The organism is Pseudomonas neuropathica (genome assembly GCF_015461835.1).
Classification (GTDB): domain Bacteria; phylum Pseudomonadota; class Gammaproteobacteria; order Pseudomonadales; family Pseudomonadaceae; genus Aquipseudomonas; species Aquipseudomonas neuropathica.
The window spans coordinates 1-57,671 of record NZ_JACOPX010000001.1 but is presented as its reverse complement, the minus strand read 5'-3'; the positions used below and the strand labels follow the sequence as shown (position 1 = coordinate 57,671).

The 57,671-nt window shown below is 59.3% G+C and carries 40 protein-coding genes (1 of these 40 running past the window's edge); 27 read left to right on the top strand and 13 right to left on the bottom strand.

All coding sequences use genetic code 11. From position 1 onward, the window contains the following. The 5 genes in view from H8F23_RS00200 to H8F23_RS00180 are tightly spaced (at most 44 nt apart) and all read left to right on the top strand, a layout consistent with a single transcriptional unit that may run on beyond the window. Window positions 1-2,965, top strand: partial view of a response regulator gene (locus H8F23_RS00200; RefSeq protein ID WP_194932990.1) — the 3' portion only. 527 nt of this gene lie to the left of the window's left edge; the window shows 2,965 of its 3,492 coding nt (coding positions 528-3,492); its start codon lies beyond the left edge, outside the window; its stop codon occupies window positions 2,963-2,965. Next, window positions 2,965-3,798 (top strand): CheR family methyltransferase, encoded by an 834-nt coding sequence (locus H8F23_RS00195; protein ID WP_122600440.1) that lies wholly within the window; start codon window positions 2,965-2,967, stop codon window positions 3,796-3,798. Before H8F23_RS00200 ends, H8F23_RS00195 begins: the two co-directional genes overlap by 1 nt. Further along, a complete protein-coding gene (locus H8F23_RS00190; RefSeq protein WP_099759244.1) occupies window positions 3,795-4,388 on the top strand; it encodes a chemotaxis protein CheB in 594 nt (197 codons plus the stop codon). The genes H8F23_RS00195 and H8F23_RS00190 overlap by 4 nt, the downstream gene beginning before the upstream one ends. Beyond that, window positions 4,382-5,596, top strand: a complete 1,215-nt coding sequence (locus H8F23_RS00185) for a hybrid sensor histidine kinase/response regulator (protein WP_194932989.1) — start codon at window positions 4,382-4,384, stop codon at window positions 5,594-5,596. The genes H8F23_RS00190 and H8F23_RS00185 overlap by 7 nt, the downstream gene beginning before the upstream one ends. 44 nt (window positions 5,597-5,640) lie before the next feature. Next, on the top strand, window positions 5,641-6,018 hold the full coding sequence (locus H8F23_RS00180; RefSeq protein WP_194932988.1) for a response regulator: 378 nt from the start codon (window positions 5,641-5,643) through the stop codon (window positions 6,016-6,018). Window positions 6,019-6,122: 104 nt separating this feature from the next. On the opposite strand, the gene H8F23_RS00175 is transcribed toward H8F23_RS00180, so the two are convergent. From H8F23_RS00175 to H8F23_RS00165, 3 genes are all read right to left on the bottom strand, one after another. Continuing rightward, the gene (locus H8F23_RS00175) at window positions 6,123-7,793 is read right to left on the bottom strand and encodes an ATP-binding protein (RefSeq protein ID WP_194932987.1); all 1,671 of its coding nucleotides are present in this window, start codon (window positions 7,791-7,793) and stop codon (window positions 6,123-6,125) included. Then, a complete protein-coding gene (locus tag H8F23_RS00170; RefSeq protein ID WP_093431272.1) occupies window positions 7,790-9,292 on the bottom strand; it encodes an ATPase domain-containing protein in 1,503 nt (500 codons plus the stop codon). The genes H8F23_RS00175 and H8F23_RS00170 overlap by 4 nt, the downstream gene beginning before the upstream one ends. 131 nt (window positions 9,293-9,423) lie before the next feature. After that, entirely contained in the window at window positions 9,424-10,479 is a 1,056-nt protein-coding gene (locus H8F23_RS00165; protein ID WP_194932986.1) for a tetratricopeptide repeat protein, read from the bottom strand. 170 nt (window positions 10,480-10,649) lie between these two features. Between H8F23_RS00165 and H8F23_RS00160 the strand changes: the two genes are divergently transcribed. The 3 genes from H8F23_RS00160 to H8F23_RS00150 are packed head-to-tail and all read left to right on the top strand — an operon-like array spanning window position 10,650 to window position 13,945. Further along, a complete protein-coding gene (locus H8F23_RS00160; RefSeq protein WP_194932985.1) occupies window positions 10,650-12,785 on the top strand; it encodes an FUSC family protein in 2,136 nt (711 codons plus the stop codon). Further along, window positions 12,775-12,975, top strand: a complete 201-nt coding sequence (locus tag H8F23_RS00155) for a DUF1656 domain-containing protein (RefSeq protein WP_007914938.1) — start codon at window positions 12,775-12,777, stop codon at window positions 12,973-12,975. Before H8F23_RS00160 ends, H8F23_RS00155 begins: the two co-directional genes overlap by 11 nt. Window positions 12,976-12,979: 4 nt before the next feature. Then, window positions 12,980-13,945: an HlyD family efflux transporter periplasmic adaptor subunit gene (locus tag H8F23_RS00150; RefSeq protein WP_194932984.1), complete on the top strand. Its 966-nt coding sequence runs from the start codon at window positions 12,980-12,982 to the stop codon at window positions 13,943-13,945. A 195-nt stretch (window positions 13,946-14,140) separates the two neighbouring features. Here H8F23_RS00150 and H8F23_RS00145 read toward each other — a convergent pair whose 3' ends face one another. The 8 genes from H8F23_RS00145 to H8F23_RS00110 all read right to left on the bottom strand — a co-directional run bounded on the left by H8F23_RS00145 (window position 14,141) and on the right by H8F23_RS00110 (window position 24,994). Then, complete coding sequence (locus tag H8F23_RS00145) at window positions 14,141-15,562, bottom strand: efflux transporter outer membrane subunit (protein WP_194932983.1); 1,422 nt, start codon at window positions 15,560-15,562, stop codon at window positions 14,141-14,143. After that, the gene (locus tag H8F23_RS00140) at window positions 15,559-18,738 is read right to left on the bottom strand and encodes an efflux RND transporter permease subunit (RefSeq protein WP_194932982.1); all 3,180 of its coding nucleotides are present in this window, start codon (window positions 18,736-18,738) and stop codon (window positions 15,559-15,561) included. The genes H8F23_RS00145 and H8F23_RS00140 overlap by 4 nt, the downstream gene beginning before the upstream one ends. A 15-nt stretch (window positions 18,739-18,753) precedes the next feature. Continuing rightward, window positions 18,754-20,007, bottom strand: coding sequence for a multidrug efflux RND transporter periplasmic adaptor subunit MexE (gene mexE, locus H8F23_RS00135; RefSeq protein ID WP_194932981.1), 1,254 nt, complete (start codon window positions 20,005-20,007; stop codon window positions 18,754-18,756). A gap of 272 nt (window positions 20,008-20,279) precedes the next feature. Then, a complete protein-coding gene (locus H8F23_RS00130) occupies window positions 20,280-22,019 on the bottom strand; it encodes a dipeptidase (protein ID WP_194932980.1) in 1,740 nt (579 codons plus the stop codon). Between the two features lie 241 nt (window positions 22,020-22,260). Continuing rightward, complete coding sequence (locus tag H8F23_RS00125; RefSeq protein WP_194932979.1) at window positions 22,261-22,776, bottom strand: hypothetical protein; 516 nt, start codon at window positions 22,774-22,776, stop codon at window positions 22,261-22,263. Beyond that, window positions 22,773-23,507, bottom strand: coding sequence for an alpha/beta hydrolase (locus tag H8F23_RS00120; RefSeq protein WP_194932978.1), 735 nt, complete (start codon window positions 23,505-23,507; stop codon window positions 22,773-22,775). Before H8F23_RS00120 ends, H8F23_RS00125 begins: the two co-directional genes overlap by 4 nt. Before the next feature lie 4 nt (window positions 23,508-23,511). After that, window positions 23,512-24,009 (bottom strand): PAAR domain-containing protein, encoded by a 498-nt coding sequence (locus H8F23_RS00115; RefSeq protein ID WP_007914923.1) that lies wholly within the window; start codon window positions 24,007-24,009, stop codon window positions 23,512-23,514. 70 nt (window positions 24,010-24,079) lie between these two features. After that, the gene (locus H8F23_RS00110) at window positions 24,080-24,994 is read right to left on the bottom strand and encodes a LysR family transcriptional regulator (RefSeq protein ID WP_093431295.1); all 915 of its coding nucleotides are present in this window, start codon (window positions 24,992-24,994) and stop codon (window positions 24,080-24,082) included. A 270-nt stretch (window positions 24,995-25,264) separates the two neighbouring features. Between H8F23_RS00110 and H8F23_RS00105 the strand changes: the two genes are divergently transcribed. The 4 genes from H8F23_RS00105 to pgm all read left to right on the top strand — a co-directional run bounded on the left by H8F23_RS00105 (window position 25,265) and on the right by pgm (window position 31,506). Beyond that, a complete protein-coding gene (locus tag H8F23_RS00105; protein ID WP_194932977.1) occupies window positions 25,265-26,287 on the top strand; it encodes a zinc-dependent alcohol dehydrogenase family protein in 1,023 nt (340 codons plus the stop codon). A 553-nt stretch (window positions 26,288-26,840) separates the two neighbouring features. Continuing rightward, window positions 26,841-28,307, top strand: coding sequence for a hypothetical protein (locus tag H8F23_RS00100; protein WP_194932976.1), 1,467 nt, complete (start codon window positions 26,841-26,843; stop codon window positions 28,305-28,307). 49 nt (window positions 28,308-28,356) lie between these two features. Continuing rightward, window positions 28,357-29,757 carry an aminotransferase-like domain-containing protein gene (locus H8F23_RS00095; RefSeq protein ID WP_194932975.1) on the top strand — a complete coding sequence of 467 codons (1,401 nt, stop codon included), beginning with the start codon at window positions 28,357-28,359 and terminating at the stop codon, window positions 29,755-29,757. A 105-nt stretch (window positions 29,758-29,862) separates the two neighbouring features. After that, window positions 29,863-31,506: a phosphoglucomutase (alpha-D-glucose-1,6-bisphosphate-dependent) gene (gene pgm, locus H8F23_RS00090; RefSeq protein WP_194932974.1), complete on the top strand. Its 1,644-nt coding sequence runs from the start codon at window positions 29,863-29,865 to the stop codon at window positions 31,504-31,506. Between the two features lie 72 nt (window positions 31,507-31,578). On the opposite strand, the gene H8F23_RS00085 is transcribed toward pgm, so the two are convergent. After that, entirely contained in the window at window positions 31,579-32,274 is a 696-nt protein-coding gene (locus H8F23_RS00085; RefSeq protein WP_194932973.1) for a pirin family protein, read from the bottom strand. A gap of 277 nt (window positions 32,275-32,551) precedes the next feature. Between H8F23_RS00085 and H8F23_RS00080 the strand changes: the two genes are divergently transcribed. Next, the gene (locus tag H8F23_RS00080; protein WP_194932972.1) at window positions 32,552-35,026 is read left to right on the top strand and encodes a UvrD-helicase domain-containing protein; all 2,475 of its coding nucleotides are present in this window, start codon (window positions 32,552-32,554) and stop codon (window positions 35,024-35,026) included. A gap of 49 nt (window positions 35,027-35,075) precedes the next feature. On the opposite strand, the gene H8F23_RS00075 is transcribed toward H8F23_RS00080, so the two are convergent. Further along, a complete protein-coding gene (locus H8F23_RS00075; protein ID WP_166219596.1) occupies window positions 35,076-35,348 on the bottom strand; it encodes a DUF1652 domain-containing protein in 273 nt (90 codons plus the stop codon). 263 nt (window positions 35,349-35,611) lie between these two features. Between H8F23_RS00075 and H8F23_RS00070 the strand changes: the two genes are divergently transcribed. The 14 genes from H8F23_RS00070 to H8F23_RS00005 all read left to right on the top strand — a co-directional run bounded on the left by H8F23_RS00070 (window position 35,612) and on the right by H8F23_RS00005 (window position 57,437). Further along, window positions 35,612-36,427 (top strand): helix-turn-helix domain-containing protein, encoded by an 816-nt coding sequence (locus H8F23_RS00070; RefSeq protein ID WP_194932971.1) that lies wholly within the window; start codon window positions 35,612-35,614, stop codon window positions 36,425-36,427. Between the two features lie 52 nt (window positions 36,428-36,479). Then, complete coding sequence (locus tag H8F23_RS00065) at window positions 36,480-37,886, top strand: NAD(P)/FAD-dependent oxidoreductase (RefSeq protein ID WP_194932970.1); 1,407 nt, start codon at window positions 36,480-36,482, stop codon at window positions 37,884-37,886. A gap of 42 nt (window positions 37,887-37,928) precedes the next feature. Next, entirely contained in the window at window positions 37,929-38,273 is a 345-nt protein-coding gene (locus H8F23_RS00060) for a cupin domain-containing protein (protein WP_093431317.1), read from the top strand. Window positions 38,274-38,331: 58 nt separating this feature from the next. Next, window positions 38,332-39,417 (top strand): polyamine ABC transporter substrate-binding protein, encoded by a 1,086-nt coding sequence (locus H8F23_RS00055; protein WP_007914896.1) that lies wholly within the window; start codon window positions 38,332-38,334, stop codon window positions 39,415-39,417. A 456-nt stretch (window positions 39,418-39,873) separates the two neighbouring features. Then, window positions 39,874-41,319 carry a serralysin family metalloprotease gene (locus H8F23_RS00050; protein WP_194932969.1) on the top strand — a complete coding sequence of 482 codons (1,446 nt, stop codon included), beginning with the start codon at window positions 39,874-39,876 and terminating at the stop codon, window positions 41,317-41,319. 93 nt (window positions 41,320-41,412) lie between these two features. Beyond that, window positions 41,413-41,841, top strand: coding sequence for an AprI/Inh family metalloprotease inhibitor (locus tag H8F23_RS00045; RefSeq protein WP_194932968.1), 429 nt, complete (start codon window positions 41,413-41,415; stop codon window positions 41,839-41,841). A gap of 203 nt (window positions 41,842-42,044) precedes the next feature. Next, window positions 42,045-43,820, top strand: coding sequence for a type I secretion system permease/ATPase (locus tag H8F23_RS00040; RefSeq protein WP_194932967.1), 1,776 nt, complete (start codon window positions 42,045-42,047; stop codon window positions 43,818-43,820). Next, window positions 43,817-45,166, top strand: a complete 1,350-nt coding sequence (locus tag H8F23_RS00035) for an HlyD family type I secretion periplasmic adaptor subunit (protein ID WP_034154169.1) — start codon at window positions 43,817-43,819, stop codon at window positions 45,164-45,166. The genes H8F23_RS00040 and H8F23_RS00035 overlap by 4 nt, the downstream gene beginning before the upstream one ends. A gap of 2 nt (window positions 45,167-45,168) precedes the next feature. Further along, on the top strand, window positions 45,169-46,539 hold the full coding sequence (locus H8F23_RS00030) for a TolC family outer membrane protein (protein ID WP_194932966.1): 1,371 nt from the start codon (window positions 45,169-45,171) through the stop codon (window positions 46,537-46,539). 264 nt (window positions 46,540-46,803) lie between these two features. After that, the gene (eprS, locus tag H8F23_RS00025) at window positions 46,804-49,755 is read left to right on the top strand and encodes an autotransporter serine peptidase EprS (protein WP_194932965.1); all 2,952 of its coding nucleotides are present in this window, start codon (window positions 46,804-46,806) and stop codon (window positions 49,753-49,755) included. Between the two features lie 182 nt (window positions 49,756-49,937). After that, a complete protein-coding gene (locus tag H8F23_RS00020) occupies window positions 49,938-53,015 on the top strand; it encodes an autotransporter serine protease (RefSeq protein WP_194932964.1) in 3,078 nt (1,025 codons plus the stop codon). Between the two features lie 55 nt (window positions 53,016-53,070). Continuing rightward, window positions 53,071-54,759 (top strand): polyurethane esterase, encoded by a 1,689-nt coding sequence (locus H8F23_RS00015; protein WP_194932963.1) that lies wholly within the window; start codon window positions 53,071-53,073, stop codon window positions 54,757-54,759. A 209-nt stretch (window positions 54,760-54,968) separates the two neighbouring features. After that, the gene (locus tag H8F23_RS00010) at window positions 54,969-56,822 is read left to right on the top strand and encodes a polyurethane esterase (RefSeq protein WP_194932962.1); all 1,854 of its coding nucleotides are present in this window, start codon (window positions 54,969-54,971) and stop codon (window positions 56,820-56,822) included. Between the two features lie 240 nt (window positions 56,823-57,062). Then, complete coding sequence (locus H8F23_RS00005) at window positions 57,063-57,437, top strand: hypothetical protein (RefSeq protein WP_194932961.1); 375 nt, start codon at window positions 57,063-57,065, stop codon at window positions 57,435-57,437. Window positions 57,438-57,671: the final 234 nt, after the last annotated feature.

The window sequence follows — 57,671 nt, the reverse complement described above, 5'->3', positions numbered from 1 at the left end:
TAACGAAGACGTGCGCCGCACCACGATCTGGAGCATCAGCCTCTATCTGGTGTTCATTGCCGCTATCAGTGGCTTGCTGGCCTATATCGGCCGGCGTGATCTGGTCAACCTGTCGACCAACTACAGCGCCAACCTTGCCGCGCAGCAAGCCAGTGCCGAACGTCTGGAGCAGCAGGCGTGGTTGCGCAATGGTCAGACCGAGCTGGCCGAGCAGGTGCTGGGGCAACTGACGCTGAATCTGCTGGGGCGCAATATTCTGCAATTCTGCGCGCAATATCTGGGCACCGCCGTAGCCGCGCTGTATGTGCGCGAAGAACATGGCGGCCTCAAGCGGGTGGCTACTTACGGTTTCTCCCGCGAGCAGGAAGAACAAGATCAGTCGATCTACAGCGGCGAAGGCATTGTTGGCCAAGTGGCGCAGCAGGCGCGGTTGATCCGTCTGGATTCGGTGCCGTCGGACTACTTCAAAGTCAGCTCAGGGCTTGGCGAAGGCTTGCCGCACAGTGTGCTGGTGGTGCCGACCAGCGATGACGATCGCGTCAATGGTGTGATCGAACTGGGTTTCCTGCGCCCGCTCAATGATCGCGATGTCGAACTGCTGGAGCTGATTGCCGGCAATATCGGCACGTCCATCGAGGCTGCGCGCTACCGTCAGCGTTTGCAGGAAGTGCTGGCGGAAACCCAGCAACTCAACGAAGAGTTGCAGGTGCAGCAGGAAGAGTTGAAAACCGCCAACGAAGAACTGGAAGAGCAGTCGCGGATTCTCAAGGAATCCCAGGCGCATCTGGAAACCCAGCAAGTCGAACTGGAACAGACCAACGAGCAACTTGCCGAACAGGCGCAGACGCTGGCCGAGCAACGCGACGCCATGGATCTGAAAAACACCGAACTCAATCAGGCTCAGGTACAACTCGAAGAGCGCGCCGAAGAGCTTCAACGCTCGAGCAAGTACAAGTCCGAATTCCTCGCCAACATGTCCCACGAACTGCGCACACCGCTGAACAGTTCGCTGATTCTGGCCAAGTTGCTCGCGGAGAACCCACAGGACAACCTCAGCGCCGAACAGGTCAAGTTTGCCGAGTCGATCTACTCCGCCGGCAACGATCTGCTCAACCTGATCAACGACATTCTGGACATCTCCAAGGTCGAGGCGGGCAAGCTCGAAGTGATTCCGGAGAACACCAGCGTGGCGCGTCTGGCCGATGGCCTGCGCAGCGTGTTCGAACCTTTGGCGGCAGACAAGCAGCTGACCTTCAGCGTCGATGTGCAACCTGGCGCACCGGGCATGCTCTATACCGACCGTCAGCGGCTGGAGCAGGTGATCAAGAACCTGCTGTCCAACGCCGTGAAGTTCACCGAGAAGGGCGCGGTCAGCCTGACCGTCGCCGGCCAGCCGGATGATCGGGTCGCGTTCATCGTGCGCGATTCGGGTATCGGCATCGCCGCCGATCAACAAGAGAGCATTTTCGAAGCCTTCCGCCAGGCCGACGGCACCACCAACCGCAAGTACGGCGGCACCGGTCTGGGCCTGTCGATTTCGCGGGATCTGGCGACCTTGCTTGGCGGTTCGATCAGCGTCAGCAGCACACCGGGGCAGGGCAGTGTGTTCACGTTGCTGCTGCCGCAGCAGTTCAACGAGTCCAATGAAGTTGCGTTCGCACCGTTGACCTTTACCCCGCCAGCGGCGGTGGCCAGCGCGCCACTGGCGCCGGTTGTTTCGCCGTTGGCGCCGGTGCATATTCCGCGCTTCGCCGATGACCGCAACAAGGCGCCATTCGCCACGCGCTGCATTCTGGTGGTGGAAGACGAGCCGAACTTTGCGCACATCCTCTACGATCTGGCGCATGAACTGGGCTATCAGTGCCTGGTGGCCCATGGCGCGGACGAAGGTTACGACCTCGCCAAAGAGTTCGTGCCGGACGCGATCCTGCTCGACATGCGCCTGCCGGATCACTCCGGCCTCACCGTGCTGCAACGCCTGAAGGAACACGCTGGAACCCGGCACATCCCGGTGCATGTGATTTCCGTCGAGGACCGTGTCGAAGCGGCAATGCACATGGGCGCGATCGGCTATGCGGTCAAACCGACCACCCGCGAAGAGCTCAAGGACGTGTTCGCCCGTCTCGAAGCCAAGCTGACCCAAAAGGTCAAACGCGTGCTGTTGGTCGAGGACGACGATTTACAGCGCGAAAGCATTGCCCGTCTGATCGGCGACGAAGACATCGAAATCACCGCCGTCGGCCTCGCGCAGGACGCGCTGGAGCTGCTGCGCACCACGATCTACGATTGCATGGTCATCGACCTGAAGTTGCCGGACATGCTCGGCAATGACCTGCTCAAGCGCATGTCCACCGAGGACATCTGCTCGTTCCCGCCGGTTATCGTCTACACCGGGCGCAACCTGACCCGCGATGAAGAGGCCGAACTGCGCAAGTATTCGCGCTCGATCATCATCAAGGGCGCACGTTCGCCAGAGCGCTTGCTGGACGAGGTCACACTCTTTCTGCACAAAGTCGAATCGCAGTTGTCCCATGAACGGCAGAAGATGCTCAAGACCGCGCGCAGCCGCGACAAGGTCTTCGAGGGTCGCAAAGTGCTGTTGGTGGACGACGATGTGCGCAACATTTTCGCCCTCACCAGTGCCTTGGAGACCAAAGGTGCAGTCGTGGTCATCGGCCGTAACGGGCGTGAGGCGATTGAAAGACTCAATGAAGTCGAGGACATCGATCTGGTGCTGATGGACGTGATGATGCCGGAAATGGATGGTTTTGAAGCCACCATTGAAATCCGCAAGGATCCGCGCTGGCGCAAGCTGCCGATCATCGCGGTGACAGCCAAGGCCATGAAAGACGATCAGGAGCGCTGCCTGCAGGCGGGCGCCAATGATTACCTGGCCAAGCCTATCGACCTGGATCGCCTGTTCTCGCTGATTCGCGTGTGGTTACCGAAGATGGAACGCATTTAGTGGAACGCAGTACACCAGCCGAACGAAACAGTGAAATCGAACTGCGCTTGTTGATCGAGGCGATTTACCTCAAGTACAGCTACGATTTTCGCGATTATTCCGGCGCTTCGATCAAGCGCCGGGTGCAGCACGCGCTGAGCCAGTTTGAGTGCGCGACCATTTCGGCCTTGCAGGAAAAAGTTCTGCATGACCCGACAGCGTTCATGCAGTTGCTGCAATTGCTGACAATTCCGGTCAGCGAGATGTTTCGCGACCCTTCGCACTTTCTCGCGATCCGCCGGGAAGTGGTGCCGCTATTGCGCACTTATCCGTCGATCAAGATCTGGATCGCCGGGTGCAGCACGGGCGAGGAGGTCTATTCGATGGCGATTCTGTTGCGCGAGGAAGGCCTGCTTGATCGCACGATCATCTATGCCACCGATATCAACCCACGCTCGCTGGACAAGGCCAAGCAGGGGATCTTCTCGATGGAGAATGTTCGTGCGTACACGGCCAACTATCAGCAGGCTGGTGGCCAGCGCTCGTTTGCCGACTACTACACTGCAGCGTACGGTTACGCGATTTTCGACAAGAGCCTGTGTGAGAACGTGACCTTTGCCGACCACAGTCTGGCGACGGACAGCGTGTTCTCCGAAACCCAATTGATTTCCTGCCGCAACGTGCTGATTTATTTCAACAAGAAACTGCAGGATCGCGCGTTCGGGTTGTTCCATGAATCGCTTTGCCATCGTGGCTTTCTGGTACTCGGCAGCAAAGAGACACTGGATTTTTCCAGTTATGCCAACCAGTTCGAAGCGCTGGTGAAACAAGAACGGATCTACCGCAAAACATGAACGAGGCCGTGGATTTACCTCGCGTCGAGGCGATTGTGGTCGGAGCTTCCGCCGGTGGCGTCGAGGCGCTGCTGAGCCTGCTCGGACCGCTGCGCCGAGGCTACAGGTTGCCGATCATTGTGGTCCTGCACCTGCCCGAAGAGCGCCGCAGCCAATTGGCCGAGGTCTTCTCCCGGCGTGTGGAGATGCCGGTGCACGAGGCTGCCGACAAGCAGGACATCGTTGCCGGCAATGTGTACTTCGCCACGCCGGGTTATCACCTGTCGGTGGAGCAGGATCGCAGCCTCTCGTTGAGCCTGGAGGAGCGCGTGCATTATTCACGGCCATCGATCGACTATCTGTTTGAGTCGGCCGCCGACGCCTACGGTTCTTCCTTGGCCGCTGTACTGCTGACCGGTGCCAATCACGATGGCGCGCGCGGGTTGGCCGAGGTCAAGCGCTGCGGCGGTTTGACCATCGTCCAGGACCCCGAAGACGCGCAAGTCGCCACCATGCCCTTGGCTGCATTGAAGATTCAGCAGCCGGATCATGTCCTACCCATTCACGGCATCGGCCGTCTGCTTGTCGAGCTGGAACGAATCGCATGCTGAGTAATATCCAAGCCAAACTGCTGATCGTCGACGATCTGCCGGAGAACCTGCTGGCGCTCGAAGCGCTGATCAAGCGCGAAGACCGTACCGTCTATAAAGCTCTATCGGCGGATGAAGCGCTGTCGTTGTTGCTGCAACATGAGTTCGCCATGGCCATCCTCGACGTGCAGATGCCGGGCATGAATGGCTTCGAACTCGCCGAGTTGATGCGTGGTACCGAGAAAACCAAGAATATCCCGATCATTTTCGTCAGCGCCGCCGGCCGTGAACTGAATTACGCGTTCAAGGGTTACGAGAGCGGGGCCGTGGACTTTCTGCACAAACCGCTGGATATCCATGCGGTCAAAAGCAAGGTCAATGTCTTCGTCGATCTGTACCGCCAGAGCAAAGCGCTCAAGCAACAGCTCGAAGCCCTGGAGCAGGCCCGTCGCGAGCAGGAAGCGCTGCTGCAACAACTGCAGAACACCCAGCTGGAGCTGGAGCAGGCCGTGCGCATGCGTGATGACTTCATGTCGATCGTTGCCCACGAAGTGCGGACGCCGCTCAACGGCCTGATCCTCGAAACCCAGTTGCGCAAGATGCACCTGGCCCGTGACAACGCCGCCGCGTTCACCCTCGACAAGATGCACGCGATGGTCGACCGCGATGAGCGGCAGATCAAAAGCCTGATCCGCCTGATCGAAGACATGCTCGACGTGTCGCGCATTCGCACCGGCAAATTGTCGATTCGACCGAGTCGTTTCGATCTGGTGCAATTGGTGAGCAACCTGCTGCAAAACTTCGCACAACAGATCGAAGCCGCTGAAACCGAAGTGTCGTTTACCGCGCCATCCCCGGTAGAAGGCCTTTGGGACGAGTTCCGCATCGAGCAGGTAGTCACCAACCTGCTGACCAACGCTCTGCGCTATGGTGGTCGCAGCCCGATCCAGGTGCGGGTTTACTGTGAAGGTGATGAGGCGCGGGTCGAGGTTCAGGACCGCGGCATCGGCATCAGCCAAGAGAATCAGAAGCGTATTTTCCAACAGTTCGAACGGGTTTCCGCCAAGACGGTAGTGGCCGGGCTCGGGCTGGGTCTGTTCATTTCCGAGCAGATCGTCGCCGCCCATGGCGGTTCCATCGTCGTCGAGAGTGAAATCAACGAAGGCGCCCTGTTTCGCGTTTGTCTGCCAATTCAGGAAAACGGCATATCCGACGCAACCTCTGATTGACCGTACGGTCGTATCAGCAGCTATTGACCGAACAAAGGCTTCCCATGAGCTCAGATGCACAAGATGTAGTACTCGTCGTCGAGGACGAACCGGTTATCTTGATGGTCCTGACGGCTTACCTGTCAGGGGAGGGGTATCGCGTGTTACAGGCCGAAAACGGCGAGCAGGCGTTCGAGATTCTTGCGAGCAAGCCACATCTGGACATGTTGATCACCGATTTCCGTTTGCCCGGCGGTATTTCCGGTGTGCAGATCGCCGAGCCGGCGGTCAAATTGCGCCCGGACCTGAAGGTGATTTTCATCAGCGGTTATCCGCAGGAAATCCGCGAAACCGGCAGCCCGATCACGCGCAAGGCACCGATCCTGGAAAAGCCGTTCGACCTGGATGTCTTGCAGGAAAAGATTCAGGAATTGCTTGCCTGATATCTGTGTAGGAGCTGCCGCAGGCTGCGATCTTTTGATCTTGATCATCAACATCAAAAGATCGCAGCCTGCGGCAGCTCCTAAAGTTTCAGCGTTCAGCGTTTTCAGCTCTTGATCATCTCCCGCACCTTGGCGGTCAGCAGGTCAAACGTGAACGGTTTGGTGATCATCTGCATCCCCGAATCGAGGAACCCGCCACGCACCGCTGCGTGCTCGGCGTATCCGGTGATAAACAGGACCTTCAGACCTGGCCGATATTGTCGACCAACCTCCGCCAGTTGCCGACCGTTCATGCCCGGCAGACCGACATCACTGATCAGCAGATCGATGCGCTGCGTCGAGTTCAGAATAGGCACCGCGCTGTCAGCATCCCAAGCCTCGACAAAGGCATAACCCAACTCACCGAGCACTGCGCAAACCAGCACGCGCACGGCCGGGTCGTCCTCGACAATCAGCACGGTTTCGCCGTCAAGCGCATCCGGCAATTGCGGAATATCGGGGACGGGGCTGGCCAGTTCTTCGCCGCGAAAGCGCGGCAAGTACAGTCTCACTGTGGTGCCTTCATCGATCTCGCTGTCGATCGAGACATGGCCGCGTGACTGCTTGCTGAAACCGTAGATCATCGACAGGCCCAGTCCCGTGCCCTGGCCGATCGGCTTGGTGGTGAAAAAAGGGTCGAACGCACGGTTGATGACACTTTGTGGCATGCCACTGCCGTTGTCGGTGACGCTGAGCATCACGTAATCACCGGGTTCGAGGTTGTTGTAGGCCTCGGTGAATTGGCGCTTGAGCACCTGGTTGCTGGTCTCGACCACCAGTTTGCCGCCGTCGGGCATCGCGTCGCGGGCATTGATCACCAGGTTGAGCAGGGCGCTTTCCAGTTGATTGGGATCCGCCTCCGCAACCCACAGATTGTCGTTGAGGCGCATGTCCAGCTGAATGCTTTCGTTGAGGCTGCGTTGCAGCAACTCGCCCATGGACTGCACCAGGGTGTTCATCTGCACGGCTTTTGAATCGAGCGACTGCCGACGGGAAAACGCCAACAGGCGATGGGTCAGACCGGCGGCACGGTTGGCCGAAGTCACGCCCAGATCGATCAGGCTGTCGAGGTCATCGGTGCGACCACGGGCCAGACGTCGACGCAACAACTCAAGACTGCCGATGATGCCAGTGAGCATGTTGTTGAAGTCGTGGGCGATACCACCGGTGAGTTGGCCGACCGCTTCCATTTTCTGCGATTGGCGCAGCGCTTCTTCGTTGTGGCGCAGTTGTGCGGTGCGCTCTTCGACCTGTTGCTCAAGGGTTTCCAGGGTCGATTGCAGGCGCCGTTCGCTCTCACTCAGATCGATCAGCCGGTCGCGGGCTTCATATTGTCGTCGGCGGCCGCGCAATGCGGCGGAAACCATACTGACCAGCGTCGCCGGATGAAACGGTCGCTCAAGGAACGTCACGTTACCCAGCAGATCGCTGAGGCGCGAGGAGGGGCCCTGTTCCTGGCCGCCGTGATGGGTCAACAGCACAATCGGCAGATCCGACCAGGCAGGTTGCTCTTCCAGATACAGGAACAGCGCTTCCAGTTCCGGCCCGCGCAACGCTTCAGCGGCGACCAGCAACAGACCGGCACCGATTTCCAGTTCCGTACACAACGAACTCAGACTCGGAGTGACGACTCCACCGTAACCCGCCTCGTTGAGGATCATCTGCGCAATCTGGCTGTCGCGACCCACAGGCGCGAGAATCAGCGCCCGTTCGGCCAGCGGAACCTGGACCGTCACAAGCGCTCTTCCTGCAATAACGGGTTACTCGCGCCGAGGTAGGTCGGGACACCGCGCAGTACACCCTGAAAGGCTTCCAGCGGTTCGCCGATGGTCATGCCTTGCGTGGAAATGCGGTATTCACGAATGGTCGATTCGTGGCTGCCGGTGCGTTTCTTGATGATCGAGATCGCGCGGCGGACTTTGCCCAGTGCTTCGAAGTAGCGCAACAGAATCACCGTGTCAGCCAGATAAGTAATGTCGACCGGCGCTTGCATGTCGCCGACCAGACCATGCTGGGCAACCGTCATGAACGTCGCCGCGCCTTTGCGGTTCAGGTACAGCAACAGTTCGTGCATGTGCAGCACCAGCGCGTTTTCTTCCGGCATTGCCGCCTGATAGCCGTTGATGCTGTCGATAACCACGGTTTTGATTTGACCTTCATCGACGCAGCGCCGCACGCGGTGGGAGAACTCGCCCGGTGACAGTTCGGCGGCGTCGACCTGTTCGATCAACAGATTGCCGGTCGCCTGCAGGGCCTTGAGGTCGATGCCGATGTTTTTCATGCGCTCAAACAGCAGGCCCAGTTCTTCATCGAAGATAAACAGCGCGGCTTTCTCGCCACGGAGCACGGCAGCGGCGGCGAAGATCATCGAGATCAGCGATTTACCAGTACCGGCAGGGCCGAGAATCAGCGTGCTGGAGCCGGTCTCGATGCCGCCTCCGAGCAGGGCGTCCATTTCCGGGATGCCACTGGACAGTTGCAAACGCGCATAGTCGCCACGGTGTTCAGCCGCCACCAGACGCGGGAACACGTGCACGCCGTCGCCCATGATGGTGAAGTCGTGGAAACCGCCGCGATATTTCTGGCCTCGGTACTTGACCACTCGCACGCGTCGCCGCTCGGCGCCGTAGTTAGGCGTCAGCTCTTCGAGGCGGATCACCCCGTGGGCCACACTGTGCACGGTTTTGTCTAGGGATTCGGTGGTCAGGTCGTCAAGCAGCAGGACCGTGGCGTTGTAGCGCACAAAGTAATGCTTGATGGCCAGAATCTGTCGGCGATAACGCAAAGAGCTTTGTGCCAGCAAACGAATCTCCGACAGGCTGTCGAGCACCACACGCGTGGGTTTGAAGCGTTCGACCGCTTCGAAAATCTGCTTGGTGGCTTCGCCCAGTTCCAGGTCGGAGGAATACAGCAGGCTCTGTTGGTGTTCAGCATTGAGCAGGCTTTCCGGGGGCGTCAGCTCGAAGATCTTGATGTTGTCATCCAGCGTCCAGCCGTGGGACGACGCCCCTTGCCTCAGTTCGCGCTCGGTTTCCGAGAGCGTGATGTACAACGAGCGTTCGCCGGCTTTCGCGCCGGCCAGGAGAAAATGCAAAGCGACCGTGGTTTTGCCGGTTCCGGGTTCGCCCTCCAGCAAAAAAACATGACCGCGAGACAAACCACCGGCCAGGATGTCATCCAGACCCACAATGCCGGTAGCGGCTTTCGCACTGATCAACTCGTTAGAAGTAGACAAAAAATGCCCTCTCATGACTAAGGGAAGCGAGGCCGCCAACTAATTGAGCGGCCTGATTAACTTGACCCTGTGGCGTGATGGCAGTTCCGAAATTCCTTGCCGGATGTGTCCAACGAGCGGTCAAAAGTACTTCAGAGACCTTGCTGTAACGCAGGATCATCCGGGTTCAGCTGCTCCAGTTGCGCCAGCAGGATCTGCACATTCTGCAGTTGTCCGCTTTCCTTCCAGTAATTGATCAGCAAGACCCGCGCCTTGCGGTCGGCGGGGTGGCGCTGGACGATTTCCTGCAGCTGCTTCTGCGCCGCTTCCAGTTCTTCGGCGCTGTGCAGGGTGGTGGCGAGGTCGTAGCGATAATCCTTGTTGTCCGGCTCAAGCTCCACGGCTTTGGACAAACCGAGCAGGGCGTATTCGCGCTGATCGTGGTGCAACAGCCAAAGGCCCAAGGCGTGTTGCAGATAAGCCGAGTCTGGTTGTGCCTTGAGTTGCTGGCCCAGCAATTGGCGGGCGGCATCGGTTTGGCCCTGGCGATCGAGGACATCAATCTGCATCACCAGCGCCTGCAGATTGCCGGGATCCATGCGCAGGGTATTCTCAAGCGCAACCTGTGCCTCCTTGAGTTCGGCGTTGTGCAGATGCAGTCGGGCCAGTTGGGCGTAGTTGGCAGCGCTTTCCGGCAGTGCCTTGAGCGTTTGCTCCCAACCGTCGATCGCTTGTTGCAGCGGCGCGAAATACAGCCCCAGCTCATCCGGGGTCAAACCGAGCAGGGCGTTGATCGCGGCGAAGCGAACAGTTTGATCCTCATCCTCGAGCATTGGCCCGAGCAACAGGCTTCGTTGCCCGCCCGGCACCAGTCCGACCACGCTTTTGATCGCCGCCAGCCGCACGGCGGGGGATTCGTTTTGCAGGTCTGTGTCGGCCAGCTTCAACGCCTGTGGACTCGGGTAGTTAGGCAGCTCGCCATGCAGCCACACGCGGCGCTTGACCGAAATGTCCGGACGGCCCAGTTGTTGATACAACTGACGCGCCGCGCCCGGTTGCCCCTTGCGCGCGGCATCCAACGCCTCGCTATAGCCGTGTTTGATCGCATCAGGTATGACCGGCACGGTGCTGCGCACGGACAACCACGCGACAATGACGACAAGCACAAGGCCCAGGCTGATAAGCAAGTAGCGGCGAGACTGAGGCATGCAGGTTTCCGAAACAGGCGTTCTTGAGCAGAGCGGCAAGCTTCGGTCAGCTTCGGCCATGAGTCAAACTCTTGCATGCGAATCGCCCTACAAACTGCGTCGACTCAGTTACCCGTCAGGCTTTCGTTGCAGTGTCTACGCTTGCAGAAGTCGCTTCGATGAGTGTGCCCATGCAAGCCCTGTTCAATTACTTCAAGGCCGTGATTCACCCTGGTCAGGCCGTCCTGCTGTTTGCCCTGCGAACCATTGCGGCGGGGTTGCTGACGCTGTATCTGGCGTTTCTGTTCGATCTCGATCAGCCCAAGTGGTCGATCATGGCGGTGGTCATTGTCAGCCAGCCCTTGGCCGGGATGGCGCTGGCACGCAGTTTCGGCCAGGTGATCGGCACGACGCTTGGGGCAGCGGTGGCAGTAGTGATCATGGCGATCTTTCCCCAGGCCCCGCTGCCATTCATTACCACCCTGGCCCTGTGGCTGGCGCTGTGCACGGCCGGCGGCACGTTGCTGCGCTACACCAGCTCGCAAGCGTTTGTACTCAGTGGTTACACCGCTGTGGTCGTGGCGCTATTGGCAATTCCCGACCAGGACGGCACGTTTCTGTTGGCGGTAACCCGCGTCACGGAAACCTTGCTGGCCGTGGCGTGTGTATGTGTGGTCAGTCTGCTGACGGCGCGCCCACAAGCGGTGGCCAAGGGGTATTTCGCCAAAGTCGATCAGGTGATCAAACTGGCCGCCAGCCATGCCGCCGCCGTGCTTCGTACGGAAGAAAGCGAAGCGGAGTTCCAGCGCCGGCAAATGCAACTGCTCGGCGAGATCAGCGCCCTTGAAGGCCTGCGGCGGCACTTGTATTTCGATGCGCCGCGCTTGCGCAGCGCCAGCCATCTGGTGCTGCTGTTGGGCAACCAACTGATGCTGCTGACCTCTCGGTTGACCGCATTACGTCATCAGCGCGAACTGCTTACCGAACGCTGGGAAGGCGATCTGCCGGTGGACATCCAGCGCTTGCGCGCCGAAGAACTGGCGCTGCTCGACCAGTTGGCGGAGCAGGGGCGAGCGTTGCCCGAACCCGCACGCCAGCACTTCGTCAAGCTGCAACAACAGTTCGAGGCGTTGGCGTATCAGGCCGAGCAGTTGACTGAAAACATGAGCGCCACCTTGCGCTCGCTGGCCTGGGCGCTGCGCTGGGAACAGGCGCGGCTGTTGCAGCAACTGGAGCAAGTCCTTGAGCTGAGCGATGCGATTCAGGAAGGGCGTGAGGCCAGCTGTCTTTATCGCGGTCAGGTCAGCCCTCTGCATCTGGATTTCACCCTGGCGTCGATGAATGCGATCCGTGCGTTCACCGCGCTGCTGGTCGCCGGATTGATCTGGATCGAAACCGCGTGGGACGGCGCGCGAGGCGGGATGATTCTGGTGGGAATCCTCTGCTCGCTGATGGCAACGTTCCCGCGCCCGCTGATGGCCGCGCAGAGTTACGCCCGTGGCCTGGGGCTGGCGCTGGTGGTTTCGGCGCTCTACCAATTCATGCTGGTGCCGGCGATCAGTGATTTCGAGCTGCTGGCAATGCTGCTGGCGCCGCTGCTGTATGTGATCGCAATCGGTCTGGCCAGCCCGGCGACAGCGGGGATCGGCATGGGGCTGGGGTTGTCGAGTTTCCTGATGCTCGGTCCGCAGAATGTTGGTACCGGGCAGAACACGGCGATTCAATGGTTCGAATTTGCCGGCGCCTACGTCAGTGCGGCCATGCTTGCCCTGATCGTTTACGCGTGGATTTTCCCGTTTCGTCCGGCGTGGCGCCTTCGCCGTTTGTATAACGAAGCGCGCGAGCAGGTGTATGCGCTGACCAAAGCCCCCGCGACCGATGAGCAACAGTTTGCCTTTGAAAGCCGCATGGTCGATCGCCTGACCAGCATGCTCGGCCTGCTGCCGGCGGTGAACAGCCGGCCCATGCAGCAACTGTATGAAATCAGCCTGGCTTGCGTAGCTCTGGGTGTAGCGATGCATCAATTGCGGCAGCAGGCACACAACAATGCATTGCTGACGGACGCTTTCAATCAGCGTCTGGCTTCGGCCGTGCGCAAGACCGGGCGCTTTGTCGCCGGGCGGCAGGACCTTCAACTGGCGCCATTGCTGGCCACCCTGCACACATTGGGCGACGAGCTGGATGAATTGCATGTCGCCAGCCATGAGCATGTGTGGTCGCTGTTTCGTATGCGCGTGGCCCTGCTGATCGTGGTGTCATTCCTGCAGCGCCATGGTGACGCCATCCAGCATTCTGTTCCGGAAGGAGAAGCCGCCCTTGCCCATTGATTTCGAGATTGGCGGTGTCTATCTGCCGCCCATCGCTCAGGCGCTATTGTTGGCCATCCCGATATTCATGCTGCTGGACTGGGGATTGCGGCGTCTGGGCGTGTTGCGTCTGGTCTGGCATGAGGCGCTGTTCGAGGGCGCCTTGTATGCCTGTGTGTGTGCCACGCTGATTTTGCTGATGGGAGCCTGATGCCTTGAAAGTGCTATTCACGCGATTGATTACATTGGCGGTGGTGTTGCTGGCGATCGTACTCGGCTGGTTTGCCTGGGAACATTACACGCGCGCGCCATGGACTCGCGATGCCCGGGTCAGGGCAGACGTGGTGACGCTGTCGGCGGATGTGTCGGGGCGTATTGTCAGTCTGGCGGTGCAGGACAACCAGCATGTGCAGAAGGGGCAGCTGTTGATGGAGATCGACCCGGCGCGCTACCGCCTGGCGGTAGAGCACTCGCGACGTTCGGTGGAAGTGGCGAAGGCAACGCTGGGGCAGTCGCAAGCGGCCATTGTTGCCAGTGAAGCCTTGCTCAAACAGCGGCAAAGCGAAGAACGTCGGCGGCGTACGCTCAAGCAGGGTTTTGCGATTTCCGGGGAGGAGTGGGAGAAGTCCAGCACCGATGTGGCGGTGGCCCAGGCGGATCTGCTGCGTAATCAAGCCAATCTCGGCCTTGCAGAGGCGAACGTGCAGTTGGCGATTGCCGCACTGACCCAGGCCGAACTGGATTTGCAGCGCACCCGCGTCGAGTCCCCAGTCAGCGGTTACGTGACCAACCTCCTGACCCGTGAGGGTGACTATGCGGTGAGCGGCGGTGCTTTGTTGGCGCTGGTCGACAGTGACTCGTTCTACATCAGTGGTTATTTCGAAGAAACCAAGCTGCCACGAATCGGCGAGGGCGATCGGGTACGCGTGCAATTGATGAGCGGGGAGACGTTCGGCGGCACGGTGCAAAGCATTGCCTTCGCCATTGCCGACCGGGAAAACGCACCGGGCAGCCGGCTGCTGGCCAACATCAATCCAAGTTACACCTGGGTGAAACTCGCGCAGCGGGTGCCGGTGCGGATCGAGATCGATGGCGACTACGCCGGCAAAAATCGCCTGCGTGCAGGTACCACAGCGACCGTCACCGTGCTGGAAAACACCCAATCTGAAGAACACCGTTAACCCTGTGGGAGTGAGCCTGCTCGCGAAAGCAATGGATCAGCCCCGATGGGGTCGCCTGACACACCGCATTCGCGAGCAGGCTCGCTGCCACAAGATTTCATTGATCAAAAATAAAAAAAGCCCCGCGACCGAATGATACGCGGGGCAAAAAAATTGGTTGGTTGCGGCCAACCAAAGGAGCTCTTTAACAATCGATTACTTGCTGGCGACAGTCTCCGGTTGCCAGCCGCCGCCAAGGGCCTTGTAGATCGCGACGATGCCGCGATACAGGTCGACTTCGGCCTGGGCCTGGCTGTCTTCGGCGTTCAGACGTTCACGCTGAGCGTCGAGCAGCACGAGGAAGTCCGTGGTGCCCTCGCGATAGCGGATTTCAGCCAGGTCAGCAGCCTTGCGGCTTGATTCACTCTGACGGATCAACGAGATCAGGCGTTGCTGGCGTTTGCCGTAATCGCTGAAAGCGTTTTCCGACTCTTCCAGGGCCAGCAGCACTTGTTGCTCGTAAGTCGCCAGTGCGCCTTCGGCATCCGCATCGGCGCCGCGCAAACGGGCACGCACGCTGCCTAGATCGAACGCGGCCCATGTGATGCTCGGGCCAAGTGCCCAGGCGTTGGCCGCCGAGGAACCGATTTGCGAACCACGCCCGGCTGTCCAGCCGAGGAAGCCGCTGAGGCTGACCCGTGGAAACAGATCGGCTTTCGCCACGCCGATACGCGCCGTGGCCGAAGCCAGATTGCGTTCGGCGCTGAGAATGTCCGGACGACGCTGCAGCAGTTCGCCCGGGTCACCGATCGGCAATGCTTTGGCAATCGCTGGCAAGTCTTTTGGACTCAGATCGACGGTCAGCTTGTCCGGACGCTCACCGAGCAGGGTGGCGATACGGTTTTTCTGCCGAACCTGTTCCGCCTGCAATTGCGGCACAGTGGCTTCAACGTTGGCCAGACGCGCATCGGCGCGCTCGACATCGAGCTGATCACCGACACCGGCGTCTCGCAGGCTGATGGTGATCTTGCGCGACTCTTCTTGGTTTTTCAGGTTGGCCACGGCGATCTTTTCGCGCAGTTGCGCACCACGCAGTTGACCATAAGCGTCTACCAGTTCGGCAATCATGGTGACTTGCAGTTGGTACAGATCGGCTTCGGCGGCTTGCTGGTCGGCGTCGCTGGCTTCCAGATTGCGCTGGATGCGACCAAACAGGTCGAGTTCCCAGGCCATGTCCAGACCGAGGTCATAGCGTTCGCTATTGACCCGGTCAGTGGTCTGGCCGGGAATTTGACCCTTGGCCAGATCACTGCTGGCGCGGCTGGTGATGGTCGGCATTGCATCGTTGCTGGCGTCGTCGCGGATCGCCCGGGCGGCTTTCCAGCGCGCGAACGCCACGCGCAGTTCACGGTTGCCTTGCAGCGATTGGGTCACCAACTGGTTGAGGGTCGGATCGTCGAATTGCTGCCACCAGATGCCTTCGAATTTAGAACGGTCGAAGTTCTTTTGCCCGGCGGCGCCGTCGGTGGCGGCCGTGATATTGGCTGCCTCCGTGGCTGGGGTCTTGTAGTCGGGGCCGACGGCGCAGGCACTGAGGGCCAGCACCAGCAGACTCGGCAGGAAGACTTTCAGACTCATTGTTGCGCCTCCAGTTTCATGGCCTTGGCCGCTTTGCGGGCCTCACTGCGTTCAACGAAGTTACGGATCAGTACGTAGAACACTGGCGTCAGCAACAGACCGAAGAAGGTCACCCCGAGCATGCCGGAGAACACCGCCACACCCATGGCGTGACGCATCTCGGCACCTGCACCGCTGGAGAACACCAGTGGCACCACACCCATGATGAACGCGAAGGAGGTCATCAGGATCGGCCGCAGACGCAGACGGCAGGCTTCGAGTACCGCCGCGAGCGGATCGAGGCCTTCTTCCTGTTTGTCCTTGGCGAACTCGACGATCAGAATCGCGTTCTTACAGGCAAGTCCCACCAGTACGATCAAGCCGATCTGGGTGAAGATGTTGTTGTCACCGCCCGAGATGATCACGCCGGTGATGGCCGACAGCAGGGTCATCGGCACGATCAGGATCACCGCCAGTGGCAGGCTCCAGCTTTCGTATTGAGCGGCGAGCACCAGGAACGCCAGCAGTACGCAGAGCGGGAACACGAACAGCGCGGTGTTGCCGGACAGGATCTGCTGGTAAGTCAGGTCGGTCCACTCGTAGGTCATGCCGTTTGGCAGTTCATCCTTCAGCAGTTTCTCGATGGCTTTCTCGGCCTGGCCGGAGCTGTAGCCCGGGGCAGCCGCGCCGTTGATTTCTGCAGTGATGAAGCCGTTGTAGTGCATCACGCGATCCGGACCCGAGGTGTCGCTGACCTTGATGAAGGTCGCCAGCGGGATCATTTCGCCTTTGTTGTTACGTACTTTCAGCTGACCGATCTGATCGGATTCGAGGCGGAACTGCTGCTCGGCCTGAACGTTGACCTGATAGGTGCGCCCGAAGCGGTTGAAGTCGTTGGCATACAGCGAACCCAGGTAGATCTGCAGGGTGTCGAAGATGTCGCTGACGGCCACGCCGTGAGTCTTGGCTTTTTCACGGTCGATGGCGGCATCAACCTGTGGCACGTTCACGGTGTAGCTGGTGAACAGCCCGGCCAGTTCCGGCACGCTGTGGCTTTTGTTGATGATGTTCATGGTCTCTTTGTACAGCTCGTCGTAGCCCAGGTTGCCCCGGTCTTCGATTTGCAGGCGGAAACCACCAATGGTGCCCAGGCCTTGTACCGGCGGTGGCGGGAAGATCGCCATGTACGCCTCTTGAATGTTCGCGTACTGGCCGTTCAAGGCCCCGGCAATCGCACCGGCGGACATGCTCGGGTCTTTACGCTCGTCGAACGGCTTCAGGGTCACGAAGACGATGCCGGCGTTCGGGCTGTTGGTGAAGCCGTTGATCGACAGGCCCGGGAACGCTACGGCGCTTTCCACGCCTGGCTGTTTCAGCGCCAGGTCGGACATGCGCTTGATCACGTCTTCAGTGCGATCCAGGCTCGAAGCGTCCGGCAATTGCGCGAAAGCCACCAGGTATTGCTTGTCCTGGCCCGGTACGAAGCCGGTCGGCGTGCTGGAGAAACCGAAGAAAGTCAGCACCATCAGGCCTGCGTACAACAGCAGGGCGATGCCGCTGCTCCGGATAACCCGGCGCACGGTGCCGACATAACCATGGCTGGCACGGTCGAAGAAACGGTTGAACGGACGGAACAACCAGCCACCGAAGATCTTGTCGAGCACTTTGGAGAAGCGGTCTTTCGGTGCGTCATGGCTTTTCAGCAACACAGCGGCCAGTGCTGGCGACAGGGTCAGCGAGTTGAACGCCGAGATCACGGTCGAGATGGCAATGGTCAGTGCGAACTGCTTGTAGAACTGCCCGGTGAGGCCGGAGATGAAGGCCGCCGGAATGAACACCGCACACAGCACCAGAGCCGTGGCCACGATCGGGCCGGTCACTTCACGCATGGCGCGCTTGGTGGCTTCGACCGGATTCAATCCGAGCTCGATATTGCGCTCGACGTTCTCCACCACCACGATGGCGTCGTCCACCACGATACCGATCGCCAGTACCAGGCCGAACAGCGACAAAGCGTTGAGCGAGAAGCCGAACAGGTGCATCACCGCAAACGTACCGATCAACGACACCGGCACTGCCACCAGCGGAATGATCGAGGCACGCCAGGTTTGCAGGAACAGGATCACCACCAGCACCACGAGAATCAGTGCTTCGAAGAGGGTGTGAACGACCGCCTCGATCGAGCCTCGTACGAAGATCGTCGGGTCATAGACGATGCTGTAATCCATGCCTTGCGGGAAGTTTTTCTTCAGCTCGTCCATCTTGCCGCGAACTTCGTTCGAGATGTCGATGGCATTGGAGCCTGGGCGCTGGAAGATCGGAATGGCCACTGCCGGTTGGTTGTCCAGCAACGAACGCAGCGCGTATTGACTGGAACCGAGTTCAACGCGAGCGATGTCTTTGAGACGAGTGATCTCACCATTGTCGCCTGCGCGAATAATGATGTTCTCGAACTCTTCCTCGCTGACCAGTCGGCCCTGAGTGTTGACCGACAGCTGGAAGCTCTGGGCATTCGGGGCAGGGGGCGCGCCCAATTGGCCGGCCGCGACTTGACGGTTCTGTTCACGAATTGCCGTGACCACATCAGTCGCCGTCAGATTGCGCGAAGCGGTCTTGTTCGGGTCAAGCCAGACACGCAGCGAGTAGTCGCCCATTCCGAACAACTGCACGTCGCCGACACCGTTCAGACGAGCGAGCTCATCCTTGATGTTGAGGATTGCGTAGTTGGACAGGTAGAGCATGTCGTAGCGCTTGTCCGGGGAGGTCAAGTGCACAACCATGGTCAGGTCGGGCGACGCTTTGTCGACGGTGATACCGATGCGCGTCACTTCCTCGGGAAGCTTCGGCTCGGTGCGGGTCACCCGGTTTTGCACCTGCACCTGCGCATTGTCCAGGTCAGTGCCCAGGGCGAAGGTAATGGTCAGGGTGATCTTGCCGTCGGCGGTCGACTGCGAGGACATGTAGAGCATGTTCTCTACGCCGGTGATGGCCTGCTCCAGCGGAGCGGCCACGGTTTCACCGATGACTTTAGGGTTGGCGCCCGGGAAGTTGGCACGTACCACCACGGTGGGTGGCACGACTTCCGGGTATTCGCTGATCGGTAGCTGGAACAGCGAGATTGCACCGGCGATCAGGATCAACAGCGACAGCACCGCTGCGAAGATCGGCCGTGAAATGAAGAATTGGGAAAAATTCATCGGAGTTGTCGTCCCTTAACCGCGTGGGGTCGTAGCGGCCAGCTTCACAACCGAACCAGACGCGCCTTTGGCAGGAGCGACTTTGGGCAGGTTGCTGGCTTCCAGCGCTTGACGTTGTTGAGCGAGTGCCGCGATGGTCTGTTCGCTGGCCATCGGCACCACTTCAGGGGTAACCGGGGAGCCAGGACGAACCCGTTGCAGACCCTTGACGATGATCGTGTCGCCCTTGTTCAGGCCGGTACGGACGATGCGCAGGCCTTCGATCTTCGGACCCAGTTCGACGGCGCGGTACGCGGTTTTGTTGTCCGCATCCATCACCAGTACGAACTTCTTGCCCAGGTCAGTGCCGACCGCTTCATCGTTGATCAGCATGGCGTTGTAGGTGCCGCTGCCGACCAGTTTCAGGCGTGCGTACAGGCCCGGGGTGTAGGTGCCATCGCTGTTGTCGAACACCGCGCGACCACGGATGGTGCCGGTTTTCGGGTTGACCTGGTTATCGACGAAGTTCATCTGACCGAGGTGCGGGTTGCCGTCTTCGTTGGACAGGCCCATGTACACCGGGGTGGTCGCGCCGCGCTGACCGTTACGGGCGAGTTGGGTGTATTTGAGGAACACACGCTCGTCGGCGTCGAAGTAGGCATAAACACGGTCGGTGGAAACCACACTGGTCAGCGGCGTGGTGTCGGCGGTCACCAGGTTACCGGCGGTGATCTCGGCACGGCTGACGCGGCCACTGATCGGCGCGGTGACACGGGTGAAGCTGAGGTTCAGTTTGGCCAGATCCAGTTGCGCTTGCAGGGCACCTACGGCGGCGCGGGCTTCTTGAGCGGCGCTGGTGCGCGAGTCGGCCAGTTCGGCGGAAATGGCGTTGCTGGCACGCAGGCGTTCACCACGACCGGCTTCGTTTTCACTGCGGGTGGCGTTGGCGCGGGATTGAGCGACCAGGGCTTCGAGGCGGCGTACCTCAGCCTGGAATGGACGCGGATCGATCTGGAACAGCAGGTCGCCTTTCTTGACCAGTGCACCTTCAGTGAAAGCGACGTCATCAATCTGGCCGGAGACCCGTGGACGGATTTCAACGGTTTCCGGCGCTTCGAGGCGCCCGGTGAATTCGTCCCACTCGTTGACCGGTTGTTCTAGCACCTTGGCCACGCTGACTTTCGCAGCGGGCATGGTGGCGGCAGTCTCCGGAGTCTTGCCGCAGGCGCTCATCACCAGTACGGCCAACATGGCCAACGGGAAGCGCAAATGTTTGAGTGACTGTTCCATGGATGCATCCGCCAATGTATTGAAGATGGGCGGATGATGCTCGGCGGGGTGTGATGGCACGAATCGAATGAAGCAAAGGTAACTATCATTCGGAATGATATAAGACCCGAACGAGCCCTCTAGCATGCACCTTTCGTTAGGTGGCTATCAATCTACTTGGTGGCAATTCTCTGTTGCCTGACCTGCAAAAGTCAGGAGAGAAGCTGCGCGGCGGGGATTATGCGCGGATTAAAAATGCCGAACCCGCCATGGCGGCGGGTTCGACAATGCGGTCAGAGTTTCGGCAACTGGCCGATGCGTCCGATCATTTCCGTCACGATCTGCAGATCCAGCTGGAATTGCTCCACAGTCTTGAACTCGCCATCAGTGTGACCGGTGTATTTCACATCCGGCATGGCCAGACCGAATTGCACGCCATTCGGCAATTCATGCACCGAGGTGGCGCCAGCGGAAGTGCCGAACTCGTGTTTCATGCCCAGATTTTCAGTCGATACCGCCAGCAGCGCCTTGACCCATTCACCTTCAGGGTTACGATACATCGGCTCGGCGATCGAATAGTCGAAGGCAACGGCTACATGGCTCTTTTTGCTCCAGGCCGCCAGTTTCTCAGCGATTTCAGCTTTGAGCTTCTCCGGCGACTTACCTTTCGGAACGCGCAGGTTGACTGCGAGTTTGAAAGCTTTTTCGTCCATGCCGACGTAGGTCAGCGAGGTCGTCAGCGGCCCCATGAAGGCATCGGAGAAACCGACATTCAACTTGTTGCCCAGGTAATCCAGACCCCAATTGTCGGCAGCGTAACGTGCGGCATCGGTGATGTGGTTGTGCTTGAACGCGACTTTGCCATCAAGGCTATTGATAAAGACCAGCATCCGCGCGACCGGGTTTACCCCGGATTCGGGCTCGGAGGAGTGCGCAGATACGCCAGTCACGGTGAGTTTGACGTCTTTGCCGTCGACCTTGGCGCTCACCTGGAAATCGCCGCCATTGCGTTTGGCAAACTCGTCACCGGCCTTTTGCAGACTGGCGGCCAGTTCCGCAGGCTTGTCGGTTACCAGGGTGGCGACCGACGCCGACGGAATCTGGTTGGTTGCCAAGCCACCGGTCATCGAGATGATTTCCGCGCCTTTGCCTTCACCTTTGCGCTTGGCAAAGCTGGCCATGACGGTGCCGTAACCTTTCTCGGCAATCACCACCGGGTAGCCGCCGTCCAGCGCCAGGTTGTAGTTCGGCGTCGGGTTGCGTTCGAAGTAGTAAGGGATCGCGTCGCCCGTGGTTTCTTCGGTGGTGTCGACCAGCAACTTGAAGTTGCGCACCAGCGGCAGTTTTTCTTCCTTGATGACTTTCATGGCATACAGCGTGACGACGATACCGTTCTTGTCATCCTCGGTGCCGCGACCGTACATGCGATCGCCGATCAGGGTGATCTTGAACGGGTCGAGGCGGGTGCCATCCTTGAGCACCCAGTTTTCCGGCGTCACCGGCACCACGTCGGCATGCGCGTGAATACCAACCACTTCATCGCCACTGCCATCGAGGGAAATCTCGTAGACGCGGTTGTCGATGTTGCGGAATTTCAGATTGAACGACTCGGCGAGACTTTTGATCTTCGCGGCGATCTTGATGAATTCCGGGTTGTCGTGCTGCTCAACGCCGTCCTTGCGAAAGGTCGGGATTTCCACCAGTTCGCGCAGGGTTTCAGTGGCGGCAGCGCTGTATTTCGCTCGCGTGTAGAGACCCAGCAGACGATAGATTTCGTTCTGCTGATCGGCGTTTAAAGTCTTGTTATCCAGGTAAGCGCCAATGGCCGGACTGATGTCGGCGGTCTTGGCCAGATCACTTTTGCTCAGGCTGCCGAGGAACTGACGGAAGTCTGTGGCTTTGTCTGCACTGTAAGTCTTGAGAATTTCAGCGCTTTGCTGCGGGGTGATATTGGCTTGCGCGGGCGCCGTGAACACGGCAAGGCCGGCCAGCATCAACGTGGTGGCAGCCAGTTTTTTGAAAGGGACATTCATTACGAAGGGCATTCCTTTGCAGGGCAGTGAGTTAGGCGTGCCTCAAGGTTGAGACACATACGCTTACAAGCTAACACCGTGCCAGAGCCTTGCGGGAGTCCTGAAAGGGGATGTGTCGCACAAAAATGCAAAAGAGGCGCACAAATGAAAAAGCCCGGAGAAGGTTTCCGGGCTTTTTGTGGGTGCTCACCTGACGATCAGCGCTTCTCCAAATCCTAGCGCCAGGTTCAGCAAAGCGCGGCTATCTGAAGATCTGTTCAATCATGGTCCTGGAGGGGATGAATAACGTATTTGTGTAATAGGCCTCATATCCATAGGCGGTTATGCGAACTTTGCACGGGATCGAAGTTTGCGACGTCAGCAACGGTTTGATGGCGTCGTAGTCATTCAAGTCGCGTTGCGTACCATCCGGATTGGTGTAGTAGAAGATCAGGTCGGAGGAAAACTTGTAATTGGGCCTGGCTTGACCGCTTGCGTTCACTCGCCCTTCGGCTTTTACCGCGATTGAATGCTCGGATGAGAACTCCATGTCGCGATTGAGGGAGCAGATCAGGGTAGGGTTGAGCTGGTTGGAGTTTTCGTAATCATTGAAAGCGTTCTGCAAATCCACAGTGGAGTTGAAGTGGGCCGTGAACAGATTGGCGGGGCCGAGCTCAAACGACGATAGCGTGAGGTCGGCGGGGGGAATGCTGGCCGTTTTTACGCAGCCGGAGCAGAGTAGAACGCCCAGGTATATGACCGCGCGGAAGCTGTTCATTGGCCGAAAATACCGTTGATTGAGTCAAAAATCAGATCGCAGGCGGACTTCGTCCCTTGCACAGGTTCTATAAACATCCAGTCAGCAGATGCATGGTGCCTATCAATGGTCTTGTTGATGGTCGGACCAGACTCGATCATCCAACGCTCCCCGAATTCTGCGACACCGTCAGATTGGTCAGGTGTACTGGCGTTGGCCCGGATGTTGATCCATGTTTCAGCGACAGGCGTTGGCTCCGAAAAATAGATGTCGGAACCCAGCCATACCAGGAATCCTTCACCCACTGGATCGAGTGTCACCAGATATTTGATGGTGTAACCGGCTTCGGAAAGGATCTGTGACAGATGTGCGCCGTTCCATCCGCCAAGGCTGTGGCCGACGATGTAAACCGGACAGGATTTGCTGGGAATGTTGTCGATGAAGTGAGTCTGGATATCGCCGGCCCCCCTTGCATCCTTATAACTTTTAGGGAACCCCGTGTATTTCGCCGGCAGCTTGGCGCTGCCCGCAATTTTGCCGTCGAGCTGTTTTTTTGCGTCGTCGATATTGTGGAACGCGCCTTGAAAATAGTATTTCTCTTGGTCGGCAGCCCCGCCGATGAAAAAAACGATCGCCTTCTTTACGGGAACGGGAGCGGTCTTTACCGACTGATCCTTCACGAGTGTTAACGTCGGCGTGACGGCCAGACTCGCGGTATTTCCATTGGGAAGCTGGATTTGCTCTGCCGGCATGTTTTCAATCTTCCAGAAATAGTTTGAAGGTTTCTGCCACGTGTGAACTCACGACGTGCGTGAACCCCAGCGAATCACTGGTGCCGTACTCGAAACTGCCGTCCGCGCGCTGAATCGCGTAGGCATGATTAGGCATGGGCTCACCGGTGCTTTCGTCGATCAATTTGATCTTGTCGCTGAAGTGCACCGGCATCGGCAGCAGACCGCTGAAAGGTGCCGAGACGAAGGTGTCGCCGATGATGACTGTTCCGGAACCGCCCACAACGATGTTGCCGTGTCCGCCCGTGCTGTCGATCGTCGCTGCATTCAAACCATTGATGAAAACGGTCGAGCTGACGCCTCCCGTGATCGGACTGCCACAAGCGGATTTGTCGGTCATCCGGGCGGCAGCAAGCCCGTCAAAGTTCACATTGGGCGAGCCACTGGCAATGGGATTCGTGCCATGTCCCGGAAGAGGGCAGCTAGTGGGGTCCGTGAGGCGTGCAGCAGGTTTTCCGCTCATGCGAAGTTCCGTTTCAAGAGGTCAGATCGGGCAGCCGTGATCAATAATATTCAGAACAGCCAGCGCGGATTCACAGGCTATCTGGATCGCCAAAAAACATCTGAATCCGCGACCGCAACCACCGCTCACCCGGATCATTATCCTGCGATCCACGCCAAGCCATGTGCAGTTCAAACGTACGTGTCGGCAACGGCGGATCTTCCGCCCGAACCCCACCAGCCGCCGTCAACGCGTCCGCCGTGTAATCCGGCACGGTCGCCACGATGTCAGTGCCCGCCAGCAACGTACTCAACCCGTTGAACTGCGGCACGGCCAGCACCACATGGCGCTTGCGCCCCAGTTTCTCCAGCTCTTCATCAATAAAGCCACTGAGATCGCCAGCAAACGACACCAGCGCATGCGGACGCGCGCAATAGTCATCCAGGCTCAACGGCCCCGGCACGGTATCGGCGCGCAGCAATTTTGGCGCGCTGCGGCGCAGGACTTTGCGCTTGGCATTGGCCGGCAGGTCTGTGGTGTAGCTGACGCCAATGGATATCTCGCCGGAGGCCAGCAGGCCCGGCATCAATATGTAATTGACGCGACGGATCACCAGCACGATTCCCGGTGCTTCCGCGCGCAGGCGCTTGAGCAGCATCGGCAGCAGGGCGAATTCGACGTCGTCGGACAGGCCAATGCGAAATACCGAGGTGCTGGTCGCCGGGTCGAATTCGGCCGCACGGCTGACGGCGGTCGAAATCGAATCGAGGGCCGGCGAGAGCAGGGCGAAGATTTCCACCGCGCGGGCGGACGGTTCCATGCTGCGCCCGGTGCGTACAAATAGCGGGTCATCGAACAGGCTGCGCAGGCGCGAAAGGGCCGCACTGATTGCTGGCTGACCGAGAAAGAGCTTTTCTGCCGCCCGGGTCACACTGCGTTCGTGCATCAATGTTTCGAATACGATCAACAGGTTCAGGTCGACACGACGCAGGTCATTACGATTCATCTGGAGTCCTGGCAGAGTCATCAAGCTTGACGAGAGCGGCCATATGAGAACAATGGCCGGCATGAATCTTACGGGGAAAGGCTGGTACTCTGCACCGGAAAATTCAGCTTGAGTGAGACGTTGGCAGCAGTTTTTTCATGGATTTTGCCAATGCCGCCCCTGGTGCGGAATCAATGACAGGCATGTCGACTATTAATAGCCACTGATAGTCTTGGGTCAAAAGCCCAGATAGAGTTCAGGGCATTAGAGGTTACTTTGACGAGGTTTGCGATGTCCCGCACGATCCGTTTTCACAAGTTTGGTCCGGCCGAGGTGCTCAAATGCGAAGAGCATGCGGCCGCTCAGCCAGGTCCTGGCGAAGTGCAGGTGCGTGTCGAAGCGATCGGCATCAGCTGGTATGACACCCTTTGGCGTCAGAATCTGGCCTCGTCTCAGGCGCGACTGCCTGCGGGTCTTGGTCACGAGATGGCCGGTGTGATCACCGCTGTCGGCGACGGTGTCGATGATCTGGCAGTGGGTGACAAGGTCGCCAGCTTTCCGGCTGAGAGTGCGAACGACTACCCGGTCTACGGCGAATCGATCGTACTTCCGCGTACCGCGCTGACCCGTTATCCGGATGTACTCAGTCCGATCGAAGCCAGCGTGCACTACACGCCGCTGCTGATCGCCTACTTTGCCTACGCCGATCTGGCGCGGGTCAAGCCGGGGCAGTTCGCGCTGGTCACTGACGCCAGCCATTGCGCCGGTCCTTCGTTTGTCCAGTTGGGCAAGGCGATGGGCGTGCGGGTGATTGCCGCGACCAAGGAGGCCGAGGAGCGCGAGTACTTGCTGTCGCTGGGCGCTGAGAAGGTCATCGTCACCGAAGAGGAAGATCTGTTGATGCGAATCAACAAGATCACCGACAACCGTGGTGTCGACGTGGTGTTCGACGGTCTCGGCGGCCCGCAGATGTCGCTGCTGGGCGATGTGCTGGCGCCACGTGGCAGCCTGGTGTTGTACGGTTTGCAAGGCGGCAACCAGACGCCGTTCCCGGCCTGCGCAGCGTTCCAGAAGAACATCCAGTTCTTTGTGCACTGCATCGGCAACTTCACCGGCAAGCCGGAATTGGGCATCACTCAGGATCACGTCGCCTTGCAACGTGCCTTGCGTGACATCAACCAGTTGACCGCTGACCGCGTGCTGCTGCCGCTCAAGACGCGTGTATTTCCGTTCAACGAGTTCGTCGAAGCACATCGTTACATGGACGAATGCCCATGCCGCGAACGGGTCGCCCTGCAGGTCGAATCGGCGTAAGCCCCTTTAATCAGAGTCCGTGGCCCCACGGACTCTTGTGCGTTTACCTTCCCCTCCCTGAAAAACCGAGCTCCCTGGCGCTATGCCCGGGTCCGTTCAGTAACTGAACTGGTTTTTGCTCTCTATCTGTATCTTCTAATCACAATATAAGCCCTGATAATTGAATGATTACTTTCATCTCAAGGAATGAGCCATGTCTGTGCATTCAATTTGTCCTGTTCGATATAACGCGTCGAAAACCGTTGATCGCGGCAACTTCTGTTTAATTGTTGTAGGGCTATTCGGAAACTGCTTCTCTTTTTCTTGTGCTCACTTGGCGTGGGACCCTGTGGGAAATTTCCTAGGACTGCGTTCCAAAAAAAATACCCCAGTGATTACAGAGGTTTGAGACCGTTTTTGAGCGGCGGAAGGCGCTTTGTCAGTTCAAGTGTTTCAAATAACTTCAAACTTGTAAGTGTTAGCATCTGAGCGTCTATTACTTATTGATCAATTGTCGCTGGGCTGATGTGTCAGTCATGCGCGGCATGAAACTTTTTATACCGGGTAAATACCGATGAGCACGATCCATGATCAGGCAATGAACTATGTCTACCAGCAAGTATTGCAACGTTTGCTGAGTTTCTTCTCGCGCGCAGAACGCACGGCGCTGCAGCTGCTGATCCAGCGACTGGCAGTGGCCGCCGGCGGCATGGAGAACATCGGTCATTTCAAGGTGCTGGTGAACCAGTCAGGGTCGCGCGACAGTTGTTACACGCTGGCGTTACTGCGGGCGGCGCAGTTGACCATCGCTGGCCGTTCACCTGCGACCTTTCAGTTGCGGGTGGCCAACCTGCGCTGGAACGGCAGCAGCCAGGTGTCCCTGCAAAACATGCATCGCAGCTACAGCGCACTGTTCCTGTATGACGATCCCCGGGTAGAACTGGTGATGGTCGACCACCGCGAGGTATTGCCGTTTGATCACCAGCTAGCGATAAGCGAAGCCGGTCGCGAGGCCAACCGTATCAACCTGCTGCTGATCGGGCATCGTCGAAGCTGGAACGAACCGCTTGAGTTATGGGATGACGCTTATCTGGCAACTGCCGAGTTCTATGGCCAGGTGGCCCGCTGGAACAATGGCGTCGATGCCATGGTCGGCAGTGAGTCCCCGTGTCGACAGAGCCACTTCCTCGAAGGGCTTGGGCGTGCCGCGCAGAAGGCTGAGATTGCCGCGCCACCGGTCAGTTCTTGCGGCTTTGAAATGCTGTTTACGCTGCTCGACGGGCTGGGCGGTGATTATTACCGTGAGTTTTATCCCGAAGAGGAGCGGGTGGCGTGGTGTCCGGAGGGTCAATTCGAGGCCTGTCGGCGTACCAGTTTTATCAGTATCAACGACATGATTGTCGGCAAACTCGAAGAGCGCTGGCCTTTGTTGAGTGATTTTCTGGGGTTTCAGGTTGACGATCTGACGTTTTATCAAGGTGATGACGAACACGTAGAGCCTAAGGTGGCTGCGCATTTGCGAGGTTTGCAGGCGCAACTCATCGAGGAGCGGAACTATGAGGACGGCGTCGGTGATTACCTCAAAAGCAGCCTGATAACGATGCGGCAAAAACAGGTCCCTGAACCGGTATGCGAACAGTTGCTGGCCAGCTTCGACAATCTGCAGGAACCCGGAAATCTGCGCGCCCAGGCGGAAAGCTCTCTGCTGGCCAGTTTTGAGCTGAATGAAATCCAGCTGACGTGCCTGATGTTTTCACCGTTCATTAATGCGGGGGCCGGACTTGAGCGATTCTTGCGCAATTGTCACCCCGGCATGTTGGTGGCATTGCCGGATCTGCACCGGGCGATGCAGGGCCTGCATGCGCCGGAACAGGTCATGAAATGGATGACGGATGTCAGTGGGCTGCCGGTCAGGTGGATTGTGCGCTTGTATGCAATGGGGCCGGTTCGTATGTCTGCGCCTGGAGAATCGGCCGCGCAGAGCGTCGGTGCGGTTGACGCGGCGGCCGAGCCGACCGCTGACCGATCGGCGGAAGGTTGATCGTGAGCAGCTTGCCTGGAGATGAACCCATGCCCACGGATACGGGGTTGTGAAGGGGTCGAGGGAGAATGACTTCGTTTATCAGGCGGTTTATCGATACCTGACGCTGCTGATAGATGAGGCGGGGAGCGGTGGGGCGGTGCGCCTGCCCTCACTCCGGCAATTGTCTGACCGGCTCAATGTGTCGATCTCGACCGTCCAGTACGCCTACTCGCTGCTGGAAAAGGAAGGTCGAGTCTATTCAATTGCCAAGTCCGGGTACTACGCGCAAGCGCTGCACATGATGGATTCGCCGGATAGCGGCAGTGATTTGCTGGAAACCGTTTACGTCAATGCCAGGCGCCCGGGCATGTGCGTGCTGAGCGCCGACGAGCCGGCCTCGCTACAGCCACTGGACAGCCCGTTATTGATGTTGGAGCGGGAATTGCTGCGTCAGTACCCGCGTCAGCCACATGCGTTGGTGCAACCTTGTGGAGAGCTGGAGTTGCGCACGGTGCTGGCCGCCCGCTACACCTCATCCACGGCCAATTACTGGCGAGCGGATGACGTCTATATCGGCGCAGACCTGCGCGGTGTATTGGAAATTCTGATTTCCGTGCTTGAGTTGCGTCGGGCCACCGTGGTCGTCGAATCGCCCTGTGACTGGGTGATCCTGCGTCTGCTGGAGGCCGCCGAAGTACGGGTCATCGAGTTGCCGTTGCTCCCCGGGGGCATGATTGATCTTCAGCGGCTGGAGTCGGTGCTCAAGAGCGAGACGGTGCGTTTGATGCTTTTGTCGTCAGTGTTGAGCATGCCCCGGGGCAGTCTTCTACCGCTGAGCAACCAGCAGGCAGTCGCGCATTTGCTTGGGCGTCATGGTACCTGGGTGCTGGAGAACGATTGTTACAGCGAACTCCATGAAGGCAATGACGCGCAACGGATGCGCGACTGGCTGGACCCCGATCGTTTAGTGGTGTTTTCCACGTTCGAAAAGTTCGTCGGGGCCGAGGCACCTTTCGGTTATGTGCTGTCGCGTCATTGGCGCAGTGAGTTGCAGCGGCATTTCCTGTTGCGCGCGTTTCGGTTGTCGCCGATTCGCCAGAAAGCCATTGCCAGGTTGTTGGGGGGAGGCCGACTGGATCAGCATTTATTGGTACTGCGGCGAATGCTCAAGGAGCGTCGTACGCAATTGATCGAATTGTTGCGCGAGCGTCTTGGCGATGCGATGCAGGTTGTCGAGCCCGAGGGTGGCGCGACCGTGTGGGTACATTCTCTGCGACCAGTGAACATGGCGCAGGTCTTCCAGCGATTGCTCAGACAGCAGATCGTTATTGCACCTGGCGAGCTATTCAGCCTGCAAAGCCTGCATGCGCACCATCTGCGGTTGAGCCCGCTGAGCCATGGTGACCATGACCTGGCCAGTGTGGTCGGGCTAATCGGTGACGCCTTGCGCCTTGCACCTGCTGACTAACGTTAAAAAACATCGGGAGAGTCCCGGATAGATCCCATCGCACTGCGGTCAAACTGCCAGTAAACTGCGCTCTATTCCTGAACCACTCTATTTCAGAGGTTTTGCATGACACTCAGTCCTTTTGCGGGCAAACCGGCACCGGCAGAATTGTTGGTCGATATCCCGCGACTGGTAACGGCTTACTACACTGGGCAGCCCGACGCCTCGATTTCCACTCAGCGTGTGGCGTTCGGTACGTCCGGGCACCGGGGCAGCTCGTTCGACTTGAGTTTCAATGAGTGGCACGTTCTGGCCATCAGCCAGGCGATCTGTCTGTACCGCGAAACCCAAGGGATCACCGGGCCGCTGTTTGTCGGCATCGACACCCACGCACTGTCGACTCCGGCCGGCGCCAGCGCGCTGGAAGTCCTGGCCGCCAACGGTGTGACCGTGATGATTGCCGAAGGTGATGAGTACACGCCGACACCCGCCATTTCCCACGCCATTCTGTGCTACAACCGTGGCCGTACTTCGGGCCTGGCTGACGGCATCGTCATCACGCCGTCGCACAACCCGCCACAAAGCGGTGGGTACAAGTACAACCCAACCAACGGCGGGCCGGCCGATACCCACATCACCAAGTGGATCGAAGCCAAAGCCAATGAATTGCTGGCCAACAAGCTGGCCGGTGTGAAACGCATCAGCTACGAGCAGGCGCTCAAGGCCAGCACCACGCATCGTCACGACTACGTGAACACCTACGTCGCCGACCTGATCAACGTGATTGACTTCGACGCCATCCGTGATGCCAAGCTGCATCTGGGCGTTGATCCGCTGGGTGGAGCAGGGGTGCGCTACTGGTCGGCGATTGCCGAGCATTACCGCCTCGATCTGCAAGTGGTGAACAAAGAAGTCGACGCGACGTTCCGTTTCATGACCGTCGACTGGGATGGCCAGATTCGCATGGACCCGTCGTCCAGCCACGCGATGCAAGGCCTGATCGGTCTCAAGGAACGTTTCGACGTGGCCTTCGCTTGCGACCCGGATCACGACCGCCACGGTATCGTCACGCCGTCCGGTGGACTGCTTGCGCCGAACAACTATCTGGCCGTTTCGATCGATTACCTGTTCCAGAATCGCCCGCAGTGGCGTGCGGATGCCGGCGTGGGTAAAACCGTGGTCAGCAGCGGTCTGATCGATCGCGTGGCCAAACGCTTGGGGCGTCGTCTGTACGAAGTTCCGGTCGGTTTCAAATGGTTCGCCGACGGCCTGTTCGATGGTTCGCTCGGCTTCGGTGGCGAAGAGAGCGCGGGCGCATCGTTCCTGCGCAAGGACGGTGGCGTGTGGAGCACCGACAAGGACGGTCTGATCCCTGCGTTGCTCGCCGCTGAAATGACCGCACGCACCGGTCGCGATCCGAGCCAGGCCTACAAGGCCTTGACCGATGAGCTGGGCGAGCCGTTCTCGGTACGTGTCGACGCCAAGGCCAATCCGGAGCAGAAAGCGTTGCTGAGCAAGTTGTCGCCTGCACAGGTCACTTCGACCGAACTGGCTGGCGAGAAGATCCAGAGCATTCTCAGCCATGCACCGGGCAACGATCAGGCGATTGGCGGTCTGAAAGTGATGACGGAAAACGGCTGGTTCGCCGCGCGTCCATCGGGCACTGAAGACATCTACAAGATCTACGCCGAAAGCTTTATCGGTGACGACCACCTCAAGCAATTGGTCGTCGAAGCGCAGGCGCTGGTGGATGGCGCAATCGCCGGCTGATGATGTTGGCGAGCGCATGAAAAAAGGGGCAACCGTGATGGTTGCCCCTTTTTTTGCCTGCCATTCAAGCCATCAGGCCAAATCCACCAAGACGATTTCGCTGTCCTCAAGGGCCGTAACGCTCAGCACTCGCTCCTGCGCTACCGCAACGCCGTCTCGAGCTTGTGCGCGCAAGCCGTTGACTTCAATCAGGCCAGTGGCCGGCACCAGATAGGCGCGACGGCCTTCATCCAGATGATATTCGGCAGTTTCGCCCGCCTTGAGGTTGGCTGCGACCAATCGCGCATCAGCGCGAATCCGCAGGCTCTGGTCATCGCCGTCCTTGCCGCTGGCCAAGGTGACAAAACCTTCGCGCTGGCCTTTTGGGAACGGTTTGGCTCCCCACGATGGGGGGGCACCGGTTTCTGTCGGCAGGATCCAGATCTGGAAAATCCTGGTGTCCTTGGCTTCCAGGTTGTATTCGCTGTGAGCGATGCCGGTACCCGCGCTCATCACTTGCACGTCGCCAGCTTCGGTGCGGCCCTTGTTGCCCAGGTTGTCCTGGTGGGTAATCGCACCTTCACGAACATACGTGATGATTTCCATGTCGCGATGCGGATGCTGGGGAAAGCCAGTGCCGGCTGCGATCACGTCATCGTTCCACACCCGCAGGTTGCCCCAGCTCATGCGCTGCGGGTCGTAGTACTCGGCGAACGAAAAGTGGTGATGGGCATCCAGCCAGCCGTGATGGGCGCCGCCCAGCGAGCTGAAGGGTCTGAGTTCAAGCATGATCGTCTCCTCAATAGGTTCGACGCGAGGCGTGAAGGGCGCACCCGACGTGAGACCGGTGGTTTATGACGGCTATCATCTATCAGTCAATAATCGATAAAAAGCGTAAAAAGTACGGCGTTATAATCGAAATGCTCGATAGGAAAATAGCTGTGAAGCATCTCATCCCACCTTCAGTTCATCGCCTAAACCAATGACCTGAAAGCATTTCGCTAGAACTGGGCGGCAAATAAAGACACCATAGCCGCTACAGCCTCACACACTGGAGCCCGTCAGCGTGGCGCAACACACCCCCGATCTTCCTCCCGAACTTCGCCCCTTGGCCGAGATGCCATGGTTCAAACGCCTGGCTGCACGCTTCTTCGGCCACGGTTTGACCCGACTGCGCGCGCAGCACCGTGCGTCGTGGTTGCACGGTCAGGCCGATGGTTTCCGCAGTGGGCATACCGCTGGCGTCGAATATGGCTTTAAGGAAGGCAAGCTTGAGGGGCTGGAAGAAGGCCGTCAGGTGCTGCTGATCCGTGACAGTCGTAACACTGAGCATCGCCCGCCCAGCGTTGATAATCATCTGTTCGATGATTGGCGCCTGCCGTTGACGGCCGAGCTGAAAAAGCGCATGAAGGCCGATGTTGCCCGTTTGTTGCCTGAGCATGCTCAGCCAAGTACCGCGCAATGGAAGATGATTTTCAGCGAAACCCCGTCAACATCAGTGGTTGCCGGCGCGGGCGCGGGTAAGTCCACCACGCTGGTCCTGCGTATTCTGTTGCTCAACCACTATCTGGGTTTTGAGCTGGATTCGATGACCGTAGTGACCTTCACCCGCGAGTCGCGCAAGGATTTCATCAACAAACTGATCGAGCTGTTCGCGCTCTGGGGGCGGGCGCTGAACCTGCGCCAGGCACGCGAGCTGGTGCGTACCTTCCACTCGCGCATCCTGCCGATGGTGCGCAGCTTGCCGGGTTTCGAGCGCTTGCAGGCCTTTGAAAACCTCAGTCATCGAGTTCAGGGGGCTGAGGAGGAGGTCGACAGTAATCCGTTCGACCTTCGCATCAACGATGCGCAACGTCAGCAACTCAACGCCTGCTATCACCGCTTGTTCAACGAGGACGAGCGTTTTCGACATTTGATTCAGCCACTGTCCCGCGCCGGTTTGCAGCTCAAGGAGCTGGAGCGTGATCACCCGGATGTGCAGAAGCGCGTCGCAGTAACGGAGCTGGCATCGCGGCGCGACGAAGAGCTGTGCGACGCCATCGAAGATCTGTGGTTCCGCGCGGGTGCCTGGCCGATCAAGGGCATTGAGCCGAATCGGCAGAGTTTCGATATCAACGGCGCGAAATTTCATTGTCATGGTTACATTCCGAGCCTGGATGCGTGGGTGGTGCTCGGTTTCGATCCGCGGGAAAACCCGCAGGTCAGCCGCCCAAACGCCAAGCTCAGCGTGCGCGCAGAGTGGGCAGTCAAGCGCACCCTGTTTCAAGCTTTCTGTCGTAAACCTTTGATTTGGCTTGATAGTTATGAGTCATCAAAACGTGTTCTGGCTACTTTGGCAGGCGATGCCAGTGCCGGGCCGGGCTTCGATTACAAGGTCAAGGGTGAGCTGGCTTCCGCGCCATTGCTCGACTGTTTTGTAGCGGCGGCAGGCTTCATCGAGAACCTCGGCCTGGATGTGCCTGACGCGGTCGGTCGCATGAGTTTCGCCAAGGACGACCCGGATCGTTTCTTCTTTGAAGCCTTGAGTCTGTTCTGGCGCGCCTTTGAAGATCATTTGCTCGATCAGAAACCACCGATCATGACCTACAACCGCATGTTCGCGCTGTTCAGCGAGCATTCACCGGAGAACCTCAAGCTGTTGAGCGACGAGTTACTCAGGCCGTTGTCGCACTTGATGATCGACGAATTTCAGGACGTTTCGCCACAGATCGTCTCGTGGATTTGCGCAAGTCTGACGGAAATCCGCAGTCGTGGCCCGGCCATGCACGTCGGGCGGGGCGCGCAGCGTTCGTCGTTGCTGTGCGTCGGTGATGACTGGCAGTCGATTTACGGTTGGCGCGGCAGTTCGCCGAGTTATTTCATGGCGTTCGACAAGGAGTTCCCGTCGCCGAGCACTACGCGGGTAATGCTCAGTGATAACTACCGCAGTCACCAGCACATCATTGATGCCGCTGAACATATCGTCCGCGCGGCGCCGGCGATTCCGGGCAAGAAAGCCAAGGCCAGCGGCGCACCCAAGCCGTTGCAACCGGTCAACGTGCTGGAACGCGACGATCAGGCCTTGGGCCAGCGCCTTGCCGAACATTATCGTCAAGGTCATTCGATCTTGATGCTTTATCGAAAAAGCAGCGATAAGTTATTGATTGAAGAGCATATTCAGTCTGTAGTTAATGTTGATTCGAGCTTGCCGTATGAAGCGCGACGCCTGAAGCAACTGACCTACCACAGCGCCAAAGGCTTGCAGGCTGACGCGGTGTTTCTGCTCGGTGATTGCCAGCATCTGACCAGTTCGCCCTACAAGAATCAGGTCTATCGCATGGCGGGCCTGGGCAAGTCGGGCGACAGCGAGCCCTACGACACGGCGCAAAAAGACGAAATCCTGCGCCTGGCGTATGTCGGCATCACGCGGGCGGTCAGCCATTGCTACTGGTATGTCGAACCGCAGGAAGCGCAAGCGGTGAACATGCCACGGGCGTCTGACCGGGTGGCCAAAGGCAAGCCGTTTTTCGTTGATCACCGCGCCGCCAAGCAAACCGCGTAAGCACAAAAAAGCCCGCATCGCTGCGGGCTTTTCGTTTTAAATCATAATCTTACGCGTAACTCTTGAGAGACTCCGGAGGAACGAACGCTTCCAGTTCGTCCTCCACAGCCTCGATGATTCGCTCGACATCCGCTGCATTCATCACCGTCGCGCACGGGATCCCGGCGATAGCGATCATGGTTTCGCCGCTGGCACGATCGAACAGTCGGGCGATCATACTGCCCGGTGCGTCCATCGTTGCCTCGAACCCCATCGGATGGAAATGCCAGCGCATCAACTGGCATGCGTTGGGAAACGTGACTTTGCTTGACCCTTTATTCATATGTTGCCCGCCTTCTTCATCGAGCGCTTCCGTTTGCTCATGTTAGGTGGGAAGAGCCTTCATTGGCTCAACCGGTGACTGACATTAAAAGTAGCATCCGCATGTGAAATTCCTGTGAGATTTTTCAGTTCATTTTGCGATTGCTTCGCATTTTTTGATGTAAGTCACGGCCTACGCAATCGTCGCCAAATGGCCACTACGGATTAGTCATTGAAGCCCGCGCCGAACTTCGGCAAGCTCGATTCTTTTGCGCCGAGCCCTTTATGCACGCCGACGACGACGGCCCAGAACAGACCCAGGCCACGGCGGCCACGGTCATGCGCTATCACCTGAGCTGGAAGCACCGCGACCTCGACAGCGTCATGGCGCTGTACCACCCGGACATCCAGTACAACGATTTTTTCCAGAACCGGGTGCTCGGTCTCGATGAGTTGCGTGAATACGTGCGCGTGAGTATGCCGCGCGAATCCGACGAACTGCTTGAGCATTGCGACCGCATTCGCGTCGATGGCAACACCGCGTTCATCCAATATGAAGTGACGCTGCGCGGTGGTGAAGGGTTGGTGTCGTTTCGTTCCAGCGAAGCGATCACGGTCAGGGACGGCCTGATCTGGCGCGTCAATGAATACGCTTCATTGGTGCGCGCGCAGTCCGCCAGCACAACGGTACCCAGTCAGCGTCCAGCGGTCAGCCGCCTGGGCCTGTCGCCGCGCCAGTTGAGCTTCATGGCCGAAGACCTGCAGCAGTACTTCGAAAAACAGCAACCGTACCTCGACCCCGAACTCGATTTGCAGCGGGTGGCGAAGGAGTGCGGGTATAGCCGCAATCAGATTTCCTATCTGCTCAACCAGGTGCTTGGGCAAAGCTTCTATCGCTACGTCAATCTGGCGCGCCTGCAACATCTGTTGCGCTCGCTCGATAACGCCACGCCGCCGGTGCGCATCGATGAACTGGCTTTCGCTGCGGGTTTCAATTCGTTATCGGCGTTCTACAGCTGTTTCCGTCAGCACACCGGCCAGTCGCCGAAGGCTTACGCGAAACAAATTTCTTTGCGGGCACGCGCGCAAGACATCCACTGAGCACAGCCACTAGGATCGACGCCATCGAAGGTTTTCAGTGGCGGAGTCTTGCATGCCGGCGTGGCGCACTATCAGTTTGTGGATGGACCAACTCGATGAGCCGCTGACCGCGCGGCCCGAGCTTGAGCGTGATCTGGACGTCGACGTGGCGATCATCGGCGCCGGTTACACGGGGCTGTGGACCGCGTACTACCTGAAGAAGCTCGCGCCGGGGCTCGACATCGCGATTGTCGAAGCACAGACCGCCGGTTTCGGCGCTTCCGGTCGTAATGGCGGCTGGTTGATGGGCAACCTGCTCGGCGAGGATCGGTTGTTGGCCGGCCTCTCGCCAGAACAGCGTCGCGCGTCCTTCGATCTGCTGCACAGCATTCCCGATGAAGTGGAAGTCGTCCTCGAACGCGAAGGCATCGATTGCGATTACCGCAAGGGCGGCGTGCTGTACTGCGCGGCGCGTTATCCGGAACAAGAAGCCTCACTGCGCGAGTACTTGGGCAAACTGCACGCCCAAGGCCTGACCGATGACGATTATCGTTGGCTCAGTCCCGAGCAACTGGCCCAGCAGATCCGCGTCGCCAAGCCTTATGGCGGGATTTACGCGCCGCACGTGGCGACCATCCACCCGGCGAAACTGGTGCGCGGCCTGGCGCGCATCGTGCAGAGCATGGGCGTGAAGATCTACGAAAACAGCCCGGTTACCCATTGGCAGTCGGGCAGTCTACGCACGGCGAAAGCCTGCGTGCGCAGTCGCTGGATCGTGCCAGCCGTTGAGGGTTATTCGGTGACCTTGCCACCGCTGGGGCGCTATCAGCTACCGGTGCAAAGCCTGATTGTCGCCACCGAGCCATTGTCTGCCGCGACTTGGGACGAAATTGGCCTGAGCCGTGGTCAGGCGTTCAGCGAATTCAGTCGTCAGGTCACTTACGGCCAGCGCAGCGCCGACAATCGGCTGATCTTCGGCGCCCGTGGCGGTTACCAGTTCGCTGGCAAGCTGCGCCATAACTTTGATCTGACTCGTGATGAAGTCGAGTTGCGCCGTTATCTGTTCGGCGAACTGTTCCCGCAACTGAAAAACGTGCAGATCACTCACGCCTGGGGCGGCAACCTCGGGATGTCCCGGCACTTCAAACCGCACATGCTTTGCGATCGCGCCAATGGCATCGCGCTGTCCGGCGGTTATGGCGGGGAGGGCGTCGGCGCGAGCAATCTCGGCGGGCGCACCCTGGCGGACTTGATTCTTGAGCGCGACACCGAACTGACTCAGCAACCGTGGGTGCTGCCGGATGGTGGCATTCATGCGCTGCGCGCTTGGGAGCCGGAGCCATGCCGCTGGTTGGGCTACAACGCGATCATCAAAAGTTTCGTCCACGAAGACCAGACCCTGGCCAACCCGGCGACCGCGCCATGGCGGCGCAAACTCGCCAGCCAGGTGGCGGGTTTCATGGAAGGCTTCATGCATTGAACGTCGATTTACTTCAAGAAAGCCCAAAAGACAGGTCAGACCATGAGCATTACCCAGTTTAAAAACACCGCAACCCTGCAACTGGATGAGTCCAACCCGGTGGCCGTGCCCCTCGGCGAGCCGGTGGCGATTGCTTCGACCACCAGCGTCGAGCGCGATGACGGCGTCGAAACCGGCGTCTGGGAATGCACGCCCGGGCGCTGGCGTCGGCAGATCACCGCGCAGGAGTTCTGCCATTTCATTTCCGGGCGCTGCACGTTCACCCCCGACGGTGGCGGCGAAACCCTGCACATACAAGGCGGCGACGCACTGATGTTGCCAGCCAACACGCTCGGTATCTGGGATATCCAGGAAACCGTGCGCAAGAGCTACGTGCTGATTTTCTGATTGTTTGATCCTTTGATTGCCTGCCAACAAAAAAGAAAACCCACACAGGAATCGATCCATGATCCGCAAGACCCTCGCTCTGGCACCGCTGATGCTCGCCGTTTCCCTTGCTCAGGCAGCGGAAACGGTCAAGGTTTACAACTGGTCCGACTACATCGCGCCGGACACCACCAAGAACTTCGAGAAAGAAACCGGCGTGGGGGTCACTTATGACGTCTACGACAGCAACGAAACCCTCGACGGCAAATTGATGACCGGTAAATCCGGGTACGACGTGGTGTTTCCGTCCAACCACTTCATGGCTCGGCAGATTCAGGGCGGGGCGCTGAAGAAACTCGACAAGAGTCAGCTGCCGAACTGGAAGAACCTCAATCCGGTGCTGCTCAAAGCGCTGCAGACCAATGACCCGAACAACGAACACGGCTTCCCCTATCTGTGGGGCAGCACCGGCATCGGCTACAACATCGCCAAGGTCAAAGCGGTGCTGGGCGACAACGCACCTGTGGATTCCTGGGACCTGATCTTCAAGCCCGAGTACATGGAAAAACTGCAGAAGTGCGGTGTGGCGATCCTCGACAACGGCCCGGAATTACTGCCGGCGGCGCTCAACTACCTGGGCCTGCCACACCACAGCAAGAATCCCGAGGACTATAAAAAAGCCGAAGCGCTGCTGATGAAAGTGCGGCCATACGTCAGCTACTTCCACTCATCGAAATACACCAGCGACCTGGCCAACGGCGACATCTGCGTGGCGGTCGGTTTCTCCGGCGACATCCTGCAGGCCGAGAACCGCGCCAAAGAAGCGAAAAATGGCGTCGACATTGGCTACGCAATTCCCAAGGAAGGCGCGGCGATCTGGTTCGACATGGTCGCCATGCCGGCCGATGCGCCGGACGAGAAGGCCGGGTACGCGTTCATGAACTACCTGCTGCGTCCGGACGTGATGGCGGGCATCAGCAACTACGTGCATTACGCCAATGGTAACGAGCAGGCAGACAGCCTGATCGACCCGGCGATCAAGAACGACACCAAGGTTTATCCGAGTCCGGAAATGATGGGCAAACTGTTTGCGCTGGAGGCGATGCCGTTGAACATTGACCGGATCCGCACGCGGGTGTGGAACAAGATCCGCACGGGTAGCTGACCCGCTTTTCCCCTGTAGGAGCTGCCGCAGGCTGCGATCTTTTGATCTTGCTTTTAGAAGGCAAAGTCAAAAGATCGCAGCCTCGTTTCACTCGTCAGCTCCTACAGTTTGGGTGAACCATCTGGTTGATATCAATACACTGGCATCGCACTAATAAAGTGCAGGAAAGTGAGACACGGCTAACAAAAAACAACTTACCCATATTTAATATTTAAATAGAAAATCGTCAGACAATTAGGCAAGAACTCCGCAACTAAAACATTCTTTCACCCCCGCACGCTTTGTTTACGGCAGTTTCCGGAAACAGCCCGATTTGATTTCAAAAAAATCCTTTACGGCAGATTTCAAATTGTGTCAGGTTTCTTACGCCTTCATTGGGCGAGTGATAGGACGATCTCGCCAGAGAAAGTCCTATCGGACAAAAACTGTTCCATTGCTAAACAAGGAAGTGTGTTTATGTCGAAAGTTAAAGCGAATGCTATTGATACCGCCGAACAGGCTTTCCAGCTGTCAGCCTTCAGCTCGGCGTACAACCAGATCAATAGCTTCAGCCATCAGTACGACCGCGGTGGCAACCTCACGGTCAATGGCAAACCCTCCTTTTCCGTCGATCAGGCCGCAACCCAGTTGCTGCGCGACGGCGCTGCCTACCAGGACAAGGATGGCAGCGGCAAGATCGAACTCACCTATACGTTCCTGGCCTCGGCATCGTCCAGCACGATGAACAAGCACGGGATCACCGGGTTCAGTCAGTTCAGTGCACAACAACAGGCCCAGGCCAAGCTCGCCATGCAATCCTGGGCTGACGTGGCCAACGTGACCTTCACCGAGAAAGCCTCTGGCGGTGACGGCCACATGACCTTCGGTAACTACAGCGGTGGCCAGGATGGTGCTGCAGCGTTCGCCTATCTGCCAGGCACCGGCGCCGGTTATGACGGCACCTCGTGGTACCTGATCAACAGTGGCTACACGCAGAACAAGAATCCGGACCTGAACAACTACGGTCGTCAGACCCTGACTCACGAAATCGGCCACAGCCTGGGCCTCGCTCACCCTGGCGACTACAACGCCGGGAATGGCAACCCGACCTACAACGACGCGTCCTACGGCCAAGACACTCGCGGCTACAGCGTCATGAGCTACTGGAGCGAAAGCAACACCAGTCAGAACTTCAGCAAGGGCGGTGTCGAAGCGTATTCGTCCGGCCCGCTGATGGACGATATCGCTGCCATCCAGAAGCTCTACGGTGCCAACACCACCACTCGTACCGGTGACACCACCTACGGCTTCAACTCCAACACTGGCCGTGATTTCCTCAGCGCTTCGTCGTCGAGTGACAAAGTGGTGTTCTCGGTGTGGGACGCGAGCGGCAAGGATACTCTGGACTTCTCGGGCTTCACCCAGAACCAGAAGATCAACCTCAATGACGCCTCGTTCTCCGACGTTGGCGGCATGGTGGGCAACGTATCCATCGCCAAAGGCGCGATCATCGAGAACGCAATCGGTGGTTCCGGCAACGATCTGCTGATCGGCAACAGTGTGGCCAACGAACTCAAGGGCGGTGCCGGCAACGACATCCTCTGGGGTGGCGGTGGTGCCGACAAGCTGTGGGGCGGCGCCGGTTCGGACACCTTTGTGTTCGCTGCCAGCTCGGACTCCAAGCCAGGTGCGATTGATCAGATCCTCGATTTCGTCAGCGGTCTGGACAAAATCGATCTGACCGGTATCACCAACGGTGCCGGCCTGCACTTCGTCAGCAGCTTCACCGGTTCTGCCGGCGACGCCATCCTGACGTCGTCGGGCGGCAATAGCCTGCTGTCGGTGGACTTCTCCGGGCACGGCGTGGCGGACTTCCAGGTCAGCACCGTTGGCCAGGCAGCGACCAGCGACATCGTGGCGTGATGTAGAAGTGGAAAGCGGCGTGTGATACGCCGCTTTCTCCACTTGCATCGTGTTGCTCGGTAAGCAAGGCTACACGCCGGAGCGAATATTCCTATGATCTGTAAAGCTTTTACCTACAAGGCAATGGCGTGGCTCTCGGCGACGCTGATCATGATTTCAGGAGAAACCAGCATGGCAAGCAGCCTCAGACTTGAAGAACCCTCCGTATTTGCCGGGCAGTGGCAAGCGACGCTGTCCACCCGAGGTGAGGACCCACAAGCGCAAAAGCAGCAGGACAAACCTTCCAACACTTGCTCCTTGGAATTGAAAGTAAACAAGACCTTGGGAGAGGGTGCCGATTGCCTGGGTGCCTGGCTTGAAGAACCCCCGATTGGCTGGTTTCCCGACCCTGACGGCCTCTCTATTACCGGTAAGGAAGGCTCAAGAATCCAGTTCTTCAGCCGACAACGTGACGGGCTTTATCTGACCACTTTGAAGTCGGGTCTGGTGATCACGCTGACGCAAACAGTGAAACAGCCTTGATGATCGAATCGGCGACAAAATTTTAATATAAAGCGCCATGAGTTGGTTATAACTAACGCCGAATGGCAACTGCACCGCAGTTATTTGCATAAGTTGTTATGAAAGTGTAAGCGGGTACTTGCAAGTCATCTTTCGCAGGTAGGCGGAATATTAATTGAAGCCTCGCCCAAGTGTGGCGGGTCCAATCATTTCAGGAAGAATCGATGAAGATGGCGAAGGCCCCAGCCACCGCTCCCTTATTCAAGGCATTGGGTGACTATAAAAGTATCCTGATCAGCGTCGGCTGTTTTACCGCACTGATTAACGTGCTGATGCTGGTGCCCTCCATCTATATGCTCCAGGTCTATGACCGGGTGCTGTCGTCGCAGAACGAAACGACCCTGGCGATGCTGTCGCTGATGGTGGTCGGTTTCTTCGCCTTTATCGGCCTGCTGGAAGTGGTGCGCAGCTTTATCGTGATTCGCATCGGCAGCCAGTTGGAGCGCCGCTTCAACCTGCGCGTCTACCAGGCGGCGTTCGAGCGCAACCTGTTCAAGGGCGAGGGCAACGCTGGGCAATCACTGGGCGATCTGACGCACATTCGTCAATTCGTTACCGGGCCGGCGCTGTTCGCGTTTTTCGATGCGCCATGGTTCCCGGTCTACTTGTTTGTGATTTACCTGTTCAACGTCTGGCTCGGTGTGCTCGCCACAGCAGGCGCACTGCTGCTGATCGGCCTGGCCTGCCTCAACGAATACATGACCAAAAAGCCGCTGGGCGAAGCGGCCGGTTATTCGCAGAAGTCCAGCCAGTTGGCCACCAGCCATTTGCACAATGCCGAAACCATTCAGGCGATGGGCATGCTGGGTTCGCTGCGCAAGCGCTGGTTCCAGGTGCATTCGCGTTTCCTCGGCCTGCAAAACCAGGCCAGTGACACCGGTGCGGTGATCAGCTCGTTGAGCAAAACCCTGCGCCTGTGCCTGCAATCATTGGTGTTGGGCCTGGGTGCTTTGCTGGTGATCAAGGGTGATATGACCGCCGGGATGATGATCGCCGGTTCGATCCTGATGGGCCGTGTGCTCAGCCCGATCGACCAATTGATCGCAGTGTGGAAGCAGTGGAGCGGGGCGAAGCTGGCTTACCGCCGTCTCGATGCCTTGCTGCAAGCGTTCCCGCCCAGCGACGACGCCATGGCGCTGCCGCCGCCGAAAGGTCAGATCACTTTCGAACAGGTCAGCGCCGGCCCACCGGGACAACGTGCGGCGACCCTGCAAATGGTCAATTTCAATCTGAATGCCGGCGAAGTACTCGGTGTGCTCGGTGCATCCGGTTCCGGCAAGTCGACGCTGGCCCGTGTGCTGGTCGGGGTCTGGCCGACCCTCGGCGGCACTGTGCGCCTCGATGGCGCGGACATTCATCGCTGGAACCGCGACCAGCTCGGCCCGTACATCGGCTACCTGCCGCAAGACATCGAGCTGTTCAGCGGCAGCATCGCCGAGAACATTGCGCGTTTCAGCGAGGCCGATCCGCAGAAAGTCGTCGCCGCTGCGCAACAGGCCGGCGTCCACGAAATGATCCTGCGCCTGCCGCAAGGCTACGACACGCAACTGGGCGAGGACGGCAGTGGTTTGTCCGGTGGCCAGAAGCAGCGTGTGGCACTGGCGCGTTCGATGTACGGCACGCCGAGTCTGGTGGTGCTGGATGAGCCGAATTCCAACCTCGACACCGTCGGTGAAGCGGCATTGGCCAGCGCCATCGCCGCGCTCAAAGCCCAAGGCACCACGGTGGTGCTGGTCACACATCGCTCTTCGGTGCTGGCCCAGGCCGACAAGCTGCTGGTCCTCAATGACGGGCGTCTGCAAGCCTTCGGCCCGAGTCAGGATGTGCTCAAGGCACTTTCCGGCCAGCAAGAACAACAACGGGAAAAAGCTGCACCGGCACCGGGCGGGCTCAGCATGAGCCGACAGTATCAGCCCTCGACAAGGAATTCGGGTGTATGAGCAGCGCAAGCATGAACACTGAAAACGAAGCGAGCATGGAACACGCCTACATCACCGAACGCCCGGAACGCGATGCGAAGTTCTTCGCGCGCATGGGCTGGATTCTGGCGATCGTTGGCGCCGGCAGTTTCTTCACCTGGGCGGCCCTGGCACCGCTCGATCAAGGCATCCCGGTGCAAGGCACGGTCGTCGTGTCGGGCAAGCGCAAAGCCGTGCAGTCGATGAGCAGCGGCGTGGTCAGCCGGATCCTGGTGCGCGAAGGCGAAATCGTCAAGCAGGGCCAGCCACTGTTCCGCCTCGACCAGACGCAAGTCGCTGCTGACGTGCAGTCGCTGCAAGCACAGTACCGCATGGCTTGGGCCAGCCTCGCGCGCTGGCAGGCCGAGCGCGACAACCTCAAGCAAGTGACCTTTCCCGCCGAGCTGAGCAATGACCCGGATCCGCGCCTGGCGCTGGTGCTGGAAGGTCAGCGGCAACTGTTCAGCAGCCGTCGCGAGGCCTATTACCGTGAACAGGCCGGACTGCGTGCGAGCATCGAAGGCGCCACCGCGCAACTGGCCGGTATGCGCCGTGCCCGTACCGATCTCAATGCTCAGGCCGATTCGCTGCAACAGCAGTTGAGCAACCTGCAACCGCTGGCCGACAACGGCTACATCCCGCGTAACCGCTTGATGGAGTACCAGCGCCAACTGTCGCAAGTGCAGCAGCAACTGGCGGAAAACACCGGCGAAAGCGGCCGGGTCGAGCAGGGCATCCTCGAGTCGCGGCTGAAACTGCAACAGCACGCCGAGGAATACCAGAAGGAAGTCCGTACGCAACTGGCCGACGCGCAACTGAAAAGCGTGACTCTGTCGGAGCAACTGACTTCCGCCGGTTTCGACCTGCAACACAGCGAAATCATCGCCACTGCCGATGGCGTGGCGGTCAATCTCGGCGTGCACACCGAAGGCGCGGTGGTGCGTCAGGGTGAAACGTTGCTGGAGATCGTCCCGCAAGGCACCACGCTGGAAGTGGAAGGGCACTTGCCGATCAACCTGATCGACAAGGTCGGCGCGCATTTGCCGGTGGACATCCTGTTTACCGCGTTCAACCAGAGCAAAACCCCGCGTGTACCGGGGGAAGTCAGCCTGATTTCCGCCGACCAGATGGTCGACGAGAAAACCGGCGTGCCTTACTACGTGTTGCGCAGCAGCGTCAGCGATCAGGCCATGGAAAAACTCAACGGTCTGGTGATCAAGCCCGGCATGCCGGCAGAAATGTTCGTGCGTACGGGTGAGCGTTCACTGCTCAACTATCTGTTCAAACCGCTGCTTGACCGGGCCGGCTCTGCGCTGACCGAAGAATAAGGATGTTCGGCTGTATGAATAAGCTTTCCACGCTCGCAGCAGCATTCTTGCTGCTCGCGAGTCACTCGGCAGTGGCGGCCATGGGGCCGTTCGAGATCTACGAACAGGCGTTGCGCAATGACCCGGTGTTCCTCGGCGCGATCAAGGAACGCGATGCCGGCCTGGAAAACCGTGCGATTGGCCGCGCCGGCCTGTTGCCGCGCATCGGTTACACCTACAACAAGGGCCGAAACTCGTCGAAAGCCACCTCCCTCGATGAGCGCGCGCGTAATCGTACCGATGACCGCAATTACAGCAGTTACGGCTCGGCGCTGACCCTGCAACAACCGCTGCTCGATTACGAGGCTTATGCCGCGTATCGCAAAGGTGTCGCGCAGTCGTTGTTTGCCGACGAGAATTTTCGTGGCAAGAGCCAGGAGTTGCTGGTTCGCGTGCTGGACAACTACACCAAGGCACTGTTCGCGCAGGACCAGATCGACATCGCTCAGGCGAAGAAGAAGGCGTACGAGCAGCAGTTCCAGCAGAACCAACACATGTTCAAGCAGGGCGAGGGCACGCGTACCGATATTCTCGAGGCTGAGTCGCGTTATGAGCTGGCGACTGCCGAGGAGATCGAGGCGCGCAACGAACAGGACGCCGCGCTGCGTGAATTGGGTGCACTGGTCGGTGTGCCGGCGGTGGACATCGGTGATTTGGCGCCGCTCGATCAGAACTTCCAGACCTTCGCGCTGATGCCTGCCAATTACGACACCTGGCATGAAATGGCGGTGAGCAATAACCCGAATCTGGCTTCGCAACGCCAGGCCGTGGAAGTCGCGCGTTATGAAGTGGAACGCAATCGCGCCGGGCATCTGCCGAAAATCAATGCCTACGCCTCGATGCGCCAGAACGAATCGGAAAGCGGCAACACCTACAACCAGCGCTACGAAACCAACACCATCGGTTTTGAAGTCAGTGTGCCGCTGTATGCCGGTGGCGGGGTGTCGGCGTCGACGCGCCAGGCCAGCCGCACGATGGAACAGGCCGAATACGAACTGGACGGCAAAACGCGTGAGACGCTGATCGAACTGCGTCGGCAGTTCAGCGCCTGTCTATCGGGAGTCAACAAACTGCGGGCTTATCAGAAAGCGCTGAGCTCGGCGGAAGCGCTGGTGGTGTCGACCAAGCAGAGCATTCTCGGTGGCGAGCGGACTAACCTCGACGCGTTGAACGCCGAGCAGCAACTGTTCACCACGCGCCGCGATCTGGCACAGGCGCGGTACGACTATCTGATGGCCTGGACCAAGTTGCATTACTACGCCGGGACCTTGAACGAGCAGGATCTGGCGCGGGTGGATGAGGCATTTGTGGTCGCTCAACAGCCCTCGCCCTAACCCTCTCCCAGGGGGAGAGGGGACTGATCCGGGGATATTGCAGAAGTACACCGACCTGAACGAGCGGCACCGAATCCAACATCGAGCCGGTTTTTCAAGGCTGATGCGAGACCAGCTGAATCCACAATCGACGCGGTTTTTCAGCTCGATGAATGCCGCATGACACCGCGGCCAGCTCCCTCTCCAGGGGGAGAGGGCTGGGGTGAGGGGAACAGGCAACACCGCAGAAAAAACTGCATAAAACAATAAAAGTGAGTGGTGAACATGGACGTACGCATCAAGCCGATTTCGGTCGGTACCCTGCTGCTTGTGATTTCCGCAACCCAGGCTCAGGCCCAGTACCTTGAAACCGGCCAACCCGGCGATCCCGGCAGTTGGCGCAGCGCTGAATTCCTTCGCGACTGGGGGCTGAGCCGGATGCAGGCCGAGCAAGCCTACGCCGCCGGCATTACCGGCAAAGGCGTAAAAATCGGCGCCCTCGACTCCGGCTTCGATGCCGCCCACCCGGAGTTCGCCAGCGACCGCTATCACCCGGTAATGGCCAGCGGCAGCTACATCGACGGTTCGTTGTTCAACGTCAACGGCACCCTCAACCCCAACAACGACTCCCACGGCACTCACGTCGTCGGCACCATGGGCGCCTCGCGCGACGGTACCGGCATGCACGGCGTGGCGTACAACGCGCAGATCTACGTCGGCAACACCAACAAAAACGACAGCTTCCTCTTCGGCCCCAACCCCGATCCGCGCTATTTCAAAGCGGTATACGACGCCCTCGCCGATGCCGGCGTGCGCGCGATCAACAACAGTTGGGGCAGCCAGCCGCCGGATGTCAGCTACCGGACACTGGCCGATCTGCATGCCGCGTACGCGCAGCACTGGAACAAAGGCACCTGGCTCGATGCGGCAGCGGATGTTTCCCGGCGCGGCGTGATCAACGTGTTCAGCGCCGGCAACAGCGGCTATCCGAACGCCAGCGTGCGTTCTGCGCTGCCGTACTTTCAGCCGGATCTGGAAGGCCACTGGCTGGCCGTGTCGGGCCTCGATCAAAGCAATCAGCAAAAGTACAACCAGTGCGGCCTCGCCAAATACTGGTGCATCACCACGCCGGGGGCGAAGATCGACAGCACCATTCCCGGGGGTGATTACGCGATCAAGTCCGGCACCTCGATGTCGGCGCCGCATGCGACCGGCGCATTGGCGCTGGTGATGGAACGCTACCCGTACATGACCAATCAGCAGGCGCTCGAAGTGCTGCTGACTACCGCGACGCAACTGGATGGCTCGGTCACTGCTGCGCCGACCGAGCGGGTCGGCTGGGGCGTGGCCAACCTGAACCGGGCGATGCGCGGGCCGGGGCAATTGCTCGGTGCGTTTGATGCCAACTTGGGGGCAGGGCAGCGCGATGTCTGGAGCAATGACATCTCTGACAAGGCGCTGATTCAGCGGCAGGCTGAAGACCTCGCCGAGCACAGCGCCTGGCAGCAAACCCTGCAAGACAAGGGCTGGCAGAACGGCGTTGCTGCCGGTGCCAGTCAGCAGGATCAGACCGATTACGCGGTCGGCACTGCCCGTGATACGGCAGCGGCGAGCCGGGTGTATCAAGGCAGCCTGATCAAGTCCGGCGGCGGCCAGTTGATCCTCACCGGCGACAACACCTATCGCGGTGCGACCACGGTCAATGGCGGCTTGCTCACGGTCAACGGTTCGCTGACTTCCGCTGTAACGGTGAATGACAGCGGCAGCCTCGGCGGTTCCGGCCGCATCGCCGCGTTGACCGCCAATAGCGGCGCTCGCGTGGCGCCGGGCAACTCCATCGGCACCTTGAATGTAGCCGGTGACGTGACGTTCGCGCCCGGTTCGACTTACGCCGTTGAACTGTCGCCGACCAGCAGCGACCGCATCGTTGCCGGCGGCACCGCCACTATCAGCGGCGCCACGGTCAGCCTGTCGCTGGAAAACAGCCCGACGCTGCTCAGCACCACCGAGGCGCAAAGCCTGCTCGGTCGCCAGTACGACATCCTGCAAGCGGCCGGCGGCATTCAGGGCCAGTTCGGTGCGGTGCTGCCGAACTACCTGTTTATCGGCGGCAGCCTCGACTACGCCGCCAATGGCATTCAACTCGATATCGAACGTAACTCGACCACCTTCGCCAGTGTCGGGCAAACGCCGAATCAGCGCTCGGTGGCCGCTGCTGTCGAAGGTTTGGGCGCGGGCAATTCGGTGTACGAAAGCCTGTTGCGTTCACCTGACGCGAGGTCGGCGCAACAGGCGTTTCAGCAGTTGAGCGGCGAGATCTACCCGGCGTTGAGTTCGATGCTGATCAACGACAGCCGCCAGTTGCGCGACGCGGTGGGCGAGCGTCTGCACGACACCAATGCAGCGCAAAGCAATGGCTGGGTCAAGGCCCTCGGCGCCTGGGGCACGACTGATTCGAGCCACGACACGGCGGGCTACAACACCTCGATTGGCGGGCTGCTGGCCGGTGTCGATGGCGCGCTGGACGAGCAGACCCGCATCGGTCTGGTCAGCGGTTACAGCGACAGTTCGCTGAGCATGGGTTCGGGCACGCATTCCTCGGCCAAGGTCGACAGTTATCACCTCGGCGCATACGCCGGCCGTGAAGTTGGCGCCTGGCGCTTGAGCACCGGTGCGGCTTACAGCTGGCATCGCGCTGATGTGAAGCGCGATCTGCAATACGGCAACGTCAGTGGCAAACACAAAGCCAAGGTCGACGCGGCGACCACGCAAGTGTTCGGCGAGGCGGCTTACCGCTTGCACCTGCAACCGCTGGCGCTGGAACCGTTCGCCAACCTGGCCTACGTGCATCTGGACACCGAAGGTTTGACCGAGAAGGGCGACGCCGCCGCGCTGAAAAGCTCGGGCGATCAACGTGACGCCGTGCTGAGCACCCTCGGCGTGCGGGCGATCAAGACCTTCAATCTGTCGACGCAACAATCACTCGACGTGAGTGGCCATCTCGGCTGGCAACACAGCCTCAGCGATATCGATTCCGAGCAGCATCTGCGCTTTGCCAGCGGCGGTACACCGTACGCGGTGGAGAGTTCCGCGCTGGTGCGCGATGCGGCGCTGGTCGGTGTGCAGGCCAGCCTCGCGTTGAGCAAAGACGTGCGCGTCAACCTCGATTACAACGGACAACTGGCCAATCGCGAGAAAAGCCATGGCGTCGGCCTGAGCCTTAACTGGCAGTTTTAAGCAAGATAACCCGGTCCCTGTAGGAGCTGCCGCAGGCTGCGATCTTTTGATCTTGCCTTTAAAAAGCAAAGGCAAAGATCGCAGCCTGCGGCAGCTCCTACAGGTTATGTGAACACCAGCGTGCAGCGTGTTTACAGCTGAAGAGACGGATTTTTCGCAACAACACTAAGGAAGGTCGCTGGATGAATAACAACAATACCCCCGCGCAAACGGGTGGCCGCTTTGCCCTGAAAACCCTCACGCTCGCCGTGCTCTGTGCGATCGGCACGGCACACGCTGCGCCGTATGTGGAGAGCGGTCGTACGGGCGATCCGTCGAGTTGGCGCAGTGCCGAGTTCCAGGCCGATTGGGGCCTGGGCGCGATCGGTGCCGATCACGCCTACGCCGCTGGGTATACCGGCAAAGGCGTGAAACTGGGGATCTTTGACCAGCCGGTGTATGCCGCGCACCCGGAGTTCTCCGGCAGCAATAAAGTCGTCACCCTGGTCACCAGCGGGATTCGCGAATACACCGACCCGTACATCCCGGTCAAAGCCGGCGATGCGTTCCGTTATGACGGTTCGCCCTCGGTCGGCTCAGACGGCAAACTAGGCGCCCACGGCACCCACGTTGGCGGCATCGCCGCCGGCAGTCGTGACGGCGGGCCGATGCATGGCGTGGCGTTCGGTGCGCAGATCATCAGCGCCGACAACGGTGACCCGGGCCCGGAAGACGGCATCGTCCGCGGTAACGACGGCGCGGTGTACAAGGCCGGTTGGGATGCGCTGATCGCCAGCGGCGCGCGGATCATCAACAACAGCTGGGGCATCGGCATCACTGACCGTTTCGACCTCGGCGGCCGCGATCCGGCGTACCCGCATTTCACCGTCAATGACGCGCAGTTGCAGTTCAACGAGATCCGTACACTGCTCGGCACCAAACCCGGTGGCGCTTACGACGGCGCGATTGCCGCCGCACGCAGCGGCATCGTGACGATCTTCGCCGCCGGCAACGATTACAACCTCAACAACCCGGACGCCATCGCCGGTCTCGGCTATTTCGTTCCGGACATCGCGCCGAACTGGATCACCGTCGCCGCGTTGCAGCAGAACCCGGACCTGGCCAGCGCCAACCCGTACATCATGAGTACGTTCTCTTCACGTTGCGGCTATACCGCGAGTTTCTGCGTCTCGGCGCCGGGTACGAAGATTTTCAGCTCGATCATCGAAGGCACCAACCCCGACAACCTGACCACCGGTTACAAAAACTACAACGGCACCTCGATGGCCGCGCCGCACGTCGCCGGTTCCATGGCGGTGTTGATGGAACGCTTCCCGTACATGAGCGGTGATCAGGTCGCCACGGTCTTGCGTACCACCGCCACTGACCTCGGCGCGCCGGGCATCGACGCCTTGTACGGCTGGGGCATGATCAACCTGCGCAAAGGCATCGACGGCCCGTCGATGTTCGTCACCGAGCAGGACATCCCGGCCGAATTCCGCATCGATGGTGCTTATGGCTCCGGCCAGTTCGTTGCGGATCTGCCGGGCATCGGCGCGATCATCGATCAAGGCAAACCGACCGAGCGCGTGTGCACTGACATCACCTGCGGCATCGACACCTGGCGCAACGACATTTCCGGCCACGGCGGGCTGACCAAGCAAGGTATCGGCACGCTGGTGCTGACCGGCAACAACACTTACAGCGGCCCGACTCTGGTCAATCAGGGGCGCCTGGCCATCAACGGTTCGCTGCAATCGGCGGTGACGGTGAATGACGGCGGTATCCTCGGCGGCAATGGCCACATCGGCGCGCTGTCGGTGAACAGCGGCGGTACGGTGGCGCCGGGTAACTCCATCGGCACAATGAATGTGGCCGGTGACGTGACCTTTGCACCGGGTTCGACTTACGCGGTAGAGCTGTCGCCGACCAGCAGCGATCAGATCATCGCCACTGGCAAAGCGGTCATCGAAGGCGCGACGGTGAGCCTGTCGCTGGAAAACAGCCCGACGCTGCTGACCACCAATGAAGTGCAAAGCCTGCTCGGCACGCGCTACAACATCCTGCAAGCAGCGGGCGGTATTGAAGGGCGCTTTGGTCAGGTGTTGCCGGACTACGCCTTTCTCGGCGGCACGCTGGCGTACTCGGCCGATGGCATCCAGTTGGCGGTCGGGCGTAACGACGCCTCGTTCGCCAGCGTCGGTTTGACGCCGAACCAACGTGCCGTGGGCGCTGCGGCTGAGCGTCTGGGCGCGGGTAACGCGCTGTTTGAAACCCTGTTGCTGTCGCCGAATGCGGCGTCGGCGCAGCAAGCCTTCCAGCAGTTGTCCGGCGAGATCCATCCGGCCATCGGCACGATGCTGATCAACGACAGCCGCTACCTGCGTGAAGCCGTCGGCGAGCGTCTGCGTGAACGTGACCTGTTCAATGCTGGCGCACCGACTGACGATCGCAGCAATGCCTGGGTCAAAGTGCTGGGTTCGTGGGGCAAGAGCGACGGCGGGCATGACAATGCCGACTCCAACAGCTCCATTGGCGGCCTGCTGGCCGGTGTTGACGGCTTGATCGCTGAAGATACCCGTCTGGGTTTCGTTACCGGTTATAGCGACAGCTCATTGAGCATGGGCAGCGGCACGCATTCGTCGGCGTCAGTCGACAGCTACCACTTGGGTGCGTACCTGGGCCATCAGATCGACGCGCTGCGTCTGACCGTCGGTGGCGCCTATAGCTGGCACCGTGTTGACGTCAAACGTGACCTGCAGTTCGGGGACGTCAGCGGAAAACAAAAGACCAAGCACGATGCCGCAACCACTCAAGTGTTCACCGAGGCCGCCTATGATCTAGGCCTGCAACCGATGAACCTGGAGCCGTTCGCCAATCTGTCCTATGTGCACCTGAACACCGATAGCTTCACCGAAAAAGGTGACGCCGCCGCGCTGAAGGGCGGTGAGGACAACCGCGATGTGGTGCTGTCGACCCTCGGCGTGCGCGCCAAGCGCAGCTTCGCGCTGTCGGATCAGCATCAGTTGGAACTGGGCGCGAGCCTCGGCTGGCAGCACAACCTGAGCAACGTTGATGCCGACAGCCATCTGGCGTTTGCCAATGGCAACAGCGCGTTCACCGTGCAGAGCGTGTCGATGGATCGCGATGCGGCGGTGGTCGGTGTGCGTGCGGGTCTGGCGCTCAACCGCGATGTGCGGGTGAACCTGGATTACAACGGCCTGATCGGTAACAACGAGAAAGACCACGGCGTGGGTCTGACCCTCGACTGGCAGTTCTAAGGCGTACCGGCAGTTCTGCGGAACTGCCGGTTTTTGAAGGAAGAGAGAGCACGACATGGGACTGTTCGATTATAAAAATGCCGATGGCAAAGCGTTGTACAGCGACGCCATCGCACTGACGCTGTATGCCTACACGCCGACTGGCAAGCCTCTGCCGGCCACCGCTTGGGCGCCGCTCACGGCAACCACGCTGGGTTATCAGGGCAAGGTCGGGCCGCAAGGCACGTTCTTCGGCGAGAAGGACGGCTTCACCAGCGCCGAGGCCGAAGTGCTCGGCAAGTACGACGCCGCCGGCAAATTGATCGGCATCGGCGTGGCCTTTCGTGGCACCGGCGGGCTGGGTTACAGCGACACCTTCGGTGACCTGAAAAACAACCTGCTGGCCGCCATCGGACCGTCGGACTACGCGAGCAATTACGCTAAAAACGCTTTCGACAATTTGCTCAAGGCGGTCGCCACATTCGCCATTGCCAACGGCATTGCCGCCAAGGACGTGCTGCTCAGCGGTCACAGCCTCGGCGGGCTCGGGGTCAACAGCGTGGCCGAACTGAGCGCGAGCAACTGGGGCGGCTTCTTCAAGGATGCCAACTACATCACCTTCGCCTCGCCGACTCAGAGCAGCACCGGCAATAACGTGCTGAACATCGGTTTCGAAAACGACCCGGTGTTCCGCGTGCTCGACGGCACCACGTTCAGCAGCGCCTCGATGGGCAAGCACGACAAGCCACACGATTCGACCACTGACAACATCGTCAACTTCAACGATAACTACGCGTCCACCGCGCAGAACCTGGTGCCGTTCAGCATCATCAATCCGCTGAACTGGTCGGCCCACAGCTCGCTGGGTTATGCCGATGGCTTGAATCGGGTGATCGATTCGAAGTTCTACAACCTGACGCATAAAGACTCGACGATCATCGTCTCCAATCTGGAAGAAGCTTCTCGCGGCAAGACCTGGGTCGAAGATCTCGGCCGCAGTGGCGAGCCGCACACCGGCAGCACGTTCATCATCGGCACCCAGAGCAGCGACTGGCTCAAGGGCGGCGCGGGCAACGACTTCCTCGAAGGCCTGGGCGGTGATGACCGGTTCCGTGATGACGGCGGCTACAACATCCTGCTCGGTGGCCAGGGCCACAACACCTTCGAACTGCAGAAACCATTGCAGAACTTCAGCTTCGCCAACGACGGTGACGGCACGCTGTACGTGCGCGACGCCTACGGCGGCATCAGCATGACCCGCGACATCGGCGCGCTGGTGAGCAAGGAGTCGGGGTCGTGGTGGGGCAGCAAGGAAATCACTTGGGGCGTTACGGCCAAAGGCTTGAGCAATGGCAATGAGCTGACCCAGTACAACCACTCGCTCAGCGGCGACGGCTACGGCAATGCGTTGCACGCCACAGCTGACGGTGACTGGTTGTTCGGCCTCGGTGGCGACGACAAACTGATCAGCGACAAGGGCCATGTAACCTTCGTCGGTGGCGCCGGCAATGACGTGATGACCGCCGTGGGTGGCAACAACACGTTCCTGTTCAGCGGCGCGTTCGGTTTCGATGCCATCAACGGTTATCAGGGCAGCGACAAACTGGTGTTCATGGGCGTTGAAGGCGCGGGGCAGGGCTACGACTACAAGCAGCACGCGGCGCAGACCGGCAACGATACCGTGCTGAAGATTGGCGACTATGCCGTAACCCTGGTCGGGGTGGGAGTGGCTAACCTGTCGGACTCGGCGTTCGTGTTCGCCTAAACAGTAATCCTGTAGGAGCTGTCGAGTGAAACGAGGCTGCGATCTTTTGATCTTGCTTTTAAGAGCAAAGTCAAAAGATCGCAGCCTTCGGCAGCTCCTACAAAGGTCGCGTTAAAGCAGTGTTGTATCGAAATGCTCCGGGGCGTCCCCGTGGGGCGCCCTGGCTGTGAGCTATCTCTAACAATTCCAACAAGAGAGAGGCAATAGCAATGGGTGTGTATGACTACAAGAACTTCGGCACAGCCGATTCCAAGGCGTTGTTCAGCGATGCCATGGCGATCACGCTGTATTCCTACCACAACCTCGATAACGGCTTTGCCGCCGGTTATCAGCACAACGGTTTCGGCCTCGGCCTGCCCGCCACGCTGGTCACGGCGCTGCTCGGCGGCACGGATTCCCAAGGCGTCATCCCCGGCATTCCGTGGAACCCCGACTCGGAAAAACTCGCCCTCGACGCCGTGAAAAAGGCCGGCTGGACGCCCATCACCGCCTCGCAACTGGGCTATGACGGCAAGACCGATGCGCGCGGAACCTTCTTCGGCGAGAAGGCCGGCTACACCACCGCGCAAGTGGAAATCCTCGGCAAGTACGACGCCCAGGGCCATCTCACCGAACTTGGCGTTGCCTTTCGCGGCACCAGCGGCCCGCGGGAGAACCTGATCCTCGACTCCATCGGCGACGTGATCAACGACCTGCTCGCAGCCTTCGGTCCCAAGGATTACGCGAAGAATTACGTCGGCGAAGCGTTCGGCAATCTGCTCAATGACGTGGTGGCGTTTGCCAAGGCCAACGGCCTCAGCGGCAAGGACGTTCTCGTCAGTGGCCACAGCCTCGGTGGCCTGGCGGTCAACAGCATGGCCGACCTGAGCAGTGGCAAGTGGGGCGGTTTCTTTGCCGATTCCAACTACATCGCCTACGCCTCGCCAACCCAGAGCAGCACCGACAAAGTGCTCAACGTCGGCTACGAAAACGACCCGGTGTTCCGCGCCCTCGACGGCTCGACCTTCACCGCAGCTTCGATCGGCGTGCACGACGCGCCCAAGGCCTCGGCCACCGACAACATCGTCAGCTTCAACGATCACTACGCCTCGACCGCGTGGAATCTGCTGCCGTACTCGATCCTCAACATTCCCACCTGGATCTCGCACTTGCCGACCGCGTATGGCGATGGCATGAATCGGGTGATCGACTCAAAGTTCTACGACCTGACCAGCCGCGACTCGACGATCATCGTCGCCAACCTCTCGGACCCGGCGCGGGCCAACACCTGGGTACAGGACCTCAACCGCAACGCCGAAACCCACAAGGGCAGCACGTTCATCATTGGCAGTGACGCCAACGACTTGATCCAGGGCGGTAGCGGCAACGATTATCTGGAAGGCCGCGCAGGCAACGACACCTTCCGCGACAGTGGTGGCTACAACGTCATCCTCGGTGGGCAGGGCAGCAACACCCTCGATCTGCAAAGTGCGGTGAAAAACTTCGACTTTGCCAACGACGGCGCCGGCAATCTGTACGTGCGCGACGCCAACGGCGGGATCAGCATCACCCGCGACATCGGTAGCATCGTCACCAAGGAACCGGGCTTTCTCTGGGGCCTGTTCAAGGACGATGTGACCCACAGCGTCACGGCCAGCGGTTTGAAGGTCGGCAACAACGTCACCGCTTACGAGTCCAGCGTCAAAGGCACCGCTGGCGCCGATACGCTGAAGGCGCACGCCGGTGGTGATTGGTTGTTCGGGCTGGACGGCAACGATCACCTGATGGGTGGCGCGGGCAATGACGTGTTTGTCGGCGGCGCGGGTAATGACCTGATGGAATCGGGGGGCGGGGCGGATACGTTTCTGTTCAACGGCGCGTTTGGGCAGGATCGGGTAGTTGGTTTTACCTCCAACGACAAACTGGTGTTTCTCGGAGTGCAGGGCGTTTTGCCGGCGGAGGATTTCCGGACTCATGCTGCGACTGTCGGGCAGGACACGGTGCTGACGTTTGGCAATGATTCGGTGACGTTGGTCGGGGTGTCGCTGAATAGCCTGAGTGCTGACGGTGTGGTGATCGCCTGAGGTTGATGGGGCGCCTTTAAGGGCCCCTTCGCGAGCAAGCTCGCTCCCACAGGGGATTTGTGAACGACACAGATCCAGTGTAGGAGCGAGCTTGCTCGCGAAGAACGATAACTCGGTTTCAAACGTGACTCGATGGCCACGACCTGACTCAAACCCCTGCAAAACAGGAATTGCGGCCTAAAGCCAGTACGTGCGCACACGTTCTATAGCTAGCCGCCATTGAGTACAGGAGATTCAAACGTGAAAGGTTTCAAGGGGTATGTCGGTTTCGTCTCGCTGGCGCTGTGTTCGGCCAATGCCTGCGCCGATCTGCCTCAAAGTTCGATTCTGAGCCGTTACGGCGTCACCACCGAGCAACTGCCGAACCCGCCGAAAACCGCGGCGGCCGAACCGCTCGAAGAGAAGAGCCGCTTTCAGATTCAGCCCGAACAACCGTTCGTGACCCTGCGCCTGGGTGACGGTAAACAGCCGCAAACCACCGGCAATCTGAGCATCGATCGCATGACGCAGCAGGATCTGGAACGTTGCCGGCGTTTGCAGGGCGAAGTGGTCAAGCGGGGTGGCACGTACATGCCGTGCGACGGCAGCCTGCCGGGCATGCCGACGTTCGAATAACACTCAATGATCGTTCCCACGCTCTGCGTGGGAATGCCTCAACGGACGCTCCGCGTTCGGCCTTGAAGGGACGCGGAGCGTCCCGGGTTGCATTCCCACGCAGAGCGTCACTAGTGTCCGGTAAAAACTGAAGGGGGAGCTTGCTCCCCCTTGCTGTGCCTGCTTCCTGAGCAATAATCAGGTTTTTCAGACTCGATTTTCGCCTATGTTCAGTAGCACCCGATTTGCGCAGAT

Excerpts from the sequence above, each read along its gene's own strand:
- pgm (WP_194932974.1), top strand. The coding sequence starts at position 29,863 with ATGACACTCAGTCCTTTTGCGGGCAAACCGGCACCGGCAGAATTGTTG.
- H8F23_RS00050 (WP_194932969.1), top strand. The coding sequence starts at position 39,874 with ATGTCGAAAGTTAAAGCGAATGCTATTGATACCGCCGAACAGGCTTTC.
- H8F23_RS00125 (WP_194932979.1), bottom strand. The coding sequence starts at position 22,776 with ATGAACAGCTTCCGCGCGGTCATATACCTGGGCGTTCTACTCTGCTCC.
- H8F23_RS00010 (WP_194932962.1), top strand. The coding sequence starts at position 54,969 with ATGGGTGTGTATGACTACAAGAACTTCGGCACAGCCGATTCCAAGGCG.
- H8F23_RS00100 (WP_194932976.1), top strand. The coding sequence starts at position 26,841 with ATGAGCACGATCCATGATCAGGCAATGAACTATGTCTACCAGCAAGTA.
- eprS (WP_194932965.1), top strand. The coding sequence starts at position 46,804 with ATGGACGTACGCATCAAGCCGATTTCGGTCGGTACCCTGCTGCTTGTG.
- H8F23_RS00045 (WP_194932968.1), top strand. The coding sequence starts at position 41,413 with ATGATCTGTAAAGCTTTTACCTACAAGGCAATGGCGTGGCTCTCGGCG.
- H8F23_RS00140 (WP_194932982.1), bottom strand. The coding sequence starts at position 18,738 with ATGAATTTTTCCCAATTCTTCATTTCACGGCCGATCTTCGCAGCGGTG.
- H8F23_RS00070 (WP_194932971.1), top strand. The coding sequence starts at position 35,612 with ATGCACGCCGACGACGACGGCCCAGAACAGACCCAGGCCACGGCGGCC.
- H8F23_RS00085 (WP_194932973.1), bottom strand. The coding sequence starts at position 32,274 with ATGCTTGAACTCAGACCCTTCAGCTCGCTGGGCGGCGCCCATCACGGC.
- H8F23_RS00180 (WP_194932988.1), top strand. The coding sequence starts at position 5,641 with ATGAGCTCAGATGCACAAGATGTAGTACTCGTCGTCGAGGACGAACCG.
- H8F23_RS00030 (WP_194932966.1), top strand. The coding sequence starts at position 45,169 with ATGTTCGGCTGTATGAATAAGCTTTCCACGCTCGCAGCAGCATTCTTG.
- H8F23_RS00065 (WP_194932970.1), top strand. The coding sequence starts at position 36,480 with ATGCCGGCGTGGCGCACTATCAGTTTGTGGATGGACCAACTCGATGAG.
- H8F23_RS00145 (WP_194932983.1), bottom strand. The coding sequence starts at position 15,562 with ATGAGTCTGAAAGTCTTCCTGCCGAGTCTGCTGGTGCTGGCCCTCAGT.
- H8F23_RS00190 (WP_099759244.1), top strand. The coding sequence starts at position 3,795 with ATGAACGAGGCCGTGGATTTACCTCGCGTCGAGGCGATTGTGGTCGGA.
- H8F23_RS00035 (WP_034154169.1), top strand. The coding sequence starts at position 43,817 with ATGAGCAGCGCAAGCATGAACACTGAAAACGAAGCGAGCATGGAACAC.
- mexE (WP_194932981.1), bottom strand. The coding sequence starts at position 20,007 with ATGGAACAGTCACTCAAACATTTGCGCTTCCCGTTGGCCATGTTGGCC.
- H8F23_RS00040 (WP_194932967.1), top strand. The coding sequence starts at position 42,045 with ATGAAGATGGCGAAGGCCCCAGCCACCGCTCCCTTATTCAAGGCATTG.
- H8F23_RS00060 (WP_093431317.1), top strand. The coding sequence starts at position 37,929 with ATGAGCATTACCCAGTTTAAAAACACCGCAACCCTGCAACTGGATGAG.
- H8F23_RS00015 (WP_194932963.1), top strand. The coding sequence starts at position 53,071 with ATGGGACTGTTCGATTATAAAAATGCCGATGGCAAAGCGTTGTACAGC.
- H8F23_RS00165 (WP_194932986.1), bottom strand. The coding sequence starts at position 10,479 with ATGCCTCAGTCTCGCCGCTACTTGCTTATCAGCCTGGGCCTTGTGCTT.
- H8F23_RS00075 (WP_166219596.1), bottom strand. The coding sequence starts at position 35,348 with ATGAATAAAGGGTCAAGCAAAGTCACGTTTCCCAACGCATGCCAGTTG.
- H8F23_RS00160 (WP_194932985.1), top strand. The coding sequence starts at position 10,650 with ATGCAAGCCCTGTTCAATTACTTCAAGGCCGTGATTCACCCTGGTCAG.
- H8F23_RS00120 (WP_194932978.1), bottom strand. The coding sequence starts at position 23,507 with ATGCCGGCAGAGCAAATCCAGCTTCCCAATGGAAATACCGCGAGTCTG.
- H8F23_RS00130 (WP_194932980.1), bottom strand. The coding sequence starts at position 22,019 with ATGAATGTCCCTTTCAAAAAACTGGCTGCCACCACGTTGATGCTGGCC.
- H8F23_RS00020 (WP_194932964.1), top strand. The coding sequence starts at position 49,938 with ATGAATAACAACAATACCCCCGCGCAAACGGGTGGCCGCTTTGCCCTG.
- H8F23_RS00185 (WP_194932989.1), top strand. The coding sequence starts at position 4,382 with ATGCTGAGTAATATCCAAGCCAAACTGCTGATCGTCGACGATCTGCCG.
- H8F23_RS00055 (WP_007914896.1), top strand. The coding sequence starts at position 38,332 with ATGATCCGCAAGACCCTCGCTCTGGCACCGCTGATGCTCGCCGTTTCC.
- H8F23_RS00105 (WP_194932977.1), top strand. The coding sequence starts at position 25,265 with ATGTCCCGCACGATCCGTTTTCACAAGTTTGGTCCGGCCGAGGTGCTC.
- H8F23_RS00115 (WP_007914923.1), bottom strand. The coding sequence starts at position 24,009 with ATGAGCGGAAAACCTGCTGCACGCCTCACGGACCCCACTAGCTGCCCT.
- H8F23_RS00110 (WP_093431295.1), bottom strand. The coding sequence starts at position 24,994 with ATGAATCGTAATGACCTGCGTCGTGTCGACCTGAACCTGTTGATCGTA.